This window comes from Streptomyces rishiriensis, from assembly GCF_003112535.1.
Taxonomy (GTDB): domain Bacteria; phylum Actinomycetota; class Actinomycetes; order Streptomycetales; family Streptomycetaceae; genus Streptomyces; species Streptomyces rishiriensis.
This window is the reverse complement of record NZ_BEWA01000005.1, coordinates 547349-602013: the sequence shown is the minus strand read 5'-3', so window position 1 is coordinate 602013 and position 54665 is coordinate 547349. Positions and strand designations below refer to the sequence as shown.

Annotated in this window: 57 protein-coding genes (1 of these 57 cut by a window edge); 35 read left to right on the top strand and 22 right to left on the bottom strand. The window is 73.3% G+C overall.

Going from position 1 to position 54665, the window contains the following annotated elements; all coding sequences use genetic code 11:
• Positions 1-25: 25 nt before the first annotated feature.
• Positions 26-616 (bottom strand): hypothetical protein, encoded by a 591-nt coding sequence (locus Sri02f_RS11330; RefSeq protein WP_109000960.1) that lies wholly within the window; start codon positions 614-616, stop codon positions 26-28.
• A gap of 565 nt (positions 617-1181) precedes the next feature.
• Here Sri02f_RS11330 and Sri02f_RS11325 point away from each other — a divergent pair.
• Both Sri02f_RS11325 and Sri02f_RS11320 read left to right on the top strand, forming a co-directional pair.
• The gene (locus Sri02f_RS11325; RefSeq protein ID WP_109000959.1) at positions 1182-2699 is read left to right on the top strand and encodes a glutamate-cysteine ligase family protein; all 1518 of its coding nucleotides are present in this window, start codon (positions 1182-1184) and stop codon (positions 2697-2699) included.
• Positions 2700-3371: 672 nt separating this feature from the next.
• Positions 3372-4178: a CPBP family intramembrane glutamic endopeptidase gene (locus Sri02f_RS11320; RefSeq protein WP_109000958.1), complete on the top strand. Its 807-nt coding sequence runs from the start codon at positions 3372-3374 to the stop codon at positions 4176-4178.
• A gap of 24 nt (positions 4179-4202) precedes the next feature.
• On the opposite strand, the gene Sri02f_RS11315 is transcribed toward Sri02f_RS11320, so the two are convergent.
• Entirely contained in the window at positions 4203-5015 is an 813-nt protein-coding gene (locus tag Sri02f_RS11315; RefSeq protein ID WP_109000957.1) for a PhzF family phenazine biosynthesis protein, read from the bottom strand.
• 277 nt (positions 5016-5292) lie between these two features.
• Between Sri02f_RS11315 and Sri02f_RS11310 the strand changes: the two genes are divergently transcribed.
• From Sri02f_RS11310 to Sri02f_RS11285, 6 genes are all read left to right on the top strand, one after another.
• On the top strand, positions 5293-8040 hold the full coding sequence (locus Sri02f_RS11310) for a winged helix-turn-helix domain-containing protein (RefSeq protein ID WP_109001037.1): 2748 nt from the start codon (positions 5293-5295) through the stop codon (positions 8038-8040).
• A 166-nt stretch (positions 8041-8206) separates the two neighbouring features.
• Positions 8207-8749, top strand: a complete 543-nt coding sequence (locus Sri02f_RS11305; protein WP_109000956.1) for a hypothetical protein — start codon at positions 8207-8209, stop codon at positions 8747-8749.
• Between the two features lie 272 nt (positions 8750-9021).
• Entirely contained in the window at positions 9022-9219 is a 198-nt protein-coding gene (locus Sri02f_RS11300; protein ID WP_109000955.1) for a DUF8691 family protein, read from the top strand.
• Between the two features lie 50 nt (positions 9220-9269).
• Positions 9270-9974, top strand: coding sequence for an HdeD family acid-resistance protein (locus tag Sri02f_RS11295; protein ID WP_109000954.1), 705 nt, complete (start codon positions 9270-9272; stop codon positions 9972-9974).
• Between the two features lie 196 nt (positions 9975-10170).
• Complete coding sequence (locus Sri02f_RS11290; RefSeq protein ID WP_109000953.1) at positions 10171-10602, top strand: SHOCT domain-containing protein; 432 nt, start codon at positions 10171-10173, stop codon at positions 10600-10602.
• Between the two features lie 186 nt (positions 10603-10788).
• Positions 10789-11631: a class II glutamine amidotransferase gene (locus Sri02f_RS11285; RefSeq protein WP_109000952.1), complete on the top strand. Its 843-nt coding sequence runs from the start codon at positions 10789-10791 to the stop codon at positions 11629-11631.
• A 30-nt stretch (positions 11632-11661) separates the two neighbouring features.
• Here Sri02f_RS11285 and Sri02f_RS11280 read toward each other — a convergent pair whose 3' ends face one another.
• Positions 11662-12477: an SDR family NAD(P)-dependent oxidoreductase gene (locus Sri02f_RS11280; RefSeq protein WP_109000951.1), complete on the bottom strand. Its 816-nt coding sequence runs from the start codon at positions 12475-12477 to the stop codon at positions 11662-11664.
• Between the two features lie 99 nt (positions 12478-12576).
• On the opposite strand from Sri02f_RS11280, the gene Sri02f_RS11275 reads away from it, so the two are divergent.
• A complete protein-coding gene (locus Sri02f_RS11275; protein ID WP_109000950.1) occupies positions 12577-13215 on the top strand; it encodes a PadR family transcriptional regulator in 639 nt (212 codons plus the stop codon).
• A 121-nt stretch (positions 13216-13336) separates the two neighbouring features.
• On the opposite strand, the gene Sri02f_RS11270 is transcribed toward Sri02f_RS11275, so the two are convergent.
• Positions 13337-13765, bottom strand: coding sequence for a type II toxin-antitoxin system Rv0910 family toxin (locus tag Sri02f_RS11270; RefSeq protein WP_109000949.1), 429 nt, complete (start codon positions 13763-13765; stop codon positions 13337-13339).
• A gap of 466 nt (positions 13766-14231) precedes the next feature.
• On the opposite strand from Sri02f_RS11270, the gene Sri02f_RS11265 reads away from it, so the two are divergent.
• Both Sri02f_RS11265 and Sri02f_RS11260 read left to right on the top strand, forming a co-directional pair.
• Positions 14232-14864 carry a Clp protease N-terminal domain-containing protein gene (locus Sri02f_RS11265; RefSeq protein WP_167467524.1) on the top strand — a complete coding sequence of 211 codons (633 nt, stop codon included), beginning with the start codon at positions 14232-14234 and terminating at the stop codon, positions 14862-14864.
• 82 nt (positions 14865-14946) lie between these two features.
• Complete coding sequence (locus Sri02f_RS11260) at positions 14947-15951, top strand: EamA family transporter (protein ID WP_109000947.1); 1005 nt, start codon at positions 14947-14949, stop codon at positions 15949-15951.
• Positions 15952-15997: 46 nt separating this feature from the next.
• Here Sri02f_RS11260 and Sri02f_RS11255 read toward each other — a convergent pair whose 3' ends face one another.
• The gene (locus Sri02f_RS11255; RefSeq protein WP_109000946.1) at positions 15998-16645 is read right to left on the bottom strand and encodes a dihydrofolate reductase family protein; all 648 of its coding nucleotides are present in this window, start codon (positions 16643-16645) and stop codon (positions 15998-16000) included.
• Between the two features lie 123 nt (positions 16646-16768).
• Positions 16769-17452 (bottom strand): pyridoxamine 5'-phosphate oxidase family protein, encoded by a 684-nt coding sequence (locus tag Sri02f_RS11250; RefSeq protein WP_109000945.1) that lies wholly within the window; start codon positions 17450-17452, stop codon positions 16769-16771.
• A gap of 35 nt (positions 17453-17487) precedes the next feature.
• Here Sri02f_RS11250 and Sri02f_RS11245 point away from each other — a divergent pair, with 35 nt between their 5' ends.
• Positions 17488-18819 carry an aminotransferase class I/II-fold pyridoxal phosphate-dependent enzyme gene (locus tag Sri02f_RS11245; protein WP_109000944.1) on the top strand — a complete coding sequence of 444 codons (1332 nt, stop codon included), beginning with the start codon at positions 17488-17490 and terminating at the stop codon, positions 18817-18819.
• A 51-nt stretch (positions 18820-18870) separates the two neighbouring features.
• Here the strand turns inward: Sri02f_RS11245 and Sri02f_RS11240 are convergent, their stop codons facing one another.
• A complete protein-coding gene (locus tag Sri02f_RS11240) occupies positions 18871-19830 on the bottom strand; it encodes a DMT family transporter (RefSeq protein WP_245970591.1) in 960 nt (319 codons plus the stop codon).
• A gap of 73 nt (positions 19831-19903) precedes the next feature.
• Here Sri02f_RS11240 and Sri02f_RS11235 point away from each other — a divergent pair, with 73 nt between their 5' ends.
• On the top strand, positions 19904-20842 hold the full coding sequence (locus Sri02f_RS11235; RefSeq protein WP_109000943.1) for a LysR family transcriptional regulator: 939 nt from the start codon (positions 19904-19906) through the stop codon (positions 20840-20842).
• 52 nt (positions 20843-20894) lie between these two features.
• On the opposite strand, the gene Sri02f_RS11230 is transcribed toward Sri02f_RS11235, so the two are convergent.
• Complete coding sequence (locus tag Sri02f_RS11230; protein ID WP_109000942.1) at positions 20895-21362, bottom strand: pyridoxamine 5'-phosphate oxidase family protein; 468 nt, start codon at positions 21360-21362, stop codon at positions 20895-20897.
• A gap of 135 nt (positions 21363-21497) precedes the next feature.
• Between Sri02f_RS11230 and Sri02f_RS11225 the strand changes: the two genes are divergently transcribed.
• Positions 21498-22160: a cysteine hydrolase family protein gene (locus tag Sri02f_RS11225; protein WP_109000941.1), complete on the top strand. Its 663-nt coding sequence runs from the start codon at positions 21498-21500 to the stop codon at positions 22158-22160.
• Here Sri02f_RS11225 and Sri02f_RS11220 read toward each other — a convergent pair.
• Positions 22147-22659, bottom strand: coding sequence for a Rieske (2Fe-2S) protein (locus Sri02f_RS11220; RefSeq protein ID WP_109000940.1), 513 nt, complete (start codon positions 22657-22659; stop codon positions 22147-22149). The genes Sri02f_RS11225 and Sri02f_RS11220 overlap by 14 nt on opposite strands.
• Before the next feature lie 193 nt (positions 22660-22852).
• Here Sri02f_RS11220 and Sri02f_RS11215 point away from each other — a divergent pair, with 193 nt between their 5' ends.
• The 7 genes from Sri02f_RS11215 to Sri02f_RS11185 all read left to right on the top strand — a co-directional run bounded on the left by Sri02f_RS11215 (position 22853) and on the right by Sri02f_RS11185 (position 29075).
• A complete protein-coding gene (locus Sri02f_RS11215; protein WP_109000939.1) occupies positions 22853-23608 on the top strand; it encodes a HipA family kinase in 756 nt (251 codons plus the stop codon).
• Positions 23605-24021, top strand: a complete 417-nt coding sequence (locus Sri02f_RS11210; protein ID WP_109000938.1) for a DUF3037 domain-containing protein — start codon at positions 23605-23607, stop codon at positions 24019-24021. Before Sri02f_RS11215 ends, Sri02f_RS11210 begins: the two co-directional genes overlap by 4 nt.
• Positions 24022-24188: 167 nt before the next feature.
• On the top strand, positions 24189-24950 hold the full coding sequence (gene fabG, locus Sri02f_RS11205) for a 3-oxoacyl-ACP reductase FabG (RefSeq protein WP_109000937.1): 762 nt from the start codon (positions 24189-24191) through the stop codon (positions 24948-24950).
• Positions 24951-24980: 30 nt separating this feature from the next.
• Positions 24981-25742: an SDR family oxidoreductase gene (locus Sri02f_RS11200; protein WP_109000936.1), complete on the top strand. Its 762-nt coding sequence runs from the start codon at positions 24981-24983 to the stop codon at positions 25740-25742.
• 242 nt (positions 25743-25984) lie between these two features.
• Positions 25985-27568, top strand: coding sequence for an ABC transporter substrate-binding protein (locus Sri02f_RS11195; RefSeq protein ID WP_109000935.1), 1584 nt, complete (start codon positions 25985-25987; stop codon positions 27566-27568).
• Between the two features lie 132 nt (positions 27569-27700).
• Positions 27701-28384, top strand: a complete 684-nt coding sequence (gene ung / locus Sri02f_RS11190) for a uracil-DNA glycosylase (protein WP_109000934.1) — start codon at positions 27701-27703, stop codon at positions 28382-28384.
• A gap of 160 nt (positions 28385-28544) precedes the next feature.
• Entirely contained in the window at positions 28545-29075 is a 531-nt protein-coding gene (locus Sri02f_RS11185; protein ID WP_109000933.1) for a hypothetical protein, read from the top strand.
• A gap of 45 nt (positions 29076-29120) precedes the next feature.
• Here Sri02f_RS11185 and Sri02f_RS11180 read toward each other — a convergent pair whose 3' ends face one another.
• On the bottom strand, positions 29121-29591 hold the full coding sequence (locus Sri02f_RS11180) for a hypothetical protein (RefSeq protein WP_245970590.1): 471 nt from the start codon (positions 29589-29591) through the stop codon (positions 29121-29123).
• Positions 29592-29783: 192 nt separating this feature from the next.
• A complete protein-coding gene (locus Sri02f_RS11175) occupies positions 29784-30296 on the bottom strand; it encodes a DinB family protein (protein ID WP_109000931.1) in 513 nt (170 codons plus the stop codon).
• 135 nt (positions 30297-30431) lie between these two features.
• On the opposite strand from Sri02f_RS11175, the gene Sri02f_RS11170 reads away from it, so the two are divergent.
• Positions 30432-31343, top strand: a complete 912-nt coding sequence (locus tag Sri02f_RS11170; protein WP_109000930.1) for a Gfo/Idh/MocA family protein — start codon at positions 30432-30434, stop codon at positions 31341-31343.
• Here the strand turns inward: Sri02f_RS11170 and lnt are convergent.
• From lnt to Sri02f_RS11145, 5 genes are all read right to left on the bottom strand, one after another.
• The gene (gene lnt / locus Sri02f_RS11165; protein WP_109000929.1) at positions 31261-32832 is read right to left on the bottom strand and encodes an apolipoprotein N-acyltransferase; all 1572 of its coding nucleotides are present in this window, start codon (positions 32830-32832) and stop codon (positions 31261-31263) included. The two genes, Sri02f_RS11170 and lnt, sit on opposite strands and share 83 nt — an antisense overlap.
• A 151-nt stretch (positions 32833-32983) precedes the next feature.
• Positions 32984-33451: a nuclear transport factor 2 family protein gene (locus Sri02f_RS11160; RefSeq protein WP_109001036.1), complete on the bottom strand. Its 468-nt coding sequence runs from the start codon at positions 33449-33451 to the stop codon at positions 32984-32986.
• A gap of 81 nt (positions 33452-33532) precedes the next feature.
• The gene (gene cpt / locus Sri02f_RS11155; RefSeq protein WP_174855623.1) at positions 33533-34141 is read right to left on the bottom strand and encodes a chloramphenicol phosphotransferase CPT; all 609 of its coding nucleotides are present in this window, start codon (positions 34139-34141) and stop codon (positions 33533-33535) included.
• A 62-nt stretch (positions 34142-34203) separates the two neighbouring features.
• Positions 34204-34383: a hypothetical protein gene (locus Sri02f_RS11150; RefSeq protein ID WP_109000927.1), complete on the bottom strand. Its 180-nt coding sequence runs from the start codon at positions 34381-34383 to the stop codon at positions 34204-34206.
• 212 nt (positions 34384-34595) lie between these two features.
• Complete coding sequence (locus Sri02f_RS11145) at positions 34596-35471, bottom strand: undecaprenyl-diphosphate phosphatase (RefSeq protein WP_109000926.1); 876 nt, start codon at positions 35469-35471, stop codon at positions 34596-34598.
• A gap of 420 nt (positions 35472-35891) precedes the next feature.
• Between Sri02f_RS11145 and Sri02f_RS11140 the strand changes: the two genes are divergently transcribed.
• From Sri02f_RS11140 to Sri02f_RS11125, 4 genes are all read left to right on the top strand, one after another.
• Positions 35892-37052, top strand: a complete 1161-nt coding sequence (locus Sri02f_RS11140; RefSeq protein WP_109000925.1) for a Gfo/Idh/MocA family protein — start codon at positions 35892-35894, stop codon at positions 37050-37052.
• Positions 37049-37978, top strand: coding sequence for a DUF6807 domain-containing protein (locus tag Sri02f_RS11135; protein ID WP_109000924.1), 930 nt, complete (start codon positions 37049-37051; stop codon positions 37976-37978). The genes Sri02f_RS11140 and Sri02f_RS11135 overlap by 4 nt, the downstream gene beginning before the upstream one ends.
• The gene (locus Sri02f_RS11130; protein ID WP_109000923.1) at positions 37972-38682 is read left to right on the top strand and encodes a cupin; all 711 of its coding nucleotides are present in this window, start codon (positions 37972-37974) and stop codon (positions 38680-38682) included. Before Sri02f_RS11135 ends, Sri02f_RS11130 begins: the two co-directional genes overlap by 7 nt.
• 117 nt (positions 38683-38799) lie before the next feature.
• The gene (locus Sri02f_RS11125) at positions 38800-39501 is read left to right on the top strand and encodes a hypothetical protein (protein ID WP_109000922.1); all 702 of its coding nucleotides are present in this window, start codon (positions 38800-38802) and stop codon (positions 39499-39501) included.
• 13 nt (positions 39502-39514) lie between these two features.
• Here Sri02f_RS11125 and Sri02f_RS11120 read toward each other — a convergent pair whose 3' ends face one another.
• Positions 39515-39985, bottom strand: coding sequence for a winged helix-turn-helix transcriptional regulator (locus Sri02f_RS11120; RefSeq protein WP_109000921.1), 471 nt, complete (start codon positions 39983-39985; stop codon positions 39515-39517).
• A gap of 184 nt (positions 39986-40169) precedes the next feature.
• Between Sri02f_RS11120 and Sri02f_RS11115 the strand changes: the two genes are divergently transcribed.
• Positions 40170-41339 (top strand): thiolase family protein, encoded by a 1170-nt coding sequence (locus Sri02f_RS11115; protein WP_109000920.1) that lies wholly within the window; start codon positions 40170-40172, stop codon positions 41337-41339.
• 100 nt (positions 41340-41439) lie between these two features.
• Here Sri02f_RS11115 and Sri02f_RS11110 read toward each other — a convergent pair whose 3' ends face one another.
• Entirely contained in the window at positions 41440-42267 is an 828-nt protein-coding gene (locus Sri02f_RS11110) for a TVP38/TMEM64 family protein (RefSeq protein ID WP_109000919.1), read from the bottom strand.
• A gap of 49 nt (positions 42268-42316) precedes the next feature.
• On the opposite strand from Sri02f_RS11110, the gene Sri02f_RS11105 reads away from it, so the two are divergent.
• The 3 genes from Sri02f_RS11105 to Sri02f_RS11095 all read left to right on the top strand — a co-directional run bounded on the left by Sri02f_RS11105 (position 42317) and on the right by Sri02f_RS11095 (position 45500).
• A complete protein-coding gene (locus tag Sri02f_RS11105; protein ID WP_109000918.1) occupies positions 42317-43054 on the top strand; it encodes a DNA alkylation repair protein in 738 nt (245 codons plus the stop codon).
• Positions 43055-43354: 300 nt separating this feature from the next.
• On the top strand, positions 43355-44524 hold the full coding sequence (tuf, locus tag Sri02f_RS11100; protein WP_109000917.1) for an elongation factor Tu: 1170 nt from the start codon (positions 43355-43357) through the stop codon (positions 44522-44524).
• Positions 44525-44708: 184 nt separating this feature from the next.
• Positions 44709-45500 carry a spermidine synthase gene (locus tag Sri02f_RS11095; protein WP_109001035.1) on the top strand — a complete coding sequence of 264 codons (792 nt, stop codon included), beginning with the start codon at positions 44709-44711 and terminating at the stop codon, positions 45498-45500.
• Between the two features lie 153 nt (positions 45501-45653).
• Here Sri02f_RS11095 and Sri02f_RS11090 read toward each other — a convergent pair whose 3' ends face one another.
• The gene (locus Sri02f_RS11090; protein ID WP_109001034.1) at positions 45654-46697 is read right to left on the bottom strand and encodes a DUF8017 domain-containing protein; all 1044 of its coding nucleotides are present in this window, start codon (positions 46695-46697) and stop codon (positions 45654-45656) included.
• A 281-nt stretch (positions 46698-46978) separates the two neighbouring features.
• On the opposite strand from Sri02f_RS11090, the gene Sri02f_RS11085 reads away from it, so the two are divergent.
• Complete coding sequence (locus Sri02f_RS11085; RefSeq protein ID WP_069771424.1) at positions 46979-47416, top strand: DUF4442 domain-containing protein; 438 nt, start codon at positions 46979-46981, stop codon at positions 47414-47416.
• 109 nt (positions 47417-47525) lie between these two features.
• Here Sri02f_RS11085 and galU read toward each other — a convergent pair whose 3' ends face one another.
• Positions 47526-48455 carry a UTP--glucose-1-phosphate uridylyltransferase GalU gene (gene galU / locus Sri02f_RS11080; protein ID WP_109000916.1) on the bottom strand — a complete coding sequence of 310 codons (930 nt, stop codon included), beginning with the start codon at positions 48453-48455 and terminating at the stop codon, positions 47526-47528.
• Positions 48456-48895: 440 nt separating this feature from the next.
• Between galU and Sri02f_RS11075 the strand changes: the two genes are divergently transcribed.
• Both Sri02f_RS11075 and Sri02f_RS11070 read left to right on the top strand, forming a co-directional pair.
• Complete coding sequence (locus Sri02f_RS11075) at positions 48896-50851, top strand: RICIN domain-containing protein (RefSeq protein WP_109000915.1); 1956 nt, start codon at positions 48896-48898, stop codon at positions 50849-50851.
• Between the two features lie 428 nt (positions 50852-51279).
• A complete protein-coding gene (locus Sri02f_RS11070; RefSeq protein ID WP_109000914.1) occupies positions 51280-51936 on the top strand; it encodes a DedA family protein in 657 nt (218 codons plus the stop codon).
• 100 nt (positions 51937-52036) lie between these two features.
• Here the strand turns inward: Sri02f_RS11070 and Sri02f_RS11065 are convergent, their stop codons facing one another.
• A complete protein-coding gene (locus Sri02f_RS11065) occupies positions 52037-52564 on the bottom strand; it encodes a gamma carbonic anhydrase family protein (RefSeq protein WP_109000913.1) in 528 nt (175 codons plus the stop codon).
• 127 nt (positions 52565-52691) lie between these two features.
• Here Sri02f_RS11065 and Sri02f_RS11060 point away from each other — a divergent pair, with 127 nt between their 5' ends.
• Together Sri02f_RS11060 and Sri02f_RS11055 are read left to right on the top strand one after the other, a co-directional pair.
• Positions 52692-53456: an acyltransferase gene (locus tag Sri02f_RS11060; protein WP_109000912.1), complete on the top strand. Its 765-nt coding sequence runs from the start codon at positions 52692-52694 to the stop codon at positions 53454-53456.
• Positions 53457-53616: 160 nt separating this feature from the next.
• Positions 53617-54204: a helix-turn-helix domain-containing protein gene (locus Sri02f_RS11055; protein WP_109000911.1), complete on the top strand. Its 588-nt coding sequence runs from the start codon at positions 53617-53619 to the stop codon at positions 54202-54204.
• Between the two features lie 124 nt (positions 54205-54328).
• On the opposite strand, the gene Sri02f_RS11050 is transcribed toward Sri02f_RS11055, so the two are convergent.
• Positions 54329-54665, bottom strand: partial view of a cation diffusion facilitator family transporter gene (locus tag Sri02f_RS11050; protein ID WP_245970589.1) — the final stretch only. Its footprint extends 905 nt past the window's final position; only the last 337 of its 1242 coding nucleotides appear in the window; its start codon lies off the right edge, out of view; the stop codon is at positions 54329-54331.

Here is a 54665-nt window from a genome sequence, read left to right as displayed (position 1 = left end):
AGGCGGGTCGTTCCGATCGAACGGGTCAGGCGGGCGAGCCGAGGAGCGGCGGAGGCGCCGGAGTCACCCGGAGGGTCAGCACCGGGAGCAGTTCGGCGACGCGGTGCGGGCGATGGGCGGCGATCCCGGGGGGCGCCGGGGCGAGCGGCACCAGCAGATCGCTCGGATCGGGGTGTCCCGTGGTGCCGTCCGAGGCGCAGTCGCCGTGCAGCCAGAGCGTCAGCATGTAGAGCCCGGGCACCGACAGCAGGCGCGCCTGGTACGACTGGGCCGCGGTCTCGGCCTGACGCAGGGCGCGTTCGGTGGAGGCGATGTAGGGGCCCTCGAAGAAGTGCGAGAACGCCCAGCCGTCGGGGGTGAGCCGGGTCTCGGCGGCGGCCACGGCGCGCTCGTCGCAGCGGATCAGGAAGCGCCAGCCGGCCAGCCGGGTCTCGGCCACGCCTTCCGCGCTGATCGCGTCCAGGACGTGCAGGGGCAGCGGATGGTCCGGGACGGCCTCCTGCTGGGCGGTGCGCAGGGCGGGCGTACGAGCCTCGCGGACCGCGGTGGGGGAACCGAGTGCCGTGAGGACGGAGCGCAGGGCGGGCGCGGGAGCCGGGGGGACATGCAAAGGCATGGTGGGTCGCCTCTCATTCGACAGGCACGGTGGCGCGAGGGCAGGGGCGGACGGCGCTGTCAGCTAGCTCTCGGGGGGTCGGAGAGGCGGGGGCCGGGTCTGGGGGCTCGGGTGCGCGAGCGGCCTGCCGTCACCTCGACGACAGGCTCCTTCGACTGTGGGCGCCAACCTTCTCTGCCTTGTTCGCGGAGTTTATACGACATGTGTTCAGACTGTGTTTCGTCTAGTCGATCCGCGGTTACCCGGCAAGGGTTCATTCGGTCGGCGATACGTGTGAATCATCCCGATTCACCGAGGGGCGCGCCGCGATGACCTCGGGTTATGCAGGCCTAGCGGTCGGCCCATTCTCGTCGGCGTTTTTCACGAGGCCTTGATTCGGGAAAGGCCCCGTGCCGCATGCCCGGCGAATGTGCCAACGGAACGCCGCGGGCGGCTTTCGGTCAGCGTAGCGGGTGCCGTGGGCGGCCGGGGACGTTATCGATCGACCGGGCTGGGCATCATCCTTCCTGTCGGGAACACCCGGCGGCCGGGGCAGCCGGACCGCCGCACGAGGAGGGACGCTTCGATGGGCGAGAAGGTCGTGGCAGGCGCATTCGACCTGTCCGATCGTCAGCACTACCGGGACAAGCTCCGACGGTGTCTGACGGGGCTCGAGCGGCTCCTGGCCCAGAAGCGCTTCGACCGCCCCAAGAACCTCATGGGCCTTGAGATCGAACTGAATCTCACGGGTGCCGACGGCCAGCCGAAAATGTTGAATGGCGAGGTACTGGAGAGGATCGCGAGTCGCGATTTCCAAACAGAACTCGCCATGTTCAACCTGGAAGTCAACATAGCCCCACACCGATTGGGTGACCGGGTATTCGACAGGCTCGCAGAGGAAATCACCACGTCGCTGGCATATGCCCACCGAAAGGCGGGCGAGGTCGACGCCGGAATCGTGATGATCGGCATTCTGCCGACGCTCGACCGGGACGACCTGGTGTCGACCAACCTCTCCGACGTCGACCGCTACACGCTGCTCAACGACCAGATCGTAGCCGCGCGCGGTGAGGACTTCACCCTGGAGATCGACGGGGTCGAGCGGCTGTCGTGCACCGCGAAGTCGATCGTGCCCGAGGCGGCCTGCACCTCCGTGCAACTGCACCTCCAGGTCACGCCGGCCCGCTTCCCCGCGGTGTGGAACGCCGCCCAGGCGGTCACCGCCGCGCAGATCGCCGTCGGCGCCAACTCGCCCTTCCTGTTCGGTCACGAGCTGTGGCGGGAGTCGCGTCCCCCGCTGTTCCAGCAGGCCACCGACACCCGGCCGCCGGAGCTCCAGGCGCAGGGCGTGCGGCCGCGGACGTGGTTCGGGGAACGGTGGATCAGCTCGGCCCACGAGCTGTTCGAGGAGAACCTGCGCTATTTCCCGCCGCTGCTGCCGATCTGCGACGAGGAGGACCCGCTGGAGGTCCTGGACGCGGGCGGGGTGCCCTCGCTCGCCGAACTCGTGCTGCACAACGGCACGGTCTACCGCTGGAACCGGCCCGTCTACGGCATCGCCGACGGCGTTCCGCACCTGCGGGTGGAGAACCGCGTGCTGCCCGCCGGGCCGACCGTGACCGACGTGATCGCCAACGCGGCCTTCTACTACGGCCTCGTGCGGTCGCTGGCCGAGGAGTCCCGGCCGGTGTGGTCCCGGCTGCCGTTCGAGACGGCGGCCGCCAACTTCGAGGCGGCCTGCCGGGACGGGATCGACGCGCGGCTGCAGTGGCCCCGGCGGGGGCGGCTGGGCGGCCTGGTCGAGGTGGACGCGGTGAGTCTCGTCCGGGACGAGCTGCTGCCGCTGGCGGAGGCGGGACTGGACGCGTGGGGCGTGGAGCCCGCCGACCGCGACCTGTATCTCGGGGTCATCGACGAGCGCTGCCGACGGCGGGTCAACGGGGCTACCTGGCAGGTGGCGACGTTCCACCGGGCGCTGGAGGCGGGGCTGTCGCGCGACGCGGCGCTGGCCGCCACCACGCGGCGCTACGCGGAACTGATGCGCCTCGGCGAGCCCGTGCACACCTGGCCCGTGGGCCTGCCCGAGCCGGCCGCCCTGGGGTGAGGCCGGGACGTCGGCGGGACGGGTACGGGCGGACGCTCGCACCCGGGCGCGGCTGACCGCGCTGCTCCCGCCGCGCCTGGGCCGCGGTCCGGCGCGCGCCCCGGTGGCCCTGGTCGCCCCGGTCGGCGTTCCCGGCGCGACGACGCGTCCGCCCTCGTCGCCCTCCCCGGGTGGCCCGGCCCGGCCCGTCTCCGGCCGCGGGTCACGCCCGACCAGGAGCCTGCCGCGCTCTACGCGGCGCGTCGCGGCGCACATCGTGTCGTACAAGCTGATCGCTCGGTCCCGGACCGGGCGCCCGGGGCGTCGAAGGCCGCCGCCGGTTCGGTCCCACCGCCCGTTCGGTCCTGCCGTCGCTGCCGTCGCTCCCGGCGCCGCCGTCGCGCCCGTCCCGTGGGGAGAAGCGGCGCGACGGTCGTGATCGCGGGTGCGAGGGCGGGGGTCGCTGCCTCCCGGCCCGTACGGATCGGGCAAGCTGTGACGTCCCATGACGGTGGTGCTCCTCCCGGTCGGCGTCCGCGGCGGATTCCCGCCGTACGGCATGCGAAGGGGAGGCACGCCCCGTACGGTGCCCGTCCCCCCGGCGGCCTGTCGCGCGCGGGTGTCGCCACTTCTTTCGAGACCCTGGCGAGGCAGGGGCGGGGATGCGGTGTGTTCACGCAACTGGAGGCAAGTGTGCAGGTGGAGGCGGGACAGGTGACCGATTCCTTTCCGCGGGACGGGCTTTCGCGACGGATGCTCCGGGACGAGACACTGCTCGTCCTGGCGCTCTCGCTCGGCGCGAGCGGTGTGTCCGCGCTGATCAGCTTCGTCGGATCCGTCACCAAGCCGGGAGGTCTGAAGGACCAGGCGGCGACGCTCAACGCCTCGGCCGCGCCGGGCCGCCCCTGGCTCGACCTCGCCTGGCAGCTCTTCGGGATCGCCACGGCGCTCGTCCCCGTCGCCCTCGTCGCGCACTTCCTGCTGCGCGAGCGGGACGGGCACGGGCTGCGGACGCTGGGCTTCGACCGAACCCGGCCCTGGCCGGACCTCGGCCGGGGGGCGGCGATCGCGGCGGTGATCGGCAGCACCGGCATCGCCTTCTACCTGGCGGCGCGCGGACTCGGCTTCAACCTCACGGTGGTGCCGGAAGCCCTCCCGGACGTCTGGTGGAAGTACCCGGTGCTGGTCATGTCCGCGCTGCAGAACGCGATCCTCGAAGAGGTCATCGTCGTCGGCTATCTGCTGCGCAGGCTCGGTCAGCTGGGCTGGACGCCCGGCACCGCGCTCGTGGCCAGCGCCGTGCTGCGCGGCTCGTACCACCTGTACCAGGGCGTCGGCGGCTTCATCGGCAACATGGTGATGGGCGTCGTCTTCGTCTACCTCTACCGGCGCTGGGGCCGGGTGGGTCCCCTCGTGGTGGCGCACTCGCTGCTCGACATCGGGGCGTTCGTGGGCTACGCGCTGCTCGCGGGCAAGGTGGGGTGGCTCCCGACGGCGTGAGCCGCCCCCACCTCGCCGGGAGCGTCACCAGGCGAGCAGTTCTCCCTCGATGACGGTGACCGCGCGGCCGGTCAACAGCGTGCGGTCGCCGCGCAGTTCGGTGCGGACGCGCCCGGAACGGGGTGAGGCCTGCAGTCCGGTGAGGCCGGGGCGGCCGAGCCGCTCGGACCAGAAGGGGGCGAGCGCGGTGTGCGCGCTGCCCGTCACCGGGTCCTCGTCGATGCCGACGTTGGGGAAGAAACAGCGGGAGACGAAGTCGTATCCCAGGTCCGGGTTCTCGGCGCGGGCGGTGGCGATGACGCCGCGGCTGGAGTAGGCGGCCAGGGCCCGGTGGTGCGGGCGCAGCGCGTGGACGGTCTTCTCGTCGGCGACCTCGACCAGCAGGTCGCCGATCTGCGGGCCGGTGTCGAAGCAGGCCAGCGGCTCGGCGCCCAGGGCCTCGGCGACGCCGGCCGGGATCTCGGCCCGCGTCAGGCGGGCGGTCGGGAAGTCCAGGGTGATCGAGCCGTCCTCGGCGGGCGTGGCGACCAGGACGCCGCTGCGGGTGGCGAAGCGCACCGGTCCCTCGTGTGCGCCGGTCGTGCGCAGGATGTGGGCCGCGGCGAGCGTGGCGTGGCCGCACATGGCGACCTCGGTGACCGGCGTGAACCAGCGCAGGGCCCAGTCCGCCTCGCCGCCCCCGGGGAGCGGGTGGGCGAACGCCGTCTCGGCATGGTTGACCTCGAGGGCCACGTTCTGCAGTCGGCCGTCGTCCGGGAAGGCGTCCAGGAGCATGACCCCGGCCGGGTTGCCGGCGAAGGGGCGGTCGGTGAAGGCGTCGACGATGTGAATCCGCATACCGCCGACGCTAGGGGCTCGGCGCGGTCGCCGGCCAAGGCCAATCCGCGGGTCCTGGCCCGGATTGCGCCGATGCCTCGGCCTGTCTGCCGACGCCTCGGCCTGTCCGTCCGCCTCGTCCGTCCGCCCTCGGCCTGCCCGTCCGCCTGGTCCGTCCGCCGGCCTGGGGCTTCTCCCGCACCGGGCTCGCTCGCAGCGCGGCGCCGACCGAAGGCTGGGATATTGGGGGAGGAGCGCAGCGCTACCCATGACCTCAGGACCAGGGGCGGTGAGCGCCATGAGCGAGTCCGAGGAGAACGACGCCGAGCGGGCGGTGGACGCGGATCCCCAGGGGGATCCGTTTCTGCGCACGCGGTTCGTCGTACCGCCCCGCCCGGTGGCGTTTCTGCGGCGCGAGCGACTGGTCAGCCATCTCGACCGGGCGCTGCGGACGCCGTTGACCATGGTCAACGGCCCGGCCGGCGCGGGCAAGACGCTGCTGGTCGCCGACTGGGCCGCGGCGCGCGAGACGCCCGTCGCCTGGCTCACCACCGACGCGGCGGGACAGCGGCCGGGCGTGTTCTGGGCGTACCTGCTCCAGGCTCTGCGCGCGTCCGGCACACCCTTGCCCGCCGGCATCGGCTGCCCGGCCGACGCGGGCCGGGCGCCCCCGACGCTGCTCGCGCGACTGGCCGCCGAGCTGAGCGCCCTGGAGCGGCCGGTCGTCGTCGTCCTCGACGAGTACGACCGGGCGACGGACCCGGAGATCGCCGAACAGCTGGAGTTCGTCCTGCACCACGCCGGCGACGGACTGCGCCTGGTCCTCGTCACCCGCACCGAGCCGCTGCTGCCGCTGCACCGCTACCGTGCGGCCGGCGACCTGACCGAGATCCGGGGCGCGGAGCTCGCCTTCACCTGCGAGGAGGCGGCCGCACTGCTGGAGCTGCACGGACTGCGGCTGCCGGAACCCGCCACACGAGGGCTCGTGGAACGCACCCGGGGCTGGGCCGCGGGCCTGCGACTGTGCGCTCTCGCCGCGCGCGAGAGCCCGGACCCCCAGACCTATCTGAAGGAGTTCGAGGCCGACCGCACCTCGGTCGCCGACTTCCTGCTGGCGGAGGTGCTCAGGCAGCAGCCCGCCGACACCCAGGACCTGCTGCTGCGGGTCAGCGTCCTCGACCGGTTCCGCCCCGACCTCGTCAACGCGCTCACCGGCCGGACCGACGCCGAACCCATCCTGGCGGGCCTGTGCCGCGCGAACGCCTTCGTCGAGCACCTGGAGCAGGACTGGTACCGCCTCCACCCGCTGTTCGGCGAGATCCTCCGGGCCCATCTGCGGGTGCGCTCGCCGGGCCTGGAGACCGAACTGCACCGGCGGGCCGCACGATGGCTGCGGGGCTCGGGCTCGCTCACCGAGACTCTGGGACACGGGGCAGCCGCCGGGGACTGGCAGTTCACCGCCGACGCGCTGGTGGACGACCTGGCCATCGGCTGGCTCTTCACCGGACTGCGCTCGGACGAGCTGGGCGAGCTGTTCTCCCGGATGGCGCCGGAGGCCGCCGGTCCCGCCGCGGAGCTGGTCCGGGCGGCCCGTGAGCTGTCCCGGCACGAGGTCGACCGCGGCCTCGGCCACCTGCGTCGCGCAGAGGAAGGCCTGGCCGCCGAACTCGGCCGGACGGCGACCGGAACCGGAACCGGCCCGGCGGCGGGGCTGGGGGAGCTTCTCCCGGGCGCGCCGGACCCGACCGCCGAGTGGAGCCTGTCCGGCGCCGAGCCCGCACTGGCGCAGGCCCGGCTGACCTGTGCGCTGCTGGAGGCGCTGGCGGCCCGGCTGACCGGCGCGCCGGCCCGGGCGGAGCTGGCCGCGTCGGCGGCCGAGACGCTGCGCGACGTGGTCCCCGCCCACCTGCTGGACAGACACCCCGAACTCATCGCCCTCCTGCTCGCCCATCTGGGCTCGGCGCGTCTGTGGGCCGGACGGTTCGAGGACGCGCAGACCGCCCTGACGGGGGCGGCGGGGGCCGTCGCCGGAGCCTCGACGGCGCTCGCCCGCGAGGACTCGCTGGGCCGGCTGGCGCTGATCGACTACCTGAACGGCCGGCTCGCCGGGGCGGAACGCACGGCGCGGGCCGCGCTGACCGAGACGGAGCGCTACGGCCTGCCCCAGCCGGCCGGTTCCGGCATGGGAAGACTGGTGCTGGCCGCCGTCGCCGTCGAACGCGACGACCTGGGCCGGGCTCAGGCCCTCCTGGAGCAGGCGACCGAGCCGCACCCCGCGCTGCGGGACCCCGTCATGGAGGCGGGCCGGGCCATCGCCACCGCCCGGCTCCACCTGGCCCGCGGCGACATCGCGGCCGCGTTCACGTCGGCGGAGCGGACCGTGCAGGCCGCCGTCGCCTCGCCCTGGGCGGCGGGGCAGACGGCGCTCGTCGTCTCCGCCGCGCATCTCGCCGACGGCCGGCCCGAGTCGGCCGTCAAGGTGCTGCAGGCGCTGCCCGACGCGGCTCCCGCGTGCACGGTGGCCTCCGCCCGCGCCGAGCTCGCCGCCGGCAGGCCGCTGGCCGCGATCGACCTGCTCGACCGGCTGCGCCCCGAGGACCGCGGCGGGCCCGCCGTGACGGTCCGGGCCCTGCTGGTGCGGGCGCAGGCGGCCGACGAGGCGGGCGACCGGGCCGCCGCCCGCGCACTCGTCGCCCTTGCGCTGCGCGAGGCCCGGCGCGACGGTCTGCGCCGCCCCTTCGCCGAAGCCGGACCGTGGATCCGTCCCTTCCTCGGCGCGCCGACCTCGCACGGCCCGGCGACGGAGGCTCACCCCCGCGTCCGGCCGGCCGACGGCCCCCCGCCCCCGGTCGTCGAGGAACTGACCGGACGCGAGCGCGACGTGCTGAGCAGGCTGGCGCTGACCATGTCGACGCAGGAGATCGCCGCCGATCTGTATCTGTCCGTGAACACCGTCAAGACCCACCTCAAGAGCGCTTACCGGAAGCTCTCCGTCAGCCGCCGCAACGAGGCGGTGCGCCGCGCCCGCGACCTGGGACTGCTCTGAACGGCCGCAGCGCGACCCGGTCGGCGGATGGGCCGGCCGGCTCGCCCGTAGCGGGTGAAGCGGTGACGACGTTTCCCGGGTGCGATGGTGAGGTGGACACCTGACCCGCCGGCGGCCTCTGCCGGGCGGCCGGCCCGGACCGTCCGACTCGCCGAGGGAGGCCGCGATGTCCCGGACCGACGACGGCGCGCGGCGCCGGGCGCAGGCTGCCGAGCGCCGGGCGCAGGCTGCCGAGCGCCGGGCCGCCGCCGACTACACCGGAGGCGTCTACGGGTCCATGCTCGCGGCCTCGGTGGTGGTCGGCGCGGGCACCCTGGGGTCGGTGCCCCGGGTGGAGCTCGTGCTGCTGCTGTTGCTCACCGGGATCGTGTTCTGGGTCGCGCATGTGCACGCCCATCTGTTCGGGGCACGGCTGGCGCAGCGCCGGCTGGACGGGCGGACCGTGGCGCAGGTGTGCCGCGAGGAGTGGCCGATCGTCAAGGCGGCGATCCCGCCGGCCGTCGCCGTGGCCGTCAGCCCGCTGCTCGGCCTCGACCTGGCGGGCACCCTCTGGTTCGCTCTCGCGGTCGCCGTCGCGGGCCAGGTGGGGTGGTCGGCAGCGGCGGCCCGGCGCGCCGGAGCCTCATGGCGTCTGGTCGCGGTCACCGCCTCGGTGAACCTCGTGCTCGGCCTGCTGATCGTCGTCTTCAAGCTCTGGGTGACGCACTGACCCTCCGGCTGCTCCTCGCCTCCCCCCCCCCCGGCCTGTTTACCTCCCGGCACCTGCCGCCCACCGGGCCTGCGCGCTCACCGGGCCGCCCGGTTGCCTGCCCGCCCCCGTCCGTCGGGCGGACACGCGCCGCCCGGCTGACGTGCCCCGGCCCGCTGCCGGTCCCCCCGCGCGGCTTTCACCTCCAGCGGGTGAGGCCGGGGGTCCGTGGGGGACGGAGGATCGCGGTATGGGCGCAGTCCGCCTGTCCCAGGCCGTCCCGGGAGCAGCTCATGCGCTACGAGATCCGCGTCGAAGGACAGCTTTCGGAGCCGCTGACCGAGGCCTTTCCGGAGCTGGACCATGTGGTCATGTCCGGCCAGACCGTGCTGTTCGGACAAGTCGTCGACGAGGCCCATCTGTACGGGCTGCTGGCTCGCTGCCAGTCCCTGGGGCTGCGGGTCCTGGAGATGCGTCAGCTGCCGCAGTGACGTTCCGGGGACCGACGTCTTCGCCCGACGCGAGGACACGAGGAGGAGTCATGAGCGTGTCACCTGGTCCCGCACCGCACCCCGGCCCCGGTCCCCGACCGCCCGCCGGGCCGGGTCCGGATCCGGGTCCCGTCCCGGCGACCGGCGATCCGACCGCCGCCCTGGCCGTGCTCGGGCGTTCCTGGACGTGGATCCTCGGTTCGGCGGTCGTGACGTTCGTGCCGGGCATCCTGATCCTGGTCTGGCCCGAGGAGACCCTGCACGTCCTCGCGGTCCTCATCGGCCTGTACCTGCTGGCGACCGGGCTGTTCCGGTTCGTGGCGTCCTTCGCCGGGGAGGACGGCGGCGCCCGGGTGACCGGGCTGCTGCTGGCGGTGCTCTACGTGGTCGCCGGGGTGCTGTGCCTGCGGAACCCGCTGCAGACCATCGCCGCGCTGTCGCTGATCGTCGGCGTCCTGTGGCTGGTGTCCGGCATCGTCACGCTCTTCACGGCTCTCGCCACCAGGGACATGCCCCACCGGGGCGTCGTGGTCGGCGCGGCGGTGCTCGCGATCGTCGCGGGGATCGTCGTGCTCGCGCTGCCCACCGAGTCGGCCCGGGCGCTGACCCGGCTGCTGGGCCTGTGGCTGGTCCTGCTCGCCCTGATCGAGGCGGCCGTCGCCTTCGCCTGGCGGGCCGCGGTCCGCAGGGCCGGCACGGCCGCAGGGGACCTGGACGAGGGCCGGGACGGCGGCTACCGCGACGGGACCGTCTGATGCGCACGTCCGCCACCGGGGCGGCCGGGGCCCGCTCGTATCGCTGCCGCCTGTATCGGGCTTGCCCGTATCGGGCTCGCCGGTATCGGGCTCACCCGTCCCGGGTGAGGTCGGCCGGCTCCTTCCGGCGCAGGCTGGGAACGGCATGCGAGGCCATGCCGGGTTGTCGGGCGAGAGCCCGGAACGGAGGAAAGAGATGAGTGGGGACACGTACCTCGCGTACGACTATCCGCTGCTGAGCGCCTTCTGGACCATGCTGGTGTTCTTCCTGTGGGTCATGTGGTTCGTCCTGCTGTTCCGGGTCGTCGTCGACATCCTGCGCGACGATCACCTCAGCGGCTGGGCGAAGGCCGGCTGGCTGGTCTTCTGCGTGCTCCTGCCCTTCCTCGGCGTGTTCGTCTACGTGGTCGCGCGGGGCAAGGACATGGGGCGCAGGGAGATCTCGCAGGCGCGTGAGCAGCAGCAGGCCTTCGACAGCTACGTCCGCGAGACGGCCAAGAGCCCCGGCGGCCCCTCCAGCAGCGTCGACGAACTCGCCCGGCTCTCCGAGATCCGCGCCCGCGGCGACATCACGGACGAGGAGTTCGCCAAGGCGAAGCAGATGGTCCTGAGCGGTTCCGGCCGCTGAGCCGTCCACCCCGAGCGGACTCCGGGCGGACTCCGGGCGGACTCCGGGCGGACCCGGCCGCCGGCCTCCCGGCTCCGGGTTCATCCGGGCTCCGTGCGTGGTCTGGCCGGACCGGTTCGCGGACTGACCCCGCCGGGCCGCTCCCGTCCGGTCCCGTTGTCCGGCACTGCCAGGAAGGCGGCGAAGATGTGCCGTTGGCTCGCCTACTCAGGCACCCCCATCCTGCTCGAAACGATTCTCTACCGGCCGGCCCACTCGCTGATCGACCAGAGTCTGCACTCCAGGATGGGCGTGGAGACGACGAACGGCGACGGCTTCGGCGTCGGCTGGTACGCGTCCGACGGGGCGGCCGGGACCACTCCCGCGGTCGTCCGGGAGATCGGCCCGGCCTGGAGCAACCGCAACCTGCGGGAGATCGCCGGACACGTCCGCTCCTCGCTGTTCTTCGCCCACATCCGGGCCTCGACCGGCTCGGCGGTGCAGCAGACCAACAGCCATCCGTTCCGGCACGGCCGCTGGATGTGGATGCACAACGGCGCGATCGCCGACTTCCACCGCATCCGCCGCGAGCTCGCCCTCGCCGTCGACCCGTTGCTCTTCCCCGACATCGAGGGCTCCACCGACTCCGAGCTGATGTTCTTCCTGGCTCTCACCTTCGGCCTGGAGGAGGATCCGCCGGGCGCGGTCGCACGCATGGTGGGCCTGGTGGAACGCGTCGGGCACGCGCACGGCGTGGAGTTCCCGCTGCAGATGACGGTCGCCGTGACCGAGGGCGTGCGCCTGTGGGCGTTCCGCTACTCCAGCCAGGGCGCGTCGCGCTCGCTCTTCTACAGCACCCGGGTGGAGACCCTGCGGGACCTCCACCCCGACATGGCGTTCCTGCGCGAGGTCTCCGACGAGACCCGCCTCATCGTCTCCGAGCCCCTGGGCGACCTGCCCGGCGCCTGGAACGAGGTGCCGGAGAGCACGTACGGCGTCGTCCAGCCCGAAGGCGACGAGATCCTGCAGTTCACCCCCCAGGCCGAGTAGTGCGGCGGCACGGCCCGCCGCGGGCCCGGCTCAGTGGACGGAGAACCCTCCGTCGACGAAGACCGCCTGCCCGGTGACGTAGCCGGAGGCGCGGCTCGCCAGGAACACCGCCGCACCGGCGAAGTCCTCGGCGAGGCCGTTGCGGCCGACCATCGTGCGCGCGGCCAGCGCCGCCACCTTCTCGGGGTCGGACGACAGCCGTGTGTTGAGCGGGGTCATGACGAACCCGGGCACCAGCGTGTTGCAGGTGACGCCGTGCGGCGACCAGGCCTCGGCCTGGGAGCGGGCGAGCGACTCCAGCGCGCCCTTGGAGACTCCGTAGGCGCCGCTGCGGACGAACGCCCGGTGCGCCTGCTGCGAGGTGATGTGGATGATCCGCCCGAAGCCCCGCTCGGCCATGCCGGGTCCGAAGCGCCGGCCCAGCAGATAGGGCGCCTCCAGGTTCACGCTCATGGTCGCGTCCCACACCGTCTCGTCCAGCTCGTCCATCGGCGGCCGCAGATTGATCCCGGCGCAGTTGACCAGGATGTCGGGCTCGCCGTAGACCTCGGCGGCCCGCTCCGCCGCGGTGCGCACCCCGTCGCGGTCGCTCAGGTCGCCGCTCACCCAGGCGGCCCGGCAGCCGTCCGCCGTGAGCTCGTCGACCGCCGCGGCCAGCTCCGCCTCCCTGCGCGCCACGATCACCACGCTCGCCCCCGCCCGTGCGAGCGCGCCCGCGATGCCGCGGCCGATGCCGGAACTGCCGCCGGTCACCAGGGCGACCCATCCGTCCAGGGAGAACAGCTCGGAGAGGTAGGCGGCCGAGGGGCTGTGCACCGGGCCGTGCGGGGCGTTCGGGGATGTCATGTCCGCACCCTAAGCGGCAGGGTCTTGCCAAGTGAACTTCACCAATATATCGTTGACGCATCGCGACAGATCAACGATGGAATGAAGGAGTGGTTTGCGATGCGTACCCACGGATTCGAGCGTGGACATGGACAGGACGGCCCCCGGCGCGGCCTCGGCGGCTTCGACGGACGGCGTGCGGCCTTCGGGCCCTTCGGCCCGGGCGGTCCGGGTCAGGGTGGCCCGGGCTTCGGCTTCGGCGGTCCGGGCTTCGGCTCGGGCCCCTGGGGCGGACGGGGACGTGGCGGACCCAGGGGGAGGGCGCGGCGCGGAGACGTGCGGGCCTCGATCCTGGCCCTGCTCACGGACCGGCCCATGCACGGCTACGAGATGATCCAGGAGATCGCCGAGCGCAGCGGCGGGGCGTGGAAGCCCAGCCCGGGATCGGTGTACCCGACCCTCCAGCTGCTGGAGGACGAGGGCCTGATCAGCAGTGCGAGCGACGGCGGCAAGAAGCTGTTCTCGCTCACGGAAGAAGGCCGCACGGCCGCCGAGGAGGGCCCGGACGCCCCCTGGGAGGAGGCTTCGCGCGGGGTCGACTGGGAGGCTCTCGGCGAGATCCGCCAGGCGGGCTTCGGCCTGATGGAGGCCTTCGGCCAGGTCTGGAAGACCGGCAGCAAGGAGCAGCGCGAGAAGGCCCTCGCGGTGATCAACGAGGCCCGCAAGAAGCTGTACCTGATCCTCGCCGACGAGGACTGAGCCGGCCGGTGACGGGCCGCACGACGACGAAGGCGCTCCGCGGAACCGGCCGCGGGGCGCCTTCGCCCGTCGGGCGGGGGCGCCGCGCGAATCCGGCGTCCGGTCCGGCTCCGGGCCGCGCTCAGGTCACCAGCGTGCCCAGCTTGCGCAGCGACTCGTTCAGGGCGGCCGTCCCCGAGTCCTTGAGCTTGCCCGCCATCAGCGACACGGCCGCGCCGGTGAACTCGCCGTCGATGCGGACCGTCGTGGCGTTCCCGTCGGGGGTCAGGGTGTAGCGGGTGGCCACGGACACCGCCATCGGCCCCTTGCCGCGGATGGCGAGCACCCGGGCCGGCTCCAGCTCCGCCACGGTCCACTCGACCTCGGCCGGGAAGCCCATGAGCTTCATGTTCTCCAGGAACGTCGCGCCCGGTTCGAGGGTCGCGGGGCCGCCCTTGGGGAAGTTGGTGTGGGTCGCGTTCCACTCTCCGTAGGCCGGCCAGTCGGTGAGCTGGGCCCACACCTTCTCGGCCGGCGCCTGGATGCGTGCCTCGGCGCTGACTTCGGCCATGCGACCACCTCTTCGTGTCGGGCAGCTCCGGCTGCGGTGTCGCGGAACGTAGCTCCAGACGGTCGAACATTCAATACTGACGAACCGTCAGTACGTGCGGTCCGGCAAGGAGGTCCGGGCGGGCGCCTACCTCGCGACCCACCGACCTCGCGGCCCGCCGAGACCTCGCGGCCCATCGGTCCCGCGACCCACCGGCCGCGTCACCCTCCCGGCCGCGTCACCCTCCCGGGCGCGTCACCCCGCGCGCCGGATCACCGCCGCGTCGAACACGTCCCACGCGCGCGGGAACGGCCCCTCGGTTGCGTGAGGGGCGTGGGGCAAGGAGGCGCGCGCCCCGTCGAGGGAAACGGCCTGATCTCATCCGTAAGGAGGAGAACCCGGCGGCCCTGCTCCGCTCTGCGTGGGACGTGAAGATGCTTCCTGCCGGGGACGACCGCACCCGGTGGGGACTGATGGGATGGGAGACGTGCAACCCCGAATCCCCCGGCAGTCGCCCCGCGACCAGGCGGCGCACGGCAGGGACGACGTCCCCGGGCTCGGCGCCGAGGCGGCGGCGGCGCTCGCCTCCGCCCGACGCCGGGCGGTGCGGGACGGAGACCGGCAGGTCGACACCGCCCATCTGCTGCACTCGCTCCTCGAACACGACCCCCAGGTCCGCGCCGCCTTCGACGGCGGCCCCCAGCTCGCCCGGCTGCTCGGCTATCTCGTCCAGCGCAGCATCGGCTACGGGCTGCGCTGGCAGGGCGGCGTCGAGGACTCCGGCGCCATGCCCGTCGTGACAGCCGTCGCGCCTTCCGGCCGGACGTCCGCGGCGGCGGCCGTCGCGGACCCGGACGGGGCGCCCGGCCCGACGGCCGTCGAGGGGCTGTCCCCGCTGGCCGCGGCCGCGCTGGAGCAGGCGCGCGACGAGGCTGCCCGGCGCACCGGCGCTCCGGCCCGGGGCGTCGACCTGCTCGCGGCGATGGTCGCGGACCCGCAGGCCCGGGCGGTCGAGGTCCTCACCCGCGCCGGCGTCGACCTGTACGAACTGCGGGCCCGGATCGAGGCCGGCCCCCAGGAGCGCGAGGCGTGTCTCGAAGGCGGCGGACCCGCCTGCTGAAAGGCTCGTGTCCCGCTCACGCCGTCCAGCCGATGAGACAGGTGTCAACGGGGGTGACGCTCATGTCATCGCCTGTCATCATGTGGCGGTGCGTACCTCTGTGAGCAGCCAGGGCAGCCGCGGAAAGGGCATCGGGCTCTCTCTCGCGGTCGGATCGGCCCTCGCCTTCGGCGGATCCGGGGTCGCGGCGAAGCCGCTGATCGAGGCGGGCCTCGACCCGCTGCACGTGGTGTGGCTGCGGGTGACCGGCGCGGCGCTGGTGATGCTGCCGCTCGCCGTGCGCCATCGCACGCTGGTGCGCAGCCGGCCCGCGCTGCTCGCCGGCTTCGGTCTGCTCGGCGTGGCCGGGGTGCAGGCGTTCTACTTCGCCGCGATATCCCGGATCCCCGTCGGCGTGGCGCTGCTCGTGGAGTACCTCGCGCCCGCCCTGGTGCTGGGCTGGGTGCGCTTCGTGCAACGGCGGCCGGTGACCCGGGCCGCAGCGCTCGGCGTCGTCCTGGCGGTGGGCGGACTGGCCTGTGTGGTCGAGATCTGGGCGGGCCTGGGCTTCGACGCCCTGGGTCTGCTGCTCGCGCTGGCGGCCGCGTGCTGCCAGGTCGGCTACTTCGTCCTGTCCGACCAGGGCAGCGACTGCGGCGACGACGTCCCCGATCCGCTCGGCGTCATCGCCTACGGCCTCCTGGTGGGCGCCGTCGTGCTGACGGTCGTCGCCCGGCCCTGGGGCATGGACTGGTCCGTGCTCGCGCACACCGCCGGCATGAACGGCTCCGAGGTTCCCGCCTGGCTGCTGCTCGCGTGGATCGTGCTGCTCGCGACGGTCGTCGCGTACGTCACCGGCGTGGTCTCCGTGCGCCGGCTCTCCCCGCAGGTCGCCGGGGTGGTCGCCTGTCTGGAAGCGGTCATCGCGACGGTGCTGGCCTGGGTGCTGCTCGGCGAGCACCTCTCCACCCCGCAGATCGCCGGCGGGGCGGTGGTGCTCCTCGGCGCGTTCATCGCCCAGTCGTCCGCGCCCGCCAAGGGCTCGCCGGGGCCGGTGGCCTCCGGCGGCCCCGAACGGGAGCTGTCGGCTCGTGGGACGGCCGCTTAGCGCGGTGACCGGAAACGGTCACCGCGGCCGGCGGGTCCGCCGCTCGTCACCTGCGCCAGAAGAGGTGGTGCGTCACACCGCTGGGGCTCGGCACGACGTCCAGGTGGAAGCGGTCCAGCAACTCGTCGGGCGAGTCCCAGAGGCGGAGTCCGGACCCCAGCTTCACCGGTGAGACCACCACGTGCAGGGTGTCGACGAGGTCGGCGTCGAGGAACTCCCGGACCGTGGTCACGCCGCCGCCGAGCCGGACGTCCTTGCCCTGCGCGGCCTCGCGCGCCTGTGCGAGAACGGAGGCGGGGTCGCCGTCCACGAAATGGAACGTGGTGTCGGACAGCGTGAACGACGGACGTGTGTGGTGGGTCAGGACGAAGACAGGCGTGTGGAACGGCGGCTCGTCGCCCCACCATCCGCGCCACTCGTGGTCGGTCCACGGGCCGCGCTGGGGTCCGAACTTGTTGCGCCCCATGATCTCGGCGCCGATGTTGTGGCCGAAGTCCCGGGTGAAGTAGTCGTCGAGGCCCCGGCTGCCCCCGGGCTCGGTGCGGTTGGGCCAGCTCGCGGTGGCTCCGGCCCAGGCGAAGAGCTTGCCCGGATCGATGTGGTGGCCGAAGGGCCGCTCCAGACTCTGGTCCTCGCCCGCTGCGACGCCGTCGCTCGAGATGGTGAAGTTCTGTACGCGCAGCAGCTGATCCACGTGTTTCCTCATCAGTCCTGTCGCCTCCTGGTGTGGCGATGCGTCCTACACCAGGATGTCGAACGGGAAGCGGCCGGATCGACAGCGGCGCGTAGGTTGTTTCGCAGGGTGGATGGACCGGGATCACAGCGCCGCGAGGTAGCCGGGGAGCTGGGCGTCGGGCGCGAGATCGGCCTCCGGGACGGGCGCGTCGTAGCCCTTGCGCAGCGGGACCACGCCGGCCCAGTGGGGGAGGGTGAGGTCCTCGGGCTCGTCGTTCACGCCTCCGGTGCGGGTCTTGGCCGAGACCTCGCCGAGGTCGAGGCGGACCACCGCGGTCGCCGCCAGCTCCTTGCGGTTGGCGGGGCGCGAGTCGGCGGCCCGGCCCGGGACGACGTGGTCGACGAGGGCGTCGAGCGCGGCGCGCTTCTCCTGCGGGTCGGTGACGTCGTACGCGGTGCCGTGCACCACCACCGAGCGGTAGTTGATCGAGTGGTGGAAGGCCGAGCGCGCCAGCACCAGGCCGTCGACGTGCGTGACCGTCAGGCAGACCGGCAGTCCGGGGTCCGCCTGTCCCGCCATCCGCAACGGGCGCGAACCCGTCGAGCCGTGCACGTAGAGCGTCTCGCCGACCCGGGCGTAGAGCGTCGGCAGCACGATCGGCGCGCCGTCGCGGACGAAGCCGAGGTGGCACACGTAGCCCTCGTCGAGTATCGAATGCACGAGTTCCCTGTCGTAGGACGCCTTCTGGGCCGCCCGGGTGGGGACCGTGCGGTCGGTCGGGGTGTAGGCGGCGGGCGGCGTCGTCGACTGCTGGGTCCCCTGCATGGCGCTCTCCATTGCACTAGTGCATAATAGGTTTTGTGCTAGGAGAGTATCCGATCCAAGGCCGAAGGGCAGCCGAGATTTCCGCGAGCGTCGAGGCGGCGGTCGGCGCGGGCGAGCTGCGCCCGGGGCAAGTCCTGCCGCCCATGCGGGAGTTGGCGACCGCACTCGGCGTCAACCCGAACACCGTCGCGGCCGCCTATCGCACCCTGCGCGAGCGGGGGGTGATCGAGACCGACGGCCGCCGGGGCAGCCGGGTGCGCGCGAAGCCCGCCACGACCGGGCGCGACTTCATCCGGGTCGACGTCCCGGAGGGCGTGCGGGACGCGTCCGAGGGCAACCCGGACACGGCGCTGCTGCCGCCGCTGGCCCCGGCGTTCGCCTGGGCCGCCGCCCAGGGGGACCGGGAGCCGGTGCTGTACGGACACGCGCCGGTGGAACCGGAGTTGGCCGAGCTGGCCCGGGCCGACCTGCACGCGGACGGCGTGCCGGCCGGATCGGTGGCGGTCGCCTCCGGCTCGCTGGACGCGATCGAACGCGTCCTCGCCGCGCATCTGCGGCCGGGCGACGTCGTGGCCGTCGAGGATCCCGGCTGGGGCTCCCTGCTCGACCTGGTGCCGGCCCTCGGGCTGCGCACCGTGCCGGTCGGCCTGGACGACGAGGGCCCCCTGCCCCAGGACGTGCGCCGAGCGCTGGGGGCCGGGGCACGCGCCCTGATCGTCACCGACCGGGCGCAGAACCCGACCGGCGCGGCGGTGAGCGCCCCCCGCGCGCGTGCCCTGCGCGCCGTGCTGGAGGAGCATCCGCACACCCTGCTCGTCGAGGACGACCACGGTCACCGGATCGTCGACCTGCCGCTGCACCCCCTCGCGGGAGTCACCCGGCACTGGGCCTTCGTTCGCTCGGCGGCCAAGGCCTACGGGCCGGACCTGCGGTTCGCCGTCCTCGCCGGGGACGACGTCACCCTCGACCGGGTGAGCGGACGGCAGCGGCTCGGTCCCGGCTGGGTCAGCCGGATCACCCAGCGGGCCGTGCTGCGGCTGTGGGCCGACGGCGCGGTGGACCCGCGGGCGGTGGCGTCGGCGTACGGAAGCCGGCGGGACGCGCTGATCGCCGCGCTGGCCGCCCGCGGGGTCCGGGCGTACGGGCGCAGCGGACTGAACGTGTGGGTCCCCGTGCCGGACGAGACGGGGGCCGTCACCCGGCTGCTGCAGGCGGGATGGGCGGTGGCCCCCGGGGCGCGGTTCCGCGTCGAGTCCCCGCCCGGGATCCGGATCACCGTGTCCACCCTGGCGCAGGACGAGATCGACGGGCTCGCGGACGCGGTCGCCGCCGCGGTGCGGGTGGGCGGCGTGCGCGGATACGTCTGATGGCCGGCGGTGCGCGGCGGCTCCCCCGGAAGGGGCGCCGCCGCGCACCGGTCAGGACCGGCCCCGCACCTGGGTGAGCGCCGCACCCGCCAGGACGATCGCCGCTCCGGCCGGCGTCGACCAGCTCAACGGCTCGTCCAGCAGGGCGACGCCCGCCGCCGTCGCGATGACCGGGATGAAGTAGGTGACCATCTGGGCCGTCGTCGGACCGACCTCCGTGACCAGGCCGTACTGGATCAGCAGCGCCAGGCCCGTGCCGAGTGCTCCCAGTGCCGCCGTCGCGAGCAGGGGGAGCAGCGGGAACCGGGTCGGGAACGTGGTGAACAGGGGGGTGACCACGGCGAGTTGCAGGGTCGCCAGGAACAGCTGCGCGCCGGTCATCGACAGGGCGGAGGAGCCGGTGGCCGCCAGTGTGCGGCGGAGATAGATCCAGCCGATCGGGTAGCTGAGCGAGGCGAGCAGGGCCAGCGCCGTTCCCCGGGCGTCCAGGCCGTGGAAGCCCTGCCACGCGCCGAGCACGGTCAGCACGCCCAGGAACCCGAGGCCCAGACCCGCGACGCGCAGCCGGGTCGGCCGGTCCTCGGAGAGGGCGACCAGCGACAGGGCCATGCCCCACAACGGCGAGGTCGCGTTGCAGATGCCGGCCAGGGTGGACGGGATCGTCAGCTCCGCGTAGGCGAAGAGGGAGAAGGGCAGGGCGTTGAGCAGGAACGCGGACACGGTCAGATGCGCCCAGGTGCGGGCCCCGCGAGGGAGCCGTTCGCGCTTCACCGCCATCGCGACCGCCAGCACGGCCGTCCCGAACGCCAGCCTGCCGAAGGTGACCTGGAAGGGCGCGTAGCCGCCGGTGCCCACCTTGATGAGCAGGAAGCTGAAGCCCCAGATCAGCGACAGCGCGCCGAAGCGCAGGCGCCAGTCGAGGGTGCGGCGTCGGTGGGTGGTGGGGCCCGGCGTGGGCCGGGTGGGGGGATGCTGCGAGCGGGTCGGAGTGGGTGCGGTCGCCGAGGTCATGGCTCAACGATGACGGAGACGATCTCGTAGCACAATCGAGAATTATCGAGCAATACCTCGTAGCATTGCTTACATGTTGAACCTGGAGCGCCTGCGCACCCTCGGCGCCCTCGCCCGGCACGGATCGGTCAGTGGAGCGGCCCTGGGCCTGCACATCACCACGTCGGCCGTGTCGCAGCAGATGGCGAAGCTGGAGCGGGAGGTGGGCCAGCGGCTCCTCGCCAAGCACGGACGGGGGGTGCGGCTGACGGACGCGGGGCGGCTGCTCGCCGAGCACGCGTCCCGGATCCTGTCCCAGGTCGAGCTGGCCCAGGCCGATCTGGAGGCGCAACGCGGCCAGGTGGCGGGGGAGTTGCGGCTGTCGGCGTTCCCGACCGCGGCGCGTGGGCTGTTCCCGGTCGTGCTCGCCGGGCTGCGCAAGGCGCATCCGGGGCTGCGGCTGCGCTCGTCCGAGCTGGAGCCGGAGCGCGGCATCGCCGGCGTCGTGCGCGGCGATCTCGACCTGGCCGTCGTCCTGGACTGGTACAACAAGCCGATGCCCGTGCCGGACGGCCTGGTCAAGGCGCCCGTCCTCGACGATCCCGCCGACGTCGCGATGCCGGCCGGACACCGGCTCGCCCACCGGGACGAGGTGGACCTCGCGGAGTTCGCCGAGGACGAGTGGATCACGTGGGGCGAGGGCGAGTTCTGCCACGAGTGGCTGATGTTCACGCTGCGCTCACGGGGCGTCGAGCCGATCGTCGGGCACCGGGCGGCCGAGACCCACACCCAACTCGGTCTGGTGGCGGCCGGACTGGGCGTGTGCATCGCGCCGCTGCTCGGACGTCATCCGGTGCCGGAAGGGGTCGTCACGGTCCCGTTGAAGCAGCGGGTGCGCCGGCATGTGTACGCGGTCTGGCGGGCCGACGCCGACCGCCGCCCGTCCATCCGGGCGGCCGTCGAGGCGCTGGAGGCGGCGGGCCGGGCGCTGGGGCGGCCGGCGGGGGAGACGGCCGACGACACGGCGGGCTGAGGGGCGCGCCGAGGAGGCCGGCCGGGCGGCGGGCTGCGGTGGGTCGTCGGCGTCACGCCCCGCCGAGCTTGCGGAAGTCCCAGGACACGACCTTCTCCGGCTTCAGCCGCACCCAGGCGTGCCGACCGTCGTGCGGCATCGCGTCGAGGCCGAAGTTCTTGCGCGCGAACAGGGTCTCCACCGCGTCGAGTTCGGCGCACAGCTCACCCGTGCGCGGGATCTCGCCGACGAACTCCACGGCGCCGGACAGCTCGACGCCGCGCAGCGTGTCGTACTCCTCGCCCGTGTCGATCACGATCGCGACCCGGGGATCGCGGCGCAGATCGGTCCAGCGCTTGCTGCGCACCACCGAGTACAGCCAGAGCGCGTTCCCGTCCCAGAGGAACCACAGGGCGCTGACGTGCGGGGCGCCGTCGGTGGACACGGTCGCGACCCGGCAGGTGCGCTGGACGGTGAGGAACGCGTCCAGCTCGCCCGAGGTCATCATGATTTTCCGGCCCCGACGCTGAGTGACGGTCATGCGGCCCCCTCATTCTTCTCTTGTGTCGTCCTGTGCCGATTTTCTGATACCCCGTCAGAAAATGATGGGTCTTCTTCCTTCTCCGCGCAATGGCGGTTAGTGTCGCCCGCCCCACACCGACGTCAGGGGGAGCCCATGCCGTCGCACCGAGAGCTCGACGCCCTTCTCGACCTCGCCGGCACCGTCCTGATCACGGTGGAATGCCAGCAGGGCGTCGTCGGCACGGCCGCCGCACTCCCGCAACTCGCCCATGAGGCAAGGGAGTCGGGGGCCCTGGTCAACATCGCCCGGCTGGTGGCGGCCGCCCACGCGCACCGCGTCCAGGTCGTGCACGCCGTGGCCGAGCGCCGGCCCGACGGCCGGGGCGCCAACCGCAACGCCCGGCTGTTCCGCGCGGCCGAACGACTCCCCGTCCAGCAGCTCGCCGGAACCGACGCGACCCGCGTCGCACCGCCGATCGAGGTCGCCGAGCAGGACCTCGTCGTCCGGCGGCTGCACGGGCTGTCGCCCGTCCAGGGCACCGACGTCGACGCCCTGCTGCGCAACCTCGGCTGCCGCACCCTGATCGTGACCGGGGTGTCGGCCAACGTCGCGATCCCCAACACCGTCTTCGACGCGGTCAACCGGGGCTACACGGTCGTCGTGCCGTCGGACGCCGTCGCGGGGGTGCCCGCCGACTACGCGTCCGCGATGATCCGTCACACCCTCGCGCTGGTCGCCACGGTCGCGACCACCGACGAGGTGCTCGGCAGCCTCCGGCGGACCGCCCCGGCGGAAGCGGAGGTCAGGCCAGAGTGATCGAGTCTCCGCTGACCTTGATCGGCACCTCGGGCAGGGGCTTGCGCGCGGGACCGCTCTTCACGCTGCCGTCCGCGATCGAGAAGTTGCTGTTGTGGCAGGGGCAGTTGATCACGCCGTCGCTGATGGACTTCACCGCACAGCCCGCGTGGGTGCACACCGCGGAGAACGCCTTGTACGTGCCGGCCGTCGGCTGGGTGACGACCACCTTCTCCGCGCCGAAGACCTTGCCGCCGCCCTCGGGTATGTCGGCCGTCCTGCTGAGCGCCGCGCCCGCCGCCGCGTTGTCCCCGCCGCCCGTGCCGCCCGTGCTCGCCGCGGGCGTGCCTGCGGTGGATCCGGTGGAACCCGCGGCGCCGGCCGGCGAGGACGAGCTCGACGAGTCGTCGTCGGACCCTCCGCACGCGGTCAGCGCGACGGAGAGCCCCGCGGCTCCGGCGGCAGCCACGACGGTACGGCGGGCGGGCCCCGACGTTGACTTGATCGATGCGCTGGTCATGCTGGGGGGTTCCCTTCCAGGGGGGGTGTGTGGATCTGCCGTGAGGTACGAGCCGGGGGCGCGGCTTGTTCAGCGCCCCCGCCGAGTTCGGACAGTGCCGAGATGGTGACTGGTTCGACATGAGCACGGCGTAAGCCGCAGCTGTCGCCGAGCTGTCGGCCGCGCATCGCCGCAGGCCCAGTAACCTGGGGCGATGCTCAAGGAAGTCACAGCGACCCGTTATGTCACGCCCCTGCGTGAGGGCGGATCCCTGCCGGGACTGGTCGAGGCGGACGACCTCGGCCTGTACGTCCTGAAGTTCACCGGCGCCGGACAGGGCCGCAAGACGCTCGTCGCGGAGGTGGTCTGCGGCGAGCTGGCCCGCCGGCTCGGCCTGCGGGTGCCCCGTCTGGCGGCCGTGCAGCTCGACGTCCTGCTGGGACTCGGCGAACCCGACGTCCAGGTACAGGAGTTGCTGAAGGCGAGCGGCGGGACCAACCTCGGCATGGACTTCCTCTCCGGCGCCCTCGGCTTCGACCCGCTCGCCTTCCCGGTGAGTCCGGAGGAGGCCGGCCGCGTCGTCTGGTTCGACGCGCTGGTGAACAACGTCGACCGCTCCTGGCGCAACCCCAACCTCCTGATGCACCACGGCGACCTGTGGCTCGTCGACCACGGCGCCACCATGATCTGGCAGCACAACTGGCCCACCGCCGAGACCTCGGCGGCCCGCCCCTACGACGCCTCCGACCACGTCCTCGCCCCCTTCGGGCCGGACGTCGCGGCCGCGGCGGCGGAGCTGGCCCCGCTGGTCACCGCCGACCTGCTCGCCGAGGTCACCGCCGAGATCCCCGACGTCTGGCTGGCGGACGAACCGGGCTTCGACGCTCCGGACACGCTCCGCCAGGCCTACGCGGCGCCCCTCCTGTCGCGCGCCGCCGTCATCCACGACCGCATCAAGGGGACCGAGTGAACGACCGCCACATCATCAGGCCGGGTCAGGGCGGCGACCGGGACGTCTTCGAGTACGCGCTGCTGCGCGTCGTCCCGCGCGTCGAGCGCGGCGAGTGCATCAACGCGGGCGTGCTGGTCTACTGCCGCGGCCAGGACTACGTCGGCGCCCGCACCCACCTCGACGAGGCGAAGCTGCTGGCGCTGGACCCGGAGGCGGACGTGGCGGGGGTGCGGGCCGCCCTGCGGGCCGTCGAGGGAGTGTGCGCGGGCGGCGCCTTGGCCGGTCAGGCGGCGCGCGACGACGCCGGACGGCGCTTTCGGTGGCTGATCGCGCCCCGCTCGACGATCGTCCAGCCCGGCCCCGTGCACACCGGACTCACCGCTGATCCGGCGGGCGAGGCGGACCGGCTGCTCCAGCTGCTGGTGAGGTAATGGATCACACCGGCGACGTATGGCGTTGACACCGGGTGCCAGGGCTTCTAGCGTCACGTCTGCCGAAGGTACTAAGCGGTCGCTCACCAGTCGGGCGCACCAGCGACCCGGGCGGAACAGCGCCTCCCGGGCGCATCAGGCTTTCTCAAGGGCGAGGAGAACCAGCAATGTCCACCACTGAGCAGCGGGTCGCCGTAGTCACGGGCGCGGCGCGGGGCATCGGAGCGGCCACCGCCGTACGACTGGCGGCCGAGGGCCGTGCGGTCGCGGTCGTCGACCTCGACGAGGCCGCCTGCAAGGACACCGTCGAGAAGATCACCGCGGCCGGCGGCAGGGCCGTCGCCATCGGCGCCGACGTCTCCGACGAGACCCAGGTCGAGGCGGCGATCGCCCGGATCGTCGAGGAGCTCGGCGCGCCGACGATCCTCGTCAACAACGCCGGCGTGCTCCGCGACAACCTGCTGTTCAAGATGAGCGCCGCCGACTGGGACACCGTCCTGAACGTGCACCTGCGCGGCTCGTTCCTCATGACCAAGGCCGTCCAGAAGCACATGGTCGACGCCGGCTTCGGCCGCGTCGTCAACCTGTCCTCCTCCTCGGCGCTCGGCAACCGTGGCCAGGCCAACTACTCGGCCGCCAAGGCCGGTCTGCAGGGCTTCACCAAGACCCTGGCCATCGAGCTCGGCAAGTTCGGCATCACCGCCAACGCCGTCGCCCCCGGCTTCATCGCCACCGACATGACCGCCGCCACCGCGGCCCGGGTCGGCATGGGCTTCGAGGAGTTCAAGGCGGCGGCCGCCACCCAGATCCCGGTCGCGCGCGTCGGCGAGCCCGACGACATCGCCAACGCGATCGCCTTCTTCACGAACGAGGCCGCCGGCTTTGTCTCCGGCCAGGTGCTGTACGTCGCCGGCGGACCGCTCGACTAACCGCTGCCAAGGACCCTGGGGATCACGAACATGACTGAACTGCCCGAACTCTCCGGCAAGGTCGCCCTCGTCACGGGCGCCAGCCGGGGCATCGGCTACGGCGTCGCCGAGGCGCTCGTCGCCCGCGGCGACCGCGTCTGCATCACCGGCCGGGGCGAGGACGCCCTCAAGGAGGCCGTCGAGCAGCTCGGCGCCGACCGGGTCATCGGCGTCGCCGGCAAGGCGCACGACGAGAAGCACCAGGCCGCCGCCGTGGCGCGCACGATGGAGGCCTTCGGCCGCGTCGACTTCCTGGTCAACAACGCCGGCACGAACCCGGTGTTCGGGCCGATCGCCGACCTGGACCTGAACGTCGCCCGCAAGGTCTTCGAGACCAACGTGGTCTCCGCGCTCGGCTTCGCGCAGCGGACCTGGCACGCCTGGCAGAAGGAGAACGGCGGCGCGATCGTCAACATCGCCTCCGTCGCCGGCCTGTCGGCCTCGCCCTTCATCGGCGCGTACGGCATCAGCAAGGCCGCGATGATCAACCTCACCGTGCAGCTGGCGCACGAGTACGCGCCGCGCGTGCGGGTCAACGCGATCGCCCCGGCCGTGGTGAAGACCAAGTTCGCCCAGGCCCTGTACGAGGGCCGGGAGGAGGAAGCGGCGGCGGCCTACCCCCTGGCCCGGCTGGGCGTGCCCTCCGACATCGGCGGCACGGCCGCGTTCCTGACCTCGGAGCAGTCGGACTGGATCACCGGCCAGACGCTCGTCGTCGACGGCGGCATCTTCCTCAACGCGGGCGTGGGCTGAGCCCCTCCCGGACCGTACCCCGGCCCGGGACGCACCGCGACGACCGCGTTCACGGGCGCCGTTTCTCCGACGGAAACGGCGCCCGTGTCGTCGTATACCGGGACATACGCGCCTCGAGTACGGGGATGACAACGTCGTCATACCGAGAGTGATCAAGAACGCTGTACAGGCGCGGGTTCAGGCCGCGTGGCGCTGCGGTATGGTCTGCCAACCCTTGGCATGGCAGATCGAGGAGCGTGCACGTGTTCAACCGGAACCGATCCTTGCAGCAGATGGCGGCGATCGTGTCCATATCCCTGGTGGCCGGGTGCAGCCTCCTGGGGGAGGAGAGCTCCGACGGTGCCGGGCCGATCGTCGTGGGTACCACCAGTGCTCCCAGCACGCTGGACCCCGCGGCCGCCTGGGACGGCTCCTGGGAGCTGTTCCGCAACATCTACCAGACGCTGCTTAGCTACCCGAACGGCACGACGGCCCCGCAGCCGGACGCCGCCGAGTCCTGCGAGTTCACGGACAGCACCAGTCGCGTCTACAAGTGCGAACTGCGCAGCGGGCTCAAGTTCTCCAACGGCGACAACCTGGACGCGCGGGCCGTGAAGTACTCGATCGACCGGATCCGGGCGATCAACGCCCCCACCGGCCCCAACGGACTGCTCGGCAGCCTGGACAGCGTCGAGGCGAAGGGCGACCGCGAGATCCTCTTCCGGCTCAACAAGGCCGACGCCACCTTCCCGTTCGTGCTCGCCACCCCCGGCATGTCGGTCGTCGACCCCGACGACTACCCCGCGAAGTCCCTGCGCAAGGACGACGGCATCGTCGGCTCCGGGCCCTACCGGCTGCAGTCCTACGAAGAGGGCAAGCAGTCCGTGCTCGTGCGCAACGACAGCTACAAGGGCCTCGCCGAGCGCAAGAACGACGCGGTGACCATCCGCTACTTCCAGGACTCCAGCGCCATGGTCAAGGCCCTGCGCGCCAAGGACATCGACATCACCTACCAGGGCCTGGCCTCGGACGACATCGTCGACCTGGAGGGCAAGGGCGCCGCCAACGAGGGCCTGCAGCTCGTCGAGGGCGCGGCCACCAACATCAACTACCTGGTCTTCAACCCCAAGGACTCCTGGTCGGACAAGCTGCCCGTGCGCCGGGCCGTGGCCCAGGTCATCGACCGGGCCGCGATCGCCCACAAGGTGTACAAGGACACGGTCGACCCCCTGTACTCCATGGTCCCGACCGGGCTGACCGGCCACACCACCGGGTTCTTCGACTCCTTCGGCGACCCCGACACCGCCAAGGCCCGCAGGATCCTCACCGAGGGCGGCATCACCGGGACCGTGCCGCTCACCCTCTGGTACACCACCGACCGCTACGGCTCCGACACCGCGCTGGAGTTCAAGGAGATCAAGCGCCAGCTGGAGGCGTCCGGCCTGTTCTCGGTCACGCTGAAGAGCCGCCCCTGGAACTCCTACGTGGTCGGCTACCAGAACGGCGAGTACCCGGTGTTCGGGCGCGGCTGGGCCCCCGACTTCCCGGACCCCGACAACTTCGTCGCCCCCTTCGTGGGCGAGCAGAACGCGCTCGGCACGCCCTACCCGGCGAAGAAGATCACGCAGGTGCTGCTGCCCCACTCCCGCCAGCAGAGCGACCGCGCCGAGGTGGCGCAGGACTTCGAGGAGGCCCAGCAGATCCTCGTCCGGGACGCCCGGCTGCTGCCGCTGTGGCAGGGCAAGCAGTACATCGCCTCGTCCGAGGACGTCTCGGGCGGAGAACGCTCCCTGGACCCGTCGACGATCATGATGGTGTGGGAGCTCTCGCGGAAGACCAGCTGGTAGCTCGCGCAAGACCAGCCGGCAGACGGGGGGACCGGCCCCGGTACGGTCCCGGACACGGTCCGCGGGACGGGTTGTCAGTGGTCGCCTGTAGGTTCTGGAGTCTGAAGCGACCGCACGACGAAGGACGTTGACGTGACCGACATCGCCATGCTGCCCGAGTCCTGGCGCGGGGTTCTGGGCGACGAACTGCAGCAGCCCTACTTCAAGGAGCTGACGGAGTTCGTCGAGGAGGAGCGGGCGAGGGGCCCGGTCTACCCTCCGCGCGAGGAGGTGTTCGCCGCGCTCGACGCGACGCCGTACGACCGGGTGAAGGTGCTGATCCTCGGACAGGACCCCTACCACGGCGAAGGTCAGGGGCACGGCCTGTGCTTCTCGGTGCGGCCCGGGGTGAAGATCCCGCCGTCCCTGCGCAACATCTACAAGGAGATGCACGCCGAGCTGGGCACGCCGATCCCGGACAACGGCTACCTGATGCCGTGGGCGCAGCAGGGAGTCCTGCTGCTCAACGCGGTCCTCACGGTCCGATCCGGCGAGGCGAACTCGCACAAGGGCAAGGGCTGGGAGAAGTTCACCGACGCGGTGATCCGCGCGGTGGCCGACCGCCCCGACCCGGCGGTCTTCGTGCTGTGGGGCAACTACGCGCAGAAGAAGCTGCCGCTGATCGACGAGACGCGGCACATCGTGGTCAAGGGCGCGCACCCCTCGCCGCTCTCGGCGAAGAAGTTCTTCGGCTCGCGCCCCTTCACCCAGATCGACGCGGCGGTGGCGCAGCAGGGCCACGAGCCGATCGACTGGACCGTCCCGAACCTGGTCTGACCCGGCCCGAACCTCGTCCGTCCCGTCCCGTCCCGGCCCGGACCGCCCCGGTCGCGCCCTGCCGCCGGGCCGGTCCCCGCGGGGACCGGCCCGGTGCCGCCTGCCCGTGATCGCCCGCGCCTGCGGTTAGCGTCGTCGCAACGACGCAAGGAGGCCGAGGGTGGCGGACCGACAGGGGCGGACGACGCCGGACACCCTGCTGACGCGGATCGGGCAGGTCGTGATGCTGCACCACGGAGGAGACCGCGAGGAGGCCCGCCGCCGGCTCCTCGACCTGTGGACGGAGATCGGCGAGGAGGGCGACCCGCTGCACCGCTGCACCCTCGCCCACTATCTCGCCGACACCCATGACGACCCCTCGGACGAACTGGCGTGGGATCTGCGGGCGCTGACGGCGGCGCAGGAGCACGACGGCTCGGCGGGGGAGCGGCGGCGGCCGGGCGAGGAGCCTCAGGGGGCCGCCCAGGACCAGGGGTCGCCCGAGGCGAGGGCGCTCTACCCGTCCCTCCACCTCAACCTGGCGGCGGACTACGTGAAACTCGGCCGCGCCGACGCCGCCCGCACCCATGTGCGCCGGGCCCGCAGGGCGGCCGCCGCACTGGGCGACGACAGCTACGGGGACGGGGTGCGGGCGGCGATCAGCAGGATGGAGCTGCGGCTCGGGGAGGGGGAGTGGGGACGGGGGCGATGAGAGCGGGCGGCGACGGGCCGGCGTCCGATGCGGCCCGGATGGCGATCAGCGTCCGTAGGCCCGTTCGCAGATCTCCGCCTCCGAGCTGTCCCGCTGCCACCCGCCGTACTTCCTGCCCAGGGCGCACACGTCGGCGGTGCCGCGCACCGCGTGCTCCACGTCCCGGAGGTCCACGCGCGGCTGTGCGCGCCGCCGCGGCTGCGGGTGGGGCGGCCGGGCCTGCGGCGTCGCACCGGACGACGGCGGCTGCCCGGCCGACGGCTCCTCGGCCGCCCGCCGCCGCTGCGCCGCCTTCTGCCGCTCCCGCTTCCGGGACGGCTCGGCCATCTCCAGCGCCTCCTGGACCGGCGCCTGCACGATCTGCGCCGTGGCCCGCCCGTCGGGCCGCGGCACGGACGGCTCGGCGGGCGCCGCGGCCGGACCGGGCACGGGCGGACGATGGACGGTCACGCAGCCGGACAGGGCCGAGAGGGCCACGGTGACCAGGAGCGTCGCGGTAGTCGTCGTTCGATGCACCCGCGCCACTCTGGCGGTTTCGGCCGCCCGCGCAACAGCGCACGAGCGGAGGTTGCCCCGCACGGGTTGATCCCGTACTCCTCAAGGGGGGCGCGAGCCCGCCCGCGCTGACGCCACTCCGAACGCGGGCCCCGCCGCGCGCGCCCCGGCGCGCCCTTGAGGGTCCTCGACGCCTGCGGTCGCTGTCCTCGGTCAGTCCCCGGTGACGCCGTCGATCCGTTCGCGGATGAGGTCGGCGTGGCCGTTGTGGCGGGCGTACTCCTCGATCATGTGGGTGTAGATCCAGCGCAGGCTGAACGGCTGGTCGGTGAACCTGCTGCGGCCGCGCGAGAGGTCGTCCAGGGCGAAGTCGGCCGCGCAGCGCCGGGCGGCCTCGATCTCGGCCTGCCACGTGGCGTGCGACCGGGCCCAGGTGTCCGCCTCGGTGAGGTGGAACTCGCCGTCCGGGTCCGCGTCGCTGTAATGCAGTGGCCCGGCGCCGTCGTCCACGAGCACCCTGCGGAACCAGCTGCGCTCTACGTCCGCCATGTGCCTCACCAGTCCCATCAGGGACAGTTCGGACGGCGGCACCGAGGCGGTGCGCAGCTGGGCGTCGGTGAGGCCTTCGCACTTCTGCGCCAGGGTCTGCCGGTGGTAGTCCAGCCAGCCTTCCAGCATCGTGCGTTCGTCGGCGTTCAGGGCGGGTCCGGTGCGCGGTGTGGTCATCTCCGCATGGTGTCCTGTGAAGGCCCCGCTCACCACGGATTTTCCGCCGACGGGTCACGCGGACCACCGCCCGCGGCCCGGTCCGGGCGGGGCCGTATGCTGCGGGACAGGCAGGCAAGCAGTGAGGGAGCGCCCGTGAAGGTCGGCTGCATCGGACTCGGCGACATCGCGCAGAAGGCGTATCTGCCCGTGCTGGGCGCGCTGCCCGGGATCGAGCTCCACCTGCAGACGCGCACCCCGGCCACCCTCGACCGGGTCGCCGACGCCCTTCGGCTGCCCCGCGAACAACGCCACCGCGACCTCGACGCACTCCTCGCCGCCGGTGTGGACGCGGCCTTCGTGCACGCCCCCACCGGCGTCCACCCCGAGATCGTCACCCGGCTGCTGGAGGCGGGCGTCCCGACGTACGTGGACAAGCCCCTCGCCTACGAGCTCGCCGACTCCGAGCGGCTGGTGACGCTCGCTGAGGCCCGGAACACGACCCTCGCCGTGGGCTTCAACCGGCGTCTGGCGCCCGGCTACGCGCAGTGCGCCGACCATCCGCGCGAGCTGATCCTCCTGCAGAAGAACCGGGTCGGGCTGCCCGAGGAACCGCGCACGATGATCCTCGACGACTTCATCCACGTCGTCGACACGCTGCGCTTCCTGGCACCCGGCCAGGTGGACGACGTGACCGTCCGCGCCCGCGTCGCGGACGGTCTGCTGCACCACGTGGTCCTCCAGCTCGCCGGCGACGGGTTCACCGCCCTCGGTGTGATGAACCGGCTCAGCGGTTCGAACGAGGAGATCCTGGAGGTGTCCGGGCAGGACACCAAGCGCCAGGTGATCAACCTGGCCGAGGTCGTCGACCACAAGGGGCAGCCGACGGTGCGGCGGCGCGGAGACTGGGTGCCGGTGGCCCGGCAGCGCGGCATCGAGCAGGCGGTGCTCGCCTTCCTCGACGCCGTGCGCGCGGGAAAGGTGCTCAGCGCCCGGGACGCGCTGGCGACTCACGAACTGTGCGAGCGGGTGGTCCGAGCGGTGCTGGAGCGGTCCGCCGCAGCCTGACCGCCCGCCCGCCCTCGGTGAGCCCGAACGCCACGAGCACCAGCAGGGCCCCGTGGACGGCCCAGTCGCCGTAGCGGACGTACGGGGTGACGCCGTCGGCCAGCGGCACGTCGTAGACGGCGGCCGTGCTCGCGTCCGGGCCCAGCCACGAGCCCAGCCGTCGGCCGCTCGCGTCGTACACGGCGGAATCGCCGGTCAGCGTGGCGTGGACGAAGGGCCGGCCGGTCTCCGCGGCGCGCAGGGCCCCCAGCGAGGCGTGCTGCGCGGGCGCCCAGCTGCGCTGGAACGACGACGTCGACGACTGACCGACCAGCAAGGCCGCACCGTCCTCGACGAGATGCCGGCTCATGTCCGGGAACGCCGTCTCGAAGCACACCATCGGCCCGAACCGCACACCGTGACCGGCGTCCATCAGGACCTGTTCCGTGCCGCGCCGCCGGTCCTCGCCGGCCGCCCGGCCCACCGAGGTGGCCCAGCCGAGCAGCGAACGGGCCGGTATGTACTCGCCGAACGGCACCAGCCGCATCTTGTCGTACCGGTCGCCGGTCGGGCCGCCCGCGCCCACGAGAATCGAGCTCTTGTAGATGCCGGGCCGGTCGGAGCGGCGGGCGTCGACGTTGACGAGGATGTCCGCGCCGGTCGCCCGGACCAGCTCGGCGATGCGCCTGGCCAGATCGGGACGCTCGGCGAGGTCGTATCCGACGCTGCTCTCGCCCCAGACGACCAGATCGACGTCCTGCCCGACCAGGCGGCGGGTCAGCTCCTCCTCGCGGTCGAAGCGCAGGTCGGGTCCGTCGATCACGCCCGGCTGGACGACGGCGACGCGGGTCTCCCCGTCGGCGTCGGGACGCGGCGCCCACGCCCACGCGGCCGAAGCGGTGGCGGCGGTGGCGACCAGCCCGGCCACGGCCGGCGCCCGGGAGGCGGGGAGCGCGACCAGGACGGCGGCGGCCACGTTGACCGCCACCACCAGGAAGCTCAGCAGCCACACCCCGCCGACGGAGGCGAGCCGCAGCGCGGGCCCCACCTGCCACTGGCTGGCCCCCAGTACGCCCCACGGCCCGCCCAGCCCCTGCCATGAGCGGACGAGCTCGACGGCCAGCCAGGCCGAGGGCAGGACCAGCAGCGCGGCGAGGACCCGCCTGCGGGTGGGAGCCTCGGCCTCGGCGAGGAACCGGCGCACCAGCCACGCCCACGGCGCCCACAGTCCGCCGAGCAGCGCGGCCAGCACGAGGGTGAACACGTGCAGGTCCGGCAGCAGCCAGTGGTGCATGGCCAGCATGAAGCCGAACCCGCCGCCCCAGCCGTCGTACGCGGCCCGCCGCCCCGTGGGCGCGGAACGGGCCAGCAGGATCCAGGGGACGAGCGCCACGTAGGCCCACCACCACAGGGCGGGCGCCGGGAACGCGAGCACGGGCAGCGCGCCCGCGAGAGCCGCGACGGTCGTACGCCGCCAGGGGGAGGTGAGCCAGTGTCCGCATCTCTTCATACGACACCTCCCTACCCGGGTCGGGTCGCTTCAGTGTGCGCGCCGCGGACGATGTCCGACAGGGTGTGTTCTCCGTCCGGCTTCGAGCGGTGTCCGCGTCGGCCGCGGGACGCGGCCGGCCGGGAGCACTCCGCCCGTCGGCCGGCCGCCGTCAGCCGGGCAGCCGCCGCCACTTCTCCCGCACCACCACCTCGCGCACCCGCCAGCCGTCCGGCGTCCGCAGCAGGCCGAAGGAGTACCGGCCGCCGCAGACGAAGTCGGGCGCCTCGGCCGGGCCGCCGTCCCGCTCGCCGACGAGCCGCATGGGGTTGACGTAGTCGGCCTGCACCTGCGCGGTGTCGCCCGTGTCCTGATCCAGGACCCCGAACCGCACCCGGCGGTTGACGATGAGGTGCTGCCGCATCGCGAACGACCGCATGGTGTCCGCGAGCCAGGAGGCGACGCTCACCGCCTCGCCCTCGATGCCGCCGGCGGACCGGTAGTCCGCGCGCCCGTCGGCCGTGAACAGTTGCCGGTACGCCGTCCAGTCCCCGTCGTCCACCGCCACGGCGTAGTCGGTGATCAGTCCGTCGACGGCCAGCCGGTCCATCACGGCGGCGAGCTCCACACGCTGCGTCATGGCCCGAGTGTTGGGCATGGCGGGTGCACAGCCAAGCTCTTTGCGGCGATCGGCGACCCGGGCGGGGAAAAGGGGCGCGGTTCATCGGCCGGACGGGCGGTCGGGACCCTCGTGCTGCCGCCGTTCGGTCCCCGGCGGAGCGGGCCGGACCGGCGATCGCCCGAGGTGGGCGGCGATGGTCCGCGCGCACGCCAGTGCCTCGGTGCGCGCGGTGTCCACCTCCAGGTCGTAGACGACTCCCTCGTGCACCGCGTGCGCCTGCGCGGCCGCCATCCCCGGGGTCCGGTCACCGCGGGCGGTCTCCCGGGCCGCCGCGACCGCTTCCTCGCACCGGACGCCGACCCACAGCACGGGGAGCCCGTGCAGCGCCTCGCGCCACCGCTGCTGGGAGGCCGCTCCGCCCAGGAACACGTCGTCGACGACGATCCGCGCGCCGGCCCGGGCCATCGCGGCGACGCCCTGCGCCCAGGCCGCGTCCAGCGCCCGGAACTCCTGGCCGACGCTCACGCCGCCGTCCGCCGGGAAGGCGATCCCCGCGTCGGATCCCCGCATCCTCGCGGGCAGGGCGTCGACGAACGAGTCGACCCCGAGGGCCAGCCAGGAGTCCGGCAGGACCGCCTGCAGGCATCGCACGATCCCGGACTTCCCCGAACTCGAACCACCGTTGAGAACGATCACCTGAACAGTCATCGCGCCACGCTAGGGCGACTTCCGTGCGGCGGGAAACGGATTTCGACGCCTCGGCGCCGGCATCAGGCTGCCGCGACCACCTCGCCGCGGATCGCCGCGGCCCACTCCACCACCAGCAGTTCGTACTCGGCGCGCTCCTGGGCCGACAGCGACCCGCCCGCGCGCAGCCAGAGGGCGCGGATCCGCTCGTTCAACTCGGCAGCGGACCGCACGGAACCAGAGGCGACTGAGTGGGGGGACATGCGCCAAGCGTAGGCGCAAGCACTGACACTGCGCTACCGGACGGCTACGCGCGAGGCTATGGGGTTGGTCACGGTTGATCGATCAGCCGGCCGGTCAACTGCGCGTCGGCGAAGACGTGTTGGGTTCGACCGGACCGGATCCGTCGCCGGGCGGGCGGCCGTGGGGGCGTCGCCGCAGCGGGCTCAGCCGGCCTACTCCGCCGCATGCGGGCTCAGCCGGCCGACTCCGCCGCGTGCGGGCTCAGCGCGCCCGTCGTGACCAGGGCGATGATCACGATGCCGAGGACGACGCGGTAGTAGACGAACGGCATGAAGGACTTGGTGCTGATGAACTTCATGAACCAGGCGATGACGGCGTAGCCCGACGCGAAGGCGATCACCGTCGCGAACAGCGTGGGCCCCCACGCCACATGACCGCCCTCCAGGGCGTCCTTCGTCTCGAAGACCCCGGAGGCCAGCACGGCCGGGATGGCCAACAGGAACGAGTAACGGGCCGCGGCCTCGCGCTTGTAGCCCATGAACAGACCGCCGCTGATGGTCGCGCCGGAGCGCGAGACACCGGGGATGAGCGCGCAGGCCTGGCAGAGGCCGAAGACGAGGCCGTCCTTGACGCCCAGGTTCTCCAGCGTCTTGCGCTGCTTGGGCGCGCGGTGCTTGCCGCCCGTCTCGTCACGGGCCGCGAGCCGGTCGGCGACGCCGATCACGACGCCGACGACGACGAGCATCGTGGCCGTGATGCGCAGGTCCCGGAAGGGGCCCTCGATCTGGTCCTTCAGGGTCACGCCCAGCAGCCCGATCGGGATCGAGCCGACGATCACCAGCCAGCCCATCTGGGCGTCGTGGTCCTTGCGCATCGTCTTGTCGAACAGCGACCGGCTCCATGCCGCGATGATCCGCCCGATGTCCTTGCGGAAGTAGATCAGCACCGCCGCCTCCGTGCCGATCTGGGTGATCGCCGTGAAGGCCGCGCCGGGGTCCTTCCAGCCGGAGAACGCCGCGGTCAGCCGCAGATGCGCGCTGGAGGACACGGGGAGGAACTCGGTCAGCCCCTGGACGAGTCCGAGGACGAGGGATTCAAACCAAGACATGGGGTTACGGAGTCCAAGTGCCGATCGGAGAAGGGCGCGACGGCGACGGCGGGCGGCCGCGCCCAATGATCAAGGGTGTGCAAAGAAAGGGTAGCGGTCTCGTGTGTCAGGTCCAGCACAGGGGTTTTGCGGACGGCGGCACGCGCGCGGTCCCGAGCCGCGCGGCAGGGCGTTCGGACGCTTGCCCGGCCGTGGTCCCGAGCCGCGCGCGGGCGCGTCCTGATGACCGACAGGAGGCGTCGCGGAGCCGCACGCCGGGGTGTCCGGACGGTTGACCGGCCGCCCGGCCGCCGCATACGTTGCTGCCGACGGGAAAGCGCTTGCTGTGCACAGGTACCGCACCCGTGCCGTGTGCCTCCCGCCCGCTTGCCGGATCCGCCCGGTCCACGGCCGTTCGTCGGAGGAGTGCTGATCACGCCCATGTCCCCCACCACTCCGCCGCCCGGTCCGCTCGGCGGCCGCCGGATCCGGGCCGCCGTCGTCGGCGCGGGCGCCATCGCCCGCGGCTCCCATCTGCCCGCGCTCCAGCAGCTCGCCGGCGAGGGCGAGACCGAGGTCGTGGCGGCCGTTGACATCGATGCCAACGCCGTCCGGGCGTTCTGCGCGGAAGGCGGCGTGCCGCACGCCTACACCGACCTGGACCGGATGCTGGCGGAGCAGCGCCCCGACCTGGTGACCGTCTGCACCCCGCCCACGCTGCACCGCGAGCAGAGTGTGGCCGCGCTGCGGGCCGGCGCCTGGGTGTGGTGCGAGAAGCCGCCCGTGCCGACCCTGGCCGACTACGACGCCGTGGCGGCCGAGGAGGGGACGCCGAACGGCCCCTTCTCCTCGATCGTCTTCCAGCACCGCTTCGGGTCGGGAGCCCGGCACGTACGCCGGCTGCTCGCCGAGCAGGCCCTCGGCCGGCCGCTCGTCGCCCACTGCCAGACCACCTGGTACCGCGACACCGCCTACTACGCCGTGCCCTGGCGCGGTCGCTGGCGGACCGAGGGCGGCGGCCCGGCGATGGGCCACGGCATCCACCAGATGGACCTGCTGCTCGACCTGCTCGGTCCGTGGAGCGAGGTGCGCGCCATGGCCGGCCGGCTCGTGCACGACGTGGAGACGGAGGACGTGTCCACGGCGCTGCTGCGCTTCGAGAGCGGCGCCCTGGCCACGGTCGTCAACAGCGTCCTGAGCCCCGACGAGGTCAGCCGCATCCGCGTCGACTGCGAGCGCGCCACCGTCGAGCTCACCCATCTCTACGGCCATTCCAACGCCGACTGGCGGCTCACCCCCGCGCCGGACGTCCCGGGCGACGAGGCGGCCGGCTGGCGCGACTTCGGCGCGGACGTGCCCAGTTCGCACCTGGCCCAGCTGCGCGAGCTGGTCGCCTGCATGCGCGCGGGCCGGCGACCGCGCAGCAGCGGCGCGGACGGACGCACCAGCCTGGAGCTGATCACCGCGCTGTACAAGTCGGCGTTCACGGACACGACGGTGCGGCGGGGCGAGATCGGTCCCGGCGACCCCTACTACACGGTCCTGCACGGCGGCGCCCCGGGCTGGGCGCCGGCGACGGCGTCCGTGGAGGTGCCCGCATGACCGCGGAGCTGCGTCTGGTGCACGCCCACGGCGACCGCGTCACGGTGACCGACCCGGCCACCGGCGTCGAACTGCTCGCCTACGTCTACCGGCCCGAGGCGGCCTGGGAGGCGCCCAAGCCGTACATCCACCCGCTGCGGACCCTCGCCGGGGACGTCGTCACCGACTACCGCCCCAACGACCACCGCTGGCACAAGGGGCTGTCGCTCACCGCCTCGCACCTCTCCGGCGCCAACCTGTGGGGCGGCAACTCGTACGTCCACGGCGAGGGTTACCTGGAACTGCCCGAGCGGGTCGGCTCGATGGCGCACGCCGGCTTCGACGAGATCGCGGCGGACGGGGGCCGCGCCGTCATCGCCGAACGGCTGACCTGGCATCCGGCCGACGGCGAGCTGTGGGCGCAGGAGGCGCGCCGCATCGAGGTGCACGACGTCGAGCCCGACTCCGGTTCCTGGGCGCTGACCTGGACCAGCGCCGTCACCAACCGCCGTGACGAGCCGCTGCGCTTCGGCAGTCCGACCACCTCCGGCCGGGAGATGGCCGGCTACACGGGCCTGTTCTGGCGGGGCCCGCGCGCCTTCCGGGACGGCCGGATCATCGGCCCGGACGGCGAGGGGCCCGGGCTGATGGCCTCGCAGAGCCCGTGGCTCGCCCTCGGCGGAGAGCACGACGGCGCCGACGGTCACGCCACCGTCGTCTTCGAGCACGCTCCCGGGAACGACCACGCCGGCGCGCGGGGGGCCCACCCCGCCCACTGGTTCGTCCGCAACGAGCCCTTCGCGGGCATCGCCCCGTCCTGGGCCTTCTTCGACGAACTGGAGCTGGCGCCGGGCGACACGCTGACCCGCCGCTACCGGGTGGTGGTGGCCGACGGCGCGTGGGAGCGCGAGAAGATCGCCGAGTACCTGCGCACGCACCCGTGGTGAGCACGTACGACGGACTGCCCGGCGGGGTCGCCGTCTCGCACCTGTGCGTCTACGACTGGCCCGCCGCCGACGGTCTGCGCGGTGGAACCCCCCATGTGCACCTGGCCTGTTCGGAGGGGTACGTCGTCACCCACGGACGCGGGGCGGTGCAGACCCTCACGGTCTCCGGCCACCGGGTGACGCCCCTGAGGCCCGGCACCGTCGCCTGGTTCACGCCGGGCACGATCCACCGGCTGGTCGACGAGGACGGTCTGCGCATCACCGTCCTGATGCAGAACGGCGGGCTGCCCGAGGCGGGCGACGCGGTGCTCACGCTGCCGCCGGAGCACCTCGCCGACCCCGTGACGTACGCCGCCGCGACCGCGATCCCCGCCGACGCCCCGCGCGAGGAGCAGGCCCGTATCGCCCGCGCCCGGCGCGACCTCGCGCTGGAGGGCTATCTGGCGCTGCGCGAGGCACCGGACCCCGGGGCGGCCCTGGCCGCCTTCCACCGGGCCGCCGCCGCGCTCGTCCGGCCCCGGCTCGCCGAGTGGCGTGAGCGCTGGACGCACGGGGCGCGGGCGGCCGCGGAGGCCACGGGGGACCAGCTCGACCGGCTCGCGGAGGGGGACGTCTCCCACCTCGCCGAGGCCGTCGTGCGGGCCGAGGAACCGTCCGCGCGCGGGAGGTTCGGCATGTGCGGGCGGTTGGACGTGTACGCGTGAACCTGGGCCCGGTTCATCATCGTCGGCCGGGTCGGTCGTCGTAGTTCCGGCGAAATCTCTGCGGCCCGTGCCGTCGGCTGATCCAATCGACCGATGTCGAGAGCGGGGAGTCAGCACGTGCGTATCAGGGTGACGGCGGCGGCGCTGTGCACGGCGGTTCTGGTGGCCGGGTGCAGCGGCGGGGGCGGTTCGGGAGAGAAGGACTCCGGCGCCGCGGCCGCGGGGGCGGGCTCCGTGCCGGGTTCGGCTCCGGCCGCGGGACGCAAGGGTCCCTCACAACCGCTCGGAGCGGCTCAGCTGGAGTCCGTGGCGCTGACGGCCGGCGACGTGGACGGCTACCAGATCACCGACTACCCCGTGAAGCCCCACGGCGACTCGACCGCGCGGCCCGCGGCGTGCCAGCCGTTGGAGAACATGCGCACGGCCGTTCCCGATCCGGCGCCCCGGGCGTTCCAGGGACGCCTCGCCTTCTCGGGCTCCGGCCCCGGGGCCGGAGCGGCCACCACCATCGGCCTCATGGCCTATGACCGGTCCGACGCCGAGGGCGTCCTCGACGGTCTGCGCACTGCCCTGAAGAAGTGCACGGCCTACGAGGGCGGGGTGCCCGCCCGCACCACCGCCGCGGCCGCCACCGCGCCGGACGCGGGCGACGAGGCCGTCGCCTTCGCACTGCACACCGAGCGCGACAGCCCGGACGCGTTCGTGGTCGTGCGCAGCGGCGCCACGGTGGTCCTGTTCTGCACGGCGAGCGGCACGGGCGCGCCCGCGGAGGTCCCCGGGGCCCTGGTCTCGGCGCAGATCCGGAAACTGGAGGCGTGAGGGCGCAGCGACGCTAGGCGACCGAAGGGCCCGCCACCGTCCACCCCGGCGTCTGCGGATGGGCGCTCACGTCGTCGTGACCCACCGGGTCGCCGCACGACGAGCAGGTGACCACCGGGACCAGCTCGTTGCCGCAGACGTGCTCGAGCACCATCGGGCGGTCGTCTCCCTGGCGGAGGTGGCGGTCGCCCCACGCCATGAGCGTCATCAGCAGCGGCTCCAGTTCGAGCCCCGCCCGCGTGGGCCGGTACTCGAAGCGCTGCGGGCGGTCGCTGTAGGCGGTCCTGGTCAGGATGCCGGCGTCGACGAGTCGGCGCAGCCGGGTGGTCAGCACGTCGCGCGGGGCGCCGATGTTGCGCACCAGCTGGTCGAAGCGGCCGTTGCCCAGGCACACCTCCCTCAGGACGAGCAGGGAGTACTTCTCGCCGACGACGGCGAGGGCGTCCGCGATCGAGCAGGGGCGCGGATTCTTGGGGGCGGCCATGACGCCAGTCTAGGGGACGGTTGGAAAAGCGAACCCGGGTCAGTTGGTGTTCCAAACTCGCCGGGCTATGGTGGGTCCGGATTTCCTACTCACCGGTAGTCGACGCGGCCGTCCCGTCCGTCCCGGCCGCTCCGGCCCGCCCCGTCCGTGCTCGTCGCACGTCGCTCGTCATGGAGGCCCGCACATGCGTGACGCAGTCATCGTCGAAGCCGTACGCACTCCCATCGGCAGGGGCAAGCCCAACGGCTCCCTCGCCCACGTCCACCCGGTGGAGCTCCTCGCGCACACCCTGCGCACCCTCGTCGAGCGCTCCGGCGTCGAGCCCGCGCTGATCGACGACGTGATCGGCGGGGCCGTCGACCAGGTCGGCGAGCAGGCCATGAACACCACCCGTTACGCGCTGCTCTCGGCGGGCTTCCCGGAGACCGTCCCCGCGACCACCGTCGACCGGCAGTGCGGCTCCTCCCAGCAGGCGGTGCACTTCGCGGCCCAGGGCGTGATGTCCGGCGCGTACGACCTCGTCGTGGCCTGCGGCGTCGAGTCGATGAGCAGGGTGCCGATGTGGTCCAACGTGCCGCCCGGCACGGACCCGTTCGGGCCGGGCGTCGCCGAGCGCTACCCCGAAGGCCTCGTCCCGCAGGGAGTCAGCTCCGAGCTCATCGCCGCCAAGTGGTCCCTCACCCGGGAGGAGATGGACGCCTTCGCCGTCTCCTCGCACCGCAAGGCCGCCGCCGCGTGGGAGCAGGGGCTCTTCGACGCCGAGGTCGCCCCGCTGGACGGCGTCTCGCGCGACGAGTGCGTACGGCCCGGCAGCACCCCCGAGATCCTCGCCGGTCTCAAGCCCGCTTACTACGACCCGGCCTTCGCCGAGCGCTTCCCGCAGATCGAGTGGAACGTCACCGCGGGCAACTCCAGCCCCGTCAACGACGGCGCGTCCGCCGTTCTGATCACCTCCGGTGAGAACGCGGCCCGCCTCGGTCTGCGCCCGCTCGCCCGGCTGCACAGCTTCGCCGTCACCGGCTCGGACCCGCTGCTGATGCTGACCGGCGTCGTCCCGGCGACCGAGAAGGTGCTGCGCAGGGCGGGTCTGCGGCTCGACGACATCGACCTCTTCGAGGTCAACGAGGCCTTCGCCAGCGTCGTTCTGGCCTGGCGGCAGGAGACCGGGGCGGACCTCGCCAAGGTCAACGTGCACGGCGGCGCGATCGCGCTCGGACACCCCCTCGGCGCGAGCGGCACCCGGCTCACGACGACGCTGGTCCACGCGATGCGGGCCCGCGGCGCCCGCTACGCCCTGCAGACCATGTGCGAGGCCGGCGGGCTCGCCAACGCGATGGTGCTCGAGTCCGTGTAGCGGCGGGCCGCCGCGGCCCCGGCGTCCGGCCCCCGCTTCCGCCCCTCCTCCGTCCCGGCCCGAGGGCCCTCAGCTCCTGACGGGCCGGAGGAGGGGCGGTCTACGGACGGCGCAGGTGGTGGCGTTTGCGCCAGGCCACCGCCGCGCCGACCAGCGCCGGCAGGGCGATGCAGACCATCGCGATCAGGAAGGCCGGCGAGGTCGGGGATGAGGCCCGGGCCCCGGCGACGACATAGGCGGCGGTGTTCGGGATCGAGCCCAGCGCGGTCGCCACCAGGAAGGACGACCAGGTCATCCGCGAGACCGCGGCACAGTAGTTCGCGGCCCAGAACGGCACCCCCGGGAACAGCCGGGCCGCCAGCATCGAACGCAGACCGTGCCGGCTGAGCTGGCCGTCCGCCGCCTTGAGCAGCCGGCCGCGCAGGAGGGGCCGCAGCGCGTCCTGCCCCAGGACGCGGCCCAGCCCGAAGGCGATCCCGGCCCCCAGCACCGTGCCCGCCAGAGCCGCGCCGGCGCCCCACTGCGAGCCGAACAGCGCGCCGGCGGCCAGGTTCAGCAGCGGTCTCGGCACGAACGCCACCGTGCACAGCCCGTACGCCATCGCGAAGAGGGCGGCCGCCGACGCGCCGCCCAACTGGGGCGGCCAGCCGCCCGCGAGGAGCTTCTGCGGCTCGAAGAGCAGCACGCTCGCCGCGGCCGCCGCCAGCAGCACGACCAGCAGCGCCAGACGGGACCAGGGAGACAGGAGCACTCTGCCGCAGCGCGCGGCGAGGCCGCGGGGAGCGGCAGCCGAGGACGAGGCCGGCGCGGTGACGGTCGCGATGACGGGCAGGGGAGCAGGCGCGAGCAACGGAACGACGAAGTCCGTGCCGGTGGCCCGGGGAGAGGCCGTGGCGGTGCCCCCAGAGCGGGTGGTGGCATCGAGCATCCCGTGACACTAACGGACGATCGTGTGTGATCGCCGTATGGTTCGTCCCATGACCGTCACAGGCGGGGGCCCGATCGCCGCGCCGCACAGCGCTCTCGCGGACAGCGTGCTGGAGCGGCTGACGGCCGTGTACGGCGGTGCGGCCGACCCCGGCCGGGCGGCGGCCATGCGCGCGTACATGAAGGACGTGGCCCCCTTCCTCGGACTGCCCACCCCCGACCGCCGGGCCCTGTCCCGCGCCGTCCTCGCCGGCACGCCACGGCCCGCCGAGGCCGACTGCACCGCCATCGCGCTGCGCTGCTGGGCCCTGCCGCACCGCGAGTACCACTACTTCGCCGTGGACTACCTGCGCCGTCACGCGGGACGCCTGTCGTCGGCGTTCCTGCCCGTGGCCCGCCGGCTCGTCACCACCACCTCCTGGTGGGACACGGTCGATCTGCTCGCCGCGCACGTGGTCGGCGCCCTCGTCGCCGCCGACCCCGGCCTCACCGCCGACATGGACGACTGGATCGTCGACGAGGACCTGTGGGTCGTCCGTGCCGCCCTGCTGCACCAGCTGCGCCACAAGGAGCGCACCGACGCCGAGCGGCTGTTCTCGTACTGCCTGCGCCAGTCCGGCCACCCCCACTTCTTCGTCCGCAAGGCCATCGGCTGGTGCCTGCGCGAGTACGCCAAGACCGACCCGGAGGCCGTGCGCGCCTTCCTGGTCCGTGAGCGGGGCCGGTTCGCGCCGCTGACGGTGCGTGAGGCCCTGAAGAACCTCGACGCGGCCGCCGACCTGCCCTGAGCGGTTCTCACGGCCGCCGCGCGGGGCCGCGTGCGGTCGTCGGGCCGCTTCCCGGTCCGACGAAAACCGTTCGACACGTGACGAACCGTCCGCGAGGATCGGCCCCATGTTCCGGCAGGCCTTCCTCCTCGCAGCATCCGCGGTCGCGGATGCGCCGAAGGCTGCCGTCCCGATCCTCGCGGCCGCTGTCGACGGCGCCCGAAGCTGACCCTCCCCGGACTGTCCGGCGGACCCCCCAGGGGGAGGGTCGGCACGTTCCTCGGGGTCCCCCTTCCTACGGACACGCTTCGAGGTACAGCCATGCCCAAGACCGCTTACGTGCGGACCAAGCCGCATCTCAACATCGGCACCATGGGTCATGTCGACCACGGCAAGACCACCCTGACCGCCGCCATCACCAAGGTTCTCGCCGACCGCGGAACCGGCTCCTTCGTCCCGTTCGACCGCATCGACCGGGCCCCGGAGGAGGCCGCGCGCGGGATCACCATCAACATCGCGCACGTCGAGTACGAGACCGACACCCGGCACTACGCGCACGTCGACATGCCGGGCCACGCCGACTACGTGAAGAACATGGTCACCGGCGCGGCGCAGCTCGACGGGGCGATCCTCGTGGTCTCCGCGCTCGACGGGATCATGCCGCAGACCGCCGAACACGTCCTGCTGGCCCGGCAGGTGGGGGTGGACCACATCGTCGTCGCGCTCAACAAGGCCGACGCGGGCGACGAGGAGCTCATCGACCTGGTCGAACTGGAGGTCCGCGACCTGCTCACCGAGCACGGCTACGGCGGCGACGCCGCGCCCGTGGTGCGGGTGTCGGGGCTGAAGGCCCTGGAGGGCGACCCGCGCTGGACACGCGCCGTCGACGCGCTGCTCGACGCGGTGGACACCTATGTGCCCATCCCCGAGCGCTACCTGGACGCGCCGTTCCTGCTGCCGGTGGAGAACGTGCTCACCATCACCGGGCGGGGGACCGTGGTCACCGGCGCGGTGGAGCGGGGCACGGTGCGGGTGGGCGACCGGGTCGACGTGCTCGGCGCGGGCCTGGAGAGCGTCGTCACCGGACTGGAGACCTTCGGCCGGCCGATGGCGGAGGCCCAGGCCGGTGACAGCGTGGCTCTGCTGCTGCGCGGGGTGTCGCGCGACGCCGTCCGCCGGGGGCAGGTCGTGGCCGCGCCCGGCAGCGTGACGCCGCGACGGCGCTTCGAGGCGCGGGTGCACGTGCTGTCGACGCGGGAGGGCGGCCGTACGACGCCCGTCTCGACCGGGTACCGGCCGCAGTTCTACATCCGGACGGCGGACGTCGTCGGGGACGTGGACCTGGGGGAGATCCCGGTCGCGCGGCCCGGGGACACGGTCGCCATGACCGTCGAACTGGGCCACGAGGTCGCGTTGGAGCCCGGGCTCGGCTTCGCCGTGCGTGAGGGCGGGCGGACCGTCGCGGCGGGGACCGTGACGGCGGTCCTGTAAGGCGGACCGGTGGGCGCCGGGCCGCGGACCGCGGGCGGCCGACGGGGCCGCCGTGCGCAGGTCCGCGCCTCGGCGCCGGGGCGGGGGCGCGTCCTGGCGGGCGCGTCCTGCCCGGCACAATGAACAGGTGAACGACGAGCCCGTACCCGTCACCCGAGCCGTCGACCACGGCACCGCCAAGCTCATGCCCGACGTCGACCGGGACCGGGCCTGGCTGCTCACGGTCGACGGCGCGCCGCAGTCCTACGTCGACCTCGACGAGCCCACGCACCTGGAGTTCGAGTACACGCGGCGCCTCGGGCACGTCCTGGACCTCGTCGCCGAGCCGGGGCGGCCCCTGGACGTGCTGCATCTCGGCGGCGGCGCGCTCACCCTGCCCCGGTACGTGGCCGCGACCCGGCCGGGCTCCCGGCAGGACGTCGTCGAGTTCGACCGCGGTCTGCTGGACCTGGTCGTCGAGCACCTGCCCCTCCCGCCCCGGGACGGCGTCGAGCTGCACGCGGCCGACGCGCGGGCGTGGCTGGAGGCGGCCCCGGACGACTCGGCGGACGCGCTCGTCGCCGACGTCTTCGGCGGCTCCCGGGTCCCCGCCCACCTGACCTCCCTCGCCTGCGCGCGGGAGGCGGCACGCGTCCTGCGCGGTGACGGGGTCTACCTGGCGAACCTCGCCGACGCGGCGCCGTTCGCCTTCCTGAGGACCCAACTGGCCAACCTGGCCGAGGTGTTCGAGGAGCTGGCGCTGATCGCGGAGCCGGCCGTGCTGCGCGGCCGCCGCTTCGGCAACGCGGTGCTGGCCGCCGCGCACCGCCCGCTCGACCTGGCCGCCCTGGCCCGCCGGACCGCCTCCGACGCGTTCCCGGCCCGGGTGGAGCACGGCCCCGGCCTGCGCCGTCTCATCGGCGACGCCCGCCCGGTCCGCGAGGAGGACGCCGTACCGTCGCCCGAACCGCCCGAGGGCGCGTTCGGCATCGGCTGAGGGCCGGCCGGCGGGCCGCCGCCTCGCCGTTCGCCGCCTCCGACGGCGATCGGGGGAGACGGCGCCCGTCGCCGCGGAGCGTCGGCCACCGACGACAACGCCGCAGATGCGCGTGCCGGCCCCCGCGCCTGCGGGGGATCCGAACGGCAGGCCCTAGTTCTGGGTGGGCGTCCCGTGCAGTCGTACGGTGCTGAGGATCTGCATGATCGTGGCCTTCGGGAGCTCGTCCTTCACGCCCTTGGCCCCGTACAGGTTCCAGGACACGTAGTCGCTGTTGGAGTTCTTGAAACCGAAGGTGATCGCCTTGCCGTCGCTGTCGCACTTGCCCTTCTGGGGCGTGTTCGTCGACTGCGCCCAGGCGTAACTGCCCTTGACACCGGAGGCGGTGGTGAAGGGGGTCGCCTTCTTGTCGAAGGTGATGCTCTTCTTGTCCGGCTCGGTGTAGCCGCCGAAGACCCACCACGCGGGCGTGTTGATCGCGATCTCGTCGGTGCTCTTGGCGCCCTCCGCGCCCTTGCTCCCGACCATGGCGAGGGCGGTGTCCTCGACCTTGCCGTCCTTGTCGGAGTCCACCGAGCACCACTTCGACTTGAACTCGGCCGTGCCCCCCTGCAGGATCCGGTCGTAGCCGTCGGACTTCTTCTTGTCCTCCCACTCGAACCCCTGGCTGAGCCCCGGCGACTGGACCTCCCAGTCCGCCGGCACGTCGAAGGCGATGCCCCACTTGGGGTTCACGACGACCTTCCAGCCGGCGATGGTCGGCTTTTCCGTCTCGCCGTTGCGCGGGTTGTCGTCCGTGCCGGCCGACGAGGACGCCGACGCCGAGGCGGACCCGGAGACCGAGGGGCCGGTGCTGCCCTTGCTCACGGGGGCCGGTTCGTCGTCGTCGCCGCCCAGCACCAGGAACCCGGTGACCGCGGCGGCCACGACGACGGCCGAGGCCGCCACGATCGCGACCAGCTTGGTCCGGTTGTCGCCGCCTCCGCCGCCTCCTCCGCCGCCGCTGCCGGGCGGCGGCGTGGGCGCGCCCACGGGCGCCGGTGCGCCCCACTGCGGCTGCTGCGCATAGGGGTTGGGCTGCTGCTGGTATCCGGGTTGTTGATACGGGTTCGGCTGCTGGTATCCCGGCTGCTGGTACGGATTGTTCTGCGCCTGCGGGTTCTGCTCTCCCCCGGGCGGCTGCTGTCCTGGCCACATGGCCAGAAACACTAGTGCCGTCCGGGACACGGTTCGGTCACCACCCCTTGTCAGGGACGTACCGAATCGAGGCGGGACGGGCGCGACCCGGGCACGGTGCCCCGGTACTTCCGGATTGCGGGGTTCCGGCGTCGGGCCGCGAGCCCAGGGTGGCGGCCCCGGCCGGCGACCCCGAGCGGCGGGACCGCACGGTGGTCGCGGGCGGGTCATGGGGCGAGCGTCACATCGGCTGGCCAGCAGAAGCTACTCGTAGGTAACATCACGGCATGAGCGCAGACCAGATGTCCATCGGCGAGATGCTCGCCGCCACGGTGCCCATGGCCCGGACCCTGAACCTCGAGTTCATCGAGGCCGGTCCGGAGAGGGCCGTGGTCGCGCTGCCGGACCAGGGCGAGTTCCACAACCACGTCGGCGGCCCGCACGCCGGCGCGATGTTCACGCTCGGTGAGTCGGCCAGCGGCGCGATCGTCCTCGCGGCGTTCGGGGACCAGCTCTCCCGGGCCGTGCCGCTCGCCGTCGGCGCGGAGATCGCCTACCGCAAGCTGGCGATGGGCGCCGTCACCGCCACCGCCACCCTGGGGCGGCCGGCCGCCGAGGTCGTCGCACAGCTCGACGCGGGGGAGCGCCCCGAGTTCCCGGTCGCGATCGAGATCCGCCGCGCCGACGGGGCCGTCACCGGCGAGATGACCGTGACGTGGACCCTGCGCCCCAACGGCTGACATCACCGAGGGCCGCCCCGGCCGGCGGCTGGCACGCCCCGGCCGGCGCGTCAGGACGGCCGACGCCCCCGTCCGCCCGGAGGCCTCGGCCGTCGTCGGCGTCGCCCCGTCAGGCGGCCGGCCGGTCCCGCTCGGCGTCGCCGTCCTCCAGGCCCGCCGCGAAGTCCTTGAGCCAGGCGACGAACTCCGGCCCCAGATCAGGCCGTTCGCAGGCCAGACGGACGACGGTGCGCAGGTAGTCGGCCTTGTCGCCGGTGTCGTACCGGCGGCCGGAGAAGATCACGCCGTGCACCGTGCCGGCCGCCGCCAGTTCCTGGAGCGCGTCGGTGAGCTGGATCTCACCGCCGCGACCCGGCCCGGTACGCTCCAGGACGTCGAAGACGGCCGGGTCGAGGACGTAGCGGCCGATGACGGCGTACCGGCTCGGCGCGTCCTCGCGCGCGGGCTTCTCCACCAGTGCGGTGACGCGCACGACGCCGTCCTCGCCGGACGGTTCCACCGCCGCGCAGCCGTAGAGGTGGACCTGCTCCGCCGGCACCTCCATCAGGGCGACCACGCTGCCGGCGTACCGGTCGCGGACGTCCAGCATCTGGCTCAGCAACGTCTCGCGGGGGTCGATGAGGTCGTCCCCGAGCAGTACGGCGAACGGCTGGTCGCCCACGTGGTTGCGGGCGCACAGCACCGCGTGACCGAGGCCGAGCGGGTCGCCCTGCCGGATGTGGTGGATGTCGGCGAGCCGCGCGGGGTCGCGCACCGCGTCCAGTCGCACGGTGTCGCCCTTGGCGGCGAGCGCCTGCTCCAGTTCGAAGGCGTGGTCGAAGTGGTCCTCGATGGCCCGCTTGTGCCGGCCGGTCACCATCAGCACGTCGTCCAGGCCGGCGGCCGCCGCCTCCTCGACGACGTACTGGATGGCCGGCTTGTCGACGACGGGCAGCATCTCCTTCGGGGTCGCCTTGGTGGCGGGCAGGAAGCGGGTGCCGAGACCGGCGGCCGGAACGACCGCTTTCCGGACCCGGGGGGCGAAGTGGGGGGCGCTCATGCCGACGATGCTGGCCCACGCGGATGGGAGTACGCCGAGAGCCGCATCGGAGGTTCCTGTGTGCCGCGGGTCCGCCGTCGGTCGGCCCCGGTCTGCCGCGGGGCGGCCGTCGGGGCGGTGGCCGGGGCGGGGGCCTGAACTTGGAGATTCCGTGTCTCATCCGGCTTTCCCCGCACACAAGTTGAGCCGGGCCATCCGGGGTATTTTCGAAAACGGGTGCGGCTACCGCCGGTAACTTATCTGAAATTCGCTCTCTTTGAACTTGGGTCACTCGGACTCCTTGTTTCCCGTGAGGGCCGTGTGCGAAGGTGAGCCTCCCCATACGGATGGGTCGGATCAGGCCAACCTGCCTGGTCAGACCAAAGGTACGCACCAATCAGGCACCTGCTTTCCGGCGATGTGTTTTCCGTGCCGTCGCCGGCTTGGAAGGAAATGGTTCCGTGCAATCCCCCAACCCCCCACGCCCGCCCCACCCGCCCCGCCCCGGTTGGACCCCTGGGGATTCCGATCCCGAACTCATCGCCCGGCTGGCCGACCCCGACGGCCGTGCCCACGCGATAGCCCTGCTGTTCGCCCGTCACTGGCGGTCGGCCCACGACTACGCCACCGTCTGCCTGGCCGGCACCGAGGACACGGCGCGCCTCGTGGCCGCCGCGGCCTTCCACGACGTGCTCGGCCGGCTGGCCGACGGGCGCACCGGCGGGGCCCTGCGCCCCCAACTCCTCGTCGCCGTGCGGGAGACCGTCCGGCAATGGGCCGGCGCCGACAAGGTCGCGGCCGTTCTGCCGGAACTGCGGAAAACCGTCGGCGGCCGCGGACTGCGCGCCGCGCGCCCGGTGACCGCCGAAAGGCGGCAACTGGCCAAACGGGCTTTCCAGTTGCTCCCGTCCGCCTCGCAATGCCTTCTCTGGCACACGGAGGTGGAGGCGGAACCCATATCCGTACCGGCTGGTCTGTCGGGGGTGGACGGCATCGCCTCGCAGGCCGCTCTGGAACAGGCGCGGGAACAATTGCGGGTGGGTTGCGTACGCGCCCACCGGGAACTCGCGCCGACGAGCGAATGCCGCTTCTACAACCGCCTCCTCGACGTTCCCCTGCAACGCGGCGGAACACTGCTGCCCGATGTCCGCCGCCATCTCGCGCACTGCCGCTTCTGCCGCCACGCCGCCGAACAGCTCAGCCATTTCGACGGCGGACTGGACGTGCTGCTCGCCGAGACCGTGCTCGGCTGGGGCGCCCGCCGCTATCTCGACTCCCGCCCCGGCCGCGCGTCCGCCGCCGCCTCCTCCCACGCGCCTGCCCGCCCGGTCGGGATGCGTCCGCCCGCCGGGGGCGGCCGGCACCGCACCACCTCCGCGGGCCTGCTCGACCTGCCGGGCAGGCGCCCCAAGGCCGTGCTCGTCGGCGTGGGGCTGACCTCCCTCGCGCTGCTCGCGACCGTCCTCGTGGCGAAGGGCTGGTCGGACGACGGCGCGCCCGCTCCCGGCGCGACCTGGGGTGCGCCCGTCGGCCGGACCAGCACTCCGGCCACCGGCGGGCAGTGGTTCCCGGGCGTCTCCCGTGACTCCTCGCCCTCCGGCTCCCCGTCGGCGGCCTCCGCCTCGCGCACCACCGAGGCCGCGCTCGGCAGCCTGCGCGGCCCGGACTCGGGGCTCTGCCTCGACGTCTCGGGCGGCCGGGCCGAGGCCGGCGTGGGGATCGTCCTGGCGGACTGCTCGGCGGCGGCCTCCCAGCGGTGGTCGTACCAGCACGACGGGCTGCTGCGCAGCGCCGCCGATCCCACGCTCTGTCTGGCCGCCGACCCCGGCAGCCGGACGACCGCCCTGGCCCGGTGCCTGGTGCACGCGGGGGAGACGTTCTTCGATCTGACCGTCCGCGGCGAGCTGCTGCTGCGCCGGGACGACCAACTCGTCGTCGCCCGGGACGCCGAGGCGGCGGGGGCGTCCGTCGTCGTCTCCGGGCGGGACGGCTCGGCCGGACAGCGGTGGGTCTTCGACACGGCCGCGACGGCGTCCGGAGCGCCCGGCCCGCAGGTGCGCAAGCAGACGGAGCCGCCCGCCGCCGATGCGCCGAACACGCCGGGGGCCCCGGCCCTTCCGGCGTCCCCCGCGCCGGGCGGCGCCCCGCCCCTCGCCCCCGGCGGTGCTCCCGCACCCGCCGGGACGGCCCCGGCCGGGCCGGAGTTCCAGACGAGGATCGCCCAGGTGAGCTGTTGTGACACCCCGGCGGGCCCGGCTGTCCCGGCCGCTCCGGCTGAGCCGGCCGGTCCAGCCGCCGCCACCGTCGTGGACGCCCTCCCGGCGCCGGCCGCCGTGTCCGAGGCGCCAGAGGTGTCCGCCGTGTCCGACGTGCTCGGCGGAGCCGTCGAGCAGGCGACCGCCTCCCTGGGGCACTGAGCCGGCGACGGCCGCGAAGCCGAAGGAGGGGCCGCACGAGGGGAGCGGCCCCTCCTTCGTCGCGCCGCGGCCCGGCGCGGTCCGGGACCGGACGCCCCAGCGGCTCGGCCACCGCTCGGCCACCGCCCGGCCGGTCCCGCCCGCGTCCGCCGTCCGCGAGGGCGCGGGCGTCCGCGAGGTCGTCGTCGTGCGCGAGGTCGTCGTCGTGCGCGAGGTCGTCGTCGTGCGCGAGCGCGGTGGGCTTCCGCGAGGCCGTCTGCGTCCGCGGGTCAGCCGGTCGGGCGGCTTCCCCGCCGGAACAGGGCGCGGACCGTGGGCGTTTCGACGTCCGCGATCGTCTCCTCCACGGGGCGGACCGCCGGGGACCGACCCGGTAGGCTTCCTGGGAAGGGCGACAGAGCCAGGACGTCAAACGGGAGGAACCCGCGGTGCACGTGCAGGAATGGCTCGACACGGTGCCCGCAGCCGCCGTCTACGCCGTGGTCGCCCTGGTCATCGGCCTGGAGAGCCTCGGCGTTCCGCTGCCCGGTGAGATCGTCCTCGTCTCGGCCGCGCTGCTCTCCTCCCAGCACGGCGGTGTGAACCCGGTCGTCCTGGGCGCGTGCGCCACCGCCGGCGCCGTGGTCGGCGACTCCATCGGCTACGCGATCGGCCGCAAGGGCGGACGCCCGCTGCTGGCCTGGCTGGGCGCGAAGTTCCCCCGCCACTTCAGCGAGGGGCACATCGCCACCGCGGAGCGGTCCTTCGAGAAGTGGGGCATGTGGGCCGTCTTCTTCGGCCGCTTCGTCGCCCTGCTGCGCATCTTCGCCGGACCGCTCGCGGGCGTCCTGCACATGCCGTACTGGAAGTTCCTCACCGCCAACCTGCTCGGCGGCATCGCCTGGGCGGGCGGCACGACGGCCGTCATCTACTACGTGGGCGTCGTCGCGGAATCCTGGCTGAAGCGGTTCTCGTGGCTGGGACTGGTGCTGGCGGTGCTGATCGGTCTGACGTCGATGCTCGTCATCAAGCGGAAGTCCAAGCGCGCCGCGCACGAGACCGCCGAGACGAAGACCGACGCCGAGCCCGCGGTCGCCGCCGAGTAGCCAGGCCGAGCAGCCAGAGCCGAGCAGCCAGAGCGGCGAAGCGGACGGCACCCGCACCCCGGCAACGCCGACCGCGCCCCCTGCCGGTTCCTACAGGTCCCTACCGGTGGATCTCCCCGTGCGCCTTGGCCAGGTCCGCGTACAGCGTGCCGTTCAGGGTCACGCCCTGCCGCTCCTCCTCGCTCAGCTCCCGCTTCACCTTGGCCGGCACCCCCGCCACCAGCGAACCCGGCGGGATCTCCATCCCCTGCGGCACGAGCGCCTGCGCGGCGACCAGCGAACCCGCCCCGATCACGGCCCCGTTGAGCACGGTGGCCCCCATTCCGACGAGGCAGTCGTCCCCGACGGTCGCCCCGTGCACCACGGCGTTGTGACCGACCGAGACCCGCTCGCCGATGGTCACGGGGAACCCGGGGTCGGCGTGCAGCGTCACGTTGTCCTGGATGTTGGCGTCGGCCCGGACGGTGATCCGCTCCACGTCCCCGCGCACGACCGCCCCGTACCAGACACTGGCCCCCGCCTCCAGGGTGACGTCGCCGATCACCGAGGCGGTCGGCGCCACGAACGCCTCCGCGTGGACCTGGGGTTCCCTGCCGCCGATGCCCACGATCAGCGCCCTGTGCGTCATCACCGTCTCCTCGTGCCCGTCGTGCCCGTAGCGTCCGTCGTTTCCCCGCACCGTACGCCACCGGGTGGGGCGAAGATCACAGGGCCGGGGGCCGTCGGCCGCAGCGCGCGCTGAGTACGGTGAGCGGGTGCCGAAGCGCAAGAACACGTTCTCATCATGGCGGCGCCGACAGGTGCAGCGCGCCGTCCACGCGGGCTGGTCCTGGGTGCAGCGCACGGCGTCCGTCACCGCCGAGCGCCCCGGGCGCTTCCGCTTCGGCTCGATGGGCGTCGGCACCCGGCTCGCGTTTCCGCTCGGCACGGTCTTCGGGGAGCCCTGGATCCACCTCGGCGCGCACTGCATCGTGGGCGAGCAGGTGACTCTGACCGCCGGTCTGATGCCCGACCTGGACCTCGGCCCGGACCCGATCCTGCGCCTCGGCGACGGCGTGGTCCTCGGCCGGGGCAGCCATGTCATCGCCGACACGACCGTCACCATCGGCAGCGACTGCTACTTCGGTCCGTACGTGTACGTCACGTCCACCAACCACTCCTACGACGATCCGCACGAGCCGATCGGCAAGCAGTGGCCCCGCATGGAGCCGGTGGAGATCGGCCCGGGGTGCTGGATAGGCACCGGTGCGGTGATCCTGCCGGGGGCGCGGATCGGGCGGAACGTCGTCGTGGCCGCCGGCGCGGTCGTGCGCGGGACCGTGCCCGACCACGCCGTCGTCGCGGGGGCGCCCGCCAGGGTCGTGCGACGCTGGACGGCCGCCGACGGCTGGCAGCCGCCGCTGCGCAGCCCCGCGCCGGTGCCGATACCGGACGGCGTCACCTCCGACCAGCTGGTCGCCCTCTCGGAGCTGGACGAGGAGACGGTGGCGAAGCTGGCCCGGCTGGAGCCCGGGAGCTGAGGGCGACCGCGGCGAGCAAGCGGCGCAGTACAGTTCGGTGCACGAGCGGGTGCACCACGCCGTAGTCCGGGAAAATGAACCCTGTCATGCAGAACGCTGTACTCCGGGACCGCGGGGGAACCGGATGGAAAAGGCGGAACAGGGTGGAACGGGACGGAACGTGTCTGACCTCGACCTGCTGACCCAGTCCCTGGCGCGCAACGTCAAGCGGTGGCGCACCGAACGCGGCTTCACCCTCGACGCGCTCGCGGCGCGCGCCGCGGTAAGCCGCGGCATGCTGATCCAGATCGAGCAGGCCCGCACCAATCCCAGCCTCGGCACGGTCGTCAAGATCGGTGACGCGCTCGGCGTCAGCATCACCACCCTGCTCGACTACGAGCGCGGCCCGAAGGTCCGTGTCGTCCCCGCCGACCAGGCGGTGCGGCTGTGGCACACCGACGCGGGCAGCTACAGCCGGCTCCTCGCGGGCGCCGAGGCGCCGGGTCCGCTGGAGATGTGGGACTGGCTGCTGATGCCCGGCGAGAGCAGCGGCTCGGACCCGCACCCGCTCGGCACGGTCGAGATCGCCCATGTCACCGCCGGAGAGCTCACCCTCACCGTCGACGGCACGGAACACCGCGTCCCGGCCGGCGCGAGCGTCACCTTCGAGGCCGACGCCGCGCACCGGTACGCCAACCTCGGCGAGGTCCCGACGCGGATGGTCCTGACGGTCTCGGTGCCCCCGCCCGCGACCGCGCCCGTGCACTGACACGCAACGCGAGGTGCCGAGACGCACGGCAGGCAGACGCACGGCAGAAGGACGCACGGCAGGCGCAGGGCGGGCGTCCGGCTGGCGCGCGGCCGGCTGGCGCACCGCGGACCGAGGGGGCGGTCTACCCCAGGACCCGCGTCGGGCCGTGGTGAGCGAGGAGCAGGTGCGGGTCGTCCTCGCCGGGCGCCGGCGCCGGGTCCGCGTGGACCAGCGCGGCCGTCAGACGCGGCACCGCGTGCAGAAGTGCGTGTTCGGCCGCCACGGCGATCCGGTGCGCCTGACGTACCGTCGCGTCGCCGTCCACGACGACCGCCACCTCGGCCCGCAGCCGGTGCCCGATCCAGCGCAGCCGCAACTCGCCCACCCCGGACACCCCTTCGACCTCCCGCACCGCACGCTCGGCCCGGTCCACCAGGGCGGGGTCGACGGCGTCCAGCACCCGCCGGAACACCTCCCGG

Bases quoted from the DNA above. Each gene is read 5' to 3' on its own strand.
- Sri02f_RS11330 (WP_109000960.1), bottom strand. From the start codon at position 616: ATGCCTTTGCATGTCCCCCCGGCTCCCGCGCCCGCCCTGCGCTCCGTC.
- Sri02f_RS11325 (WP_109000959.1), top strand. From the start codon at position 1,182: ATGGGCGAGAAGGTCGTGGCAGGCGCATTCGACCTGTCCGATCGTCAG.
- Sri02f_RS11315 (WP_109000957.1), bottom strand. From the start codon at position 5,015: ATGCGGATTCACATCGTCGACGCCTTCACCGACCGCCCCTTCGCCGGC.
- Sri02f_RS11310 (WP_109001037.1), top strand. From the start codon at position 5,293: ATGAGCGAGTCCGAGGAGAACGACGCCGAGCGGGCGGTGGACGCGGAT.
- Sri02f_RS11305 (WP_109000956.1), top strand. From the start codon at position 8,207: ATGTCCCGGACCGACGACGGCGCGCGGCGCCGGGCGCAGGCTGCCGAG.
- Sri02f_RS11300 (WP_109000955.1), top strand. From the start codon at position 9,022: ATGCGCTACGAGATCCGCGTCGAAGGACAGCTTTCGGAGCCGCTGACC.
- Sri02f_RS11295 (WP_109000954.1), top strand. From the start codon at position 9,270: ATGAGCGTGTCACCTGGTCCCGCACCGCACCCCGGCCCCGGTCCCCGA.
- Sri02f_RS11290 (WP_109000953.1), top strand. From the start codon at position 10,171: ATGAGTGGGGACACGTACCTCGCGTACGACTATCCGCTGCTGAGCGCC.
- Sri02f_RS11285 (WP_109000952.1), top strand. From the start codon at position 10,789: ATGTGCCGTTGGCTCGCCTACTCAGGCACCCCCATCCTGCTCGAAACG.
- Sri02f_RS11280 (WP_109000951.1), bottom strand. From the start codon at position 12,477: ATGACATCCCCGAACGCCCCGCACGGCCCGGTGCACAGCCCCTCGGCC.
- Sri02f_RS11275 (WP_109000950.1), top strand. From the start codon at position 12,577: ATGCGTACCCACGGATTCGAGCGTGGACATGGACAGGACGGCCCCCGG.
- Sri02f_RS11270 (WP_109000949.1), bottom strand. From the start codon at position 13,765: ATGGCCGAAGTCAGCGCCGAGGCACGCATCCAGGCGCCGGCCGAGAAG.
- Sri02f_RS11250 (WP_109000945.1), bottom strand. From the start codon at position 17,452: ATGCAGGGGACCCAGCAGTCGACGACGCCGCCCGCCGCCTACACCCCG.
- Sri02f_RS11240 (WP_245970591.1), bottom strand. From the start codon at position 19,830: ATGACCTCGGCGACCGCACCCACTCCGACCCGCTCGCAGCATCCCCCC.
- Sri02f_RS11235 (WP_109000943.1), top strand. From the start codon at position 19,904: ATGTTGAACCTGGAGCGCCTGCGCACCCTCGGCGCCCTCGCCCGGCAC.
- Sri02f_RS11230 (WP_109000942.1), bottom strand. From the start codon at position 21,362: ATGACCGTCACTCAGCGTCGGGGCCGGAAAATCATGATGACCTCGGGC.
- Sri02f_RS11225 (WP_109000941.1), top strand. From the start codon at position 21,498: ATGCCGTCGCACCGAGAGCTCGACGCCCTTCTCGACCTCGCCGGCACC.
- Sri02f_RS11220 (WP_109000940.1), bottom strand. From the start codon at position 22,659: ATGACCAGCGCATCGATCAAGTCAACGTCGGGGCCCGCCCGCCGTACC.
- Sri02f_RS11215 (WP_109000939.1), top strand. From the start codon at position 22,853: ATGCTCAAGGAAGTCACAGCGACCCGTTATGTCACGCCCCTGCGTGAG.
- fabG (WP_109000937.1), top strand. From the start codon at position 24,189: ATGTCCACCACTGAGCAGCGGGTCGCCGTAGTCACGGGCGCGGCGCGG.
- Sri02f_RS11200 (WP_109000936.1), top strand. From the start codon at position 24,981: ATGACTGAACTGCCCGAACTCTCCGGCAAGGTCGCCCTCGTCACGGGC.
- Sri02f_RS11175 (WP_109000931.1), bottom strand. From the start codon at position 30,296: ATGACCACACCGCGCACCGGACCCGCCCTGAACGCCGACGAACGCACG.
- lnt (WP_109000929.1), bottom strand. From the start codon at position 32,832: ATGAAGAGATGCGGACACTGGCTCACCTCCCCCTGGCGGCGTACGACC.
- Sri02f_RS11160 (WP_109001036.1), bottom strand. From the start codon at position 33,451: ATGACGCAGCGTGTGGAGCTCGCCGCCGTGATGGACCGGCTGGCCGTC.
- cpt (WP_174855623.1), bottom strand. From the start codon at position 34,141: ATGACTGTTCAGGTGATCGTTCTCAACGGTGGTTCGAGTTCGGGGAAG.
- Sri02f_RS11150 (WP_109000927.1), bottom strand. From the start codon at position 34,383: ATGTCCCCCCACTCAGTCGCCTCTGGTTCCGTGCGGTCCGCTGCCGAG.
- Sri02f_RS11145 (WP_109000926.1), bottom strand. From the start codon at position 35,471: ATGTCTTGGTTTGAATCCCTCGTCCTCGGACTCGTCCAGGGGCTGACC.
- Sri02f_RS11140 (WP_109000925.1), top strand. From the start codon at position 35,892: ATGTCCCCCACCACTCCGCCGCCCGGTCCGCTCGGCGGCCGCCGGATC.
- Sri02f_RS11135 (WP_109000924.1), top strand. From the start codon at position 37,049: ATGACCGCGGAGCTGCGTCTGGTGCACGCCCACGGCGACCGCGTCACG.
- Sri02f_RS11120 (WP_109000921.1), bottom strand. From the start codon at position 39,985: ATGGCCGCCCCCAAGAATCCGCGCCCCTGCTCGATCGCGGACGCCCTC.
- Sri02f_RS11115 (WP_109000920.1), top strand. From the start codon at position 40,170: ATGCGTGACGCAGTCATCGTCGAAGCCGTACGCACTCCCATCGGCAGG.
- Sri02f_RS11110 (WP_109000919.1), bottom strand. From the start codon at position 42,267: ATGCTCGATGCCACCACCCGCTCTGGGGGCACCGCCACGGCCTCTCCC.
- Sri02f_RS11105 (WP_109000918.1), top strand. From the start codon at position 42,317: ATGACCGTCACAGGCGGGGGCCCGATCGCCGCGCCGCACAGCGCTCTC.
- tuf (WP_109000917.1), top strand. From the start codon at position 43,355: ATGCCCAAGACCGCTTACGTGCGGACCAAGCCGCATCTCAACATCGGC.
- Sri02f_RS11095 (WP_109001035.1), top strand. From the start codon at position 44,709: ATGCCCGACGTCGACCGGGACCGGGCCTGGCTGCTCACGGTCGACGGC.
- Sri02f_RS11090 (WP_109001034.1), bottom strand. From the start codon at position 46,697: ATGTGGCCAGGACAGCAGCCGCCCGGGGGAGAGCAGAACCCGCAGGCG.
- Sri02f_RS11085 (WP_069771424.1), top strand. From the start codon at position 46,979: ATGTCCATCGGCGAGATGCTCGCCGCCACGGTGCCCATGGCCCGGACC.
- galU (WP_109000916.1), bottom strand. From the start codon at position 48,455: ATGAGCGCCCCCCACTTCGCCCCCCGGGTCCGGAAAGCGGTCGTTCCG.
- Sri02f_RS11065 (WP_109000913.1), bottom strand. From the start codon at position 52,564: ATGACGCACAGGGCGCTGATCGTGGGCATCGGCGGCAGGGAACCCCAG.